The 55,967-nt window shown below is 59.7% G+C and carries 55 protein-coding genes and 1 pseudogene (1 of these 56 cut by a window edge); 30 read left to right on the forward strand and 26 right to left on the reverse strand.

Features of this window, described 5'->3' with window-relative positions:
- Nucleotides 1–1,036 carry the 3' portion of an NADH:flavin oxidoreductase gene (locus tag KGA83_RS28140; protein WP_223531389.1) on the forward strand. It extends 68 nt beyond the left edge of the window, so 1,036 of the gene's 1,104 nt are visible here — the last part of the coding sequence; its start codon lies off the left edge, out of view; its stop codon occupies nt 1,034–1,036.
- Between the two features lie 126 nt (nt 1,037–1,162).
- Here the strand turns inward: KGA83_RS28140 and KGA83_RS28145 are convergent, their stop codons facing one another.
- Together KGA83_RS28145 and cysZ are read right to left on the reverse strand one after the other, a co-directional pair.
- Complete coding sequence (locus tag KGA83_RS28145; protein ID WP_223531390.1) at nt 1,163–2,362, reverse strand: glycosyltransferase family 4 protein; 1,200 nt, start codon at nt 2,360–2,362, stop codon at nt 1,163–1,165.
- A gap of 57 nt (nt 2,363–2,419) precedes the next feature.
- Nucleotides 2,420–3,172 carry a sulfate transporter CysZ gene (gene cysZ, locus KGA83_RS28150; RefSeq protein WP_223531391.1) on the reverse strand — a complete coding sequence of 251 codons (753 nt, stop codon included), beginning with the start codon at nt 3,170–3,172 and terminating at the stop codon, nt 2,420–2,422.
- 315 nt (nt 3,173–3,487) lie between these two features.
- On the opposite strand from cysZ, the gene trxB reads away from it, so the two are divergent.
- Complete coding sequence (gene trxB / locus KGA83_RS28155; protein WP_057716403.1) at nt 3,488–4,444, forward strand: thioredoxin-disulfide reductase; 957 nt, start codon at nt 3,488–3,490, stop codon at nt 4,442–4,444.
- 167 nt (nt 4,445–4,611) lie between these two features.
- Here the strand turns inward: trxB and KGA83_RS28160 are convergent, their stop codons facing one another.
- From KGA83_RS28160 to KGA83_RS28190, 7 genes are all read right to left on the reverse strand, one after another.
- The gene (locus KGA83_RS28160) at nt 4,612–5,862 is read right to left on the reverse strand and encodes an aspartate aminotransferase family protein (protein ID WP_223531392.1); all 1,251 of its coding nucleotides are present in this window, start codon (nt 5,860–5,862) and stop codon (nt 4,612–4,614) included.
- Nucleotides 5,863–6,109: 247 nt separating this feature from the next.
- The gene (locus KGA83_RS28165) at nt 6,110–6,448 is read right to left on the reverse strand and encodes a HopJ type III effector protein (RefSeq protein ID WP_223531393.1); all 339 of its coding nucleotides are present in this window, start codon (nt 6,446–6,448) and stop codon (nt 6,110–6,112) included.
- On the reverse strand, nt 6,441–6,737 hold the full coding sequence (locus tag KGA83_RS28170; protein ID WP_108218230.1) for a DUF1244 domain-containing protein: 297 nt from the start codon (nt 6,735–6,737) through the stop codon (nt 6,441–6,443). The genes KGA83_RS28165 and KGA83_RS28170 overlap by 8 nt, the downstream gene beginning before the upstream one ends.
- Before the next feature lie 96 nt (nt 6,738–6,833).
- Entirely contained in the window at nt 6,834–7,205 is a 372-nt protein-coding gene (gene folX / locus KGA83_RS28175; protein ID WP_108218231.1) for a dihydroneopterin triphosphate 2'-epimerase, read from the reverse strand.
- Nucleotides 7,206–7,207: 2 nt separating this feature from the next.
- Complete coding sequence (folE, locus tag KGA83_RS28180; RefSeq protein WP_108218232.1) at nt 7,208–7,768, reverse strand: GTP cyclohydrolase I FolE; 561 nt, start codon at nt 7,766–7,768, stop codon at nt 7,208–7,210.
- A 20-nt stretch (nt 7,769–7,788) separates the two neighbouring features.
- The gene (gene folM, locus KGA83_RS28185; protein WP_108218233.1) at nt 7,789–8,499 is read right to left on the reverse strand and encodes a dihydromonapterin reductase; all 711 of its coding nucleotides are present in this window, start codon (nt 8,497–8,499) and stop codon (nt 7,789–7,791) included.
- 140 nt (nt 8,500–8,639) lie between these two features.
- Nucleotides 8,640–9,209, reverse strand: coding sequence for an antibiotic biosynthesis monooxygenase (locus KGA83_RS28190; protein ID WP_108218234.1), 570 nt, complete (start codon nt 9,207–9,209; stop codon nt 8,640–8,642).
- Nucleotides 9,210–9,421: 212 nt separating this feature from the next.
- On the opposite strand from KGA83_RS28190, the gene KGA83_RS28195 reads away from it, so the two are divergent.
- Nucleotides 9,422–10,381 (forward strand): MerR family transcriptional regulator, encoded by a 960-nt coding sequence (locus tag KGA83_RS28195; protein WP_108218235.1) that lies wholly within the window; start codon nt 9,422–9,424, stop codon nt 10,379–10,381.
- A gap of 3 nt (nt 10,382–10,384) precedes the next feature.
- On the opposite strand, the gene KGA83_RS28200 is transcribed toward KGA83_RS28195, so the two are convergent.
- Together KGA83_RS28200 and KGA83_RS28205 are read right to left on the reverse strand one after the other, a co-directional pair.
- The gene (locus tag KGA83_RS28200; protein WP_108218236.1) at nt 10,385–10,990 is read right to left on the reverse strand and encodes a hypothetical protein; all 606 of its coding nucleotides are present in this window, start codon (nt 10,988–10,990) and stop codon (nt 10,385–10,387) included.
- A 54-nt stretch (nt 10,991–11,044) separates the two neighbouring features.
- Nucleotides 11,045–11,215, reverse strand: coding sequence for a hypothetical protein (locus tag KGA83_RS28205; protein WP_158273958.1), 171 nt, complete (start codon nt 11,213–11,215; stop codon nt 11,045–11,047).
- Between the two features lie 155 nt (nt 11,216–11,370).
- Between KGA83_RS28205 and KGA83_RS28210 the strand changes: the two genes are divergently transcribed.
- From KGA83_RS28210 to KGA83_RS28225, 4 genes are all read left to right on the forward strand, one after another.
- Nucleotides 11,371–11,826: a flavodoxin gene (locus KGA83_RS28210; protein ID WP_108218237.1), complete on the forward strand. Its 456-nt coding sequence runs from the start codon at nt 11,371–11,373 to the stop codon at nt 11,824–11,826.
- A gap of 226 nt (nt 11,827–12,052) precedes the next feature.
- A complete protein-coding gene (locus tag KGA83_RS28215; RefSeq protein ID WP_223531394.1) occupies nt 12,053–12,835 on the forward strand; it encodes a class II aldolase/adducin family protein in 783 nt (260 codons plus the stop codon).
- Nucleotides 12,835–13,737 carry an alpha/beta fold hydrolase gene (locus KGA83_RS28220; protein WP_108218239.1) on the forward strand — a complete coding sequence of 301 codons (903 nt, stop codon included), beginning with the start codon at nt 12,835–12,837 and terminating at the stop codon, nt 13,735–13,737. Before KGA83_RS28215 ends, KGA83_RS28220 begins: the two co-directional genes overlap by 1 nt.
- Nucleotides 13,738–13,932: 195 nt before the next feature.
- Entirely contained in the window at nt 13,933–14,844 is a 912-nt protein-coding gene (locus tag KGA83_RS28225; protein ID WP_108218240.1) for an SDR family oxidoreductase, read from the forward strand.
- A 73-nt stretch (nt 14,845–14,917) separates the two neighbouring features.
- On the opposite strand, the gene KGA83_RS28230 is transcribed toward KGA83_RS28225, so the two are convergent.
- Nucleotides 14,918–15,688 (reverse strand): N-acetylmuramoyl-L-alanine amidase, encoded by a 771-nt coding sequence (locus KGA83_RS28230; RefSeq protein ID WP_108218241.1) that lies wholly within the window; start codon nt 15,686–15,688, stop codon nt 14,918–14,920.
- A gap of 741 nt (nt 15,689–16,429) precedes the next feature.
- Here KGA83_RS28230 and KGA83_RS28235 point away from each other — a divergent pair.
- The 3 genes from KGA83_RS28235 (at nt 16,430) to KGA83_RS28245 (ending at nt 22,302) form a co-directional block, all read left to right on the forward strand.
- Nucleotides 16,430–18,223 carry a DUF1302 domain-containing protein gene (locus KGA83_RS28235; RefSeq protein WP_108218243.1) on the forward strand — a complete coding sequence of 598 codons (1,794 nt, stop codon included), beginning with the start codon at nt 16,430–16,432 and terminating at the stop codon, nt 18,221–18,223.
- A 23-nt stretch (nt 18,224–18,246) separates the two neighbouring features.
- Nucleotides 18,247–19,617, forward strand: a complete 1,371-nt coding sequence (locus KGA83_RS28240) for a DUF1329 domain-containing protein (protein ID WP_223531395.1) — start codon at nt 18,247–18,249, stop codon at nt 19,615–19,617.
- A gap of 141 nt (nt 19,618–19,758) precedes the next feature.
- Nucleotides 19,759–22,302: a LuxR C-terminal-related transcriptional regulator gene (locus KGA83_RS28245; RefSeq protein ID WP_223531396.1), complete on the forward strand. Its 2,544-nt coding sequence runs from the start codon at nt 19,759–19,761 to the stop codon at nt 22,300–22,302.
- Nucleotides 22,303–22,317: 15 nt separating this feature from the next.
- Here the strand turns inward: KGA83_RS28245 and KGA83_RS28250 are convergent, their stop codons facing one another.
- Nucleotides 22,318–23,118 carry an IclR family transcriptional regulator gene (locus tag KGA83_RS28250; RefSeq protein WP_108218246.1) on the reverse strand — a complete coding sequence of 267 codons (801 nt, stop codon included), beginning with the start codon at nt 23,116–23,118 and terminating at the stop codon, nt 22,318–22,320.
- Nucleotides 23,119–23,282: 164 nt separating this feature from the next.
- On the opposite strand from KGA83_RS28250, the gene hmgA reads away from it, so the two are divergent.
- The 3 genes from hmgA to maiA are packed head-to-tail and all read left to right on the forward strand — an operon-like array spanning nt 23,283 to nt 26,543.
- Entirely contained in the window at nt 23,283–24,587 is a 1,305-nt protein-coding gene (gene hmgA / locus KGA83_RS28255; protein WP_223531397.1) for a homogentisate 1,2-dioxygenase, read from the forward strand.
- Between the two features lie 3 nt (nt 24,588–24,590).
- Nucleotides 24,591–25,895 (forward strand): fumarylacetoacetase, encoded by a 1,305-nt coding sequence (fahA, locus tag KGA83_RS28260; RefSeq protein ID WP_223531398.1) that lies wholly within the window; start codon nt 24,591–24,593, stop codon nt 25,893–25,895.
- 12 nt (nt 25,896–25,907) lie between these two features.
- The gene (gene maiA / locus KGA83_RS28265; RefSeq protein ID WP_108218249.1) at nt 25,908–26,543 is read left to right on the forward strand and encodes a maleylacetoacetate isomerase; all 636 of its coding nucleotides are present in this window, start codon (nt 25,908–25,910) and stop codon (nt 26,541–26,543) included.
- A 132-nt stretch (nt 26,544–26,675) separates the two neighbouring features.
- Here maiA and KGA83_RS28270 read toward each other — a convergent pair whose 3' ends face one another.
- Nucleotides 26,676–27,479 carry a SirB1 family protein gene (locus KGA83_RS28270; protein WP_108218250.1) on the reverse strand — a complete coding sequence of 268 codons (804 nt, stop codon included), beginning with the start codon at nt 27,477–27,479 and terminating at the stop codon, nt 26,676–26,678.
- A gap of 183 nt (nt 27,480–27,662) precedes the next feature.
- Between KGA83_RS28270 and KGA83_RS28275 the strand changes: the two genes are divergently transcribed.
- Nucleotides 27,663–28,682, forward strand: coding sequence for a Glu/Leu/Phe/Val dehydrogenase family protein (locus tag KGA83_RS28275; RefSeq protein ID WP_108218251.1), 1,020 nt, complete (start codon nt 27,663–27,665; stop codon nt 28,680–28,682).
- 193 nt (nt 28,683–28,875) lie between these two features.
- On the opposite strand, the pseudogene KGA83_RS28280 reads toward KGA83_RS28275, so the two are convergent.
- Nucleotides 28,876–29,115: pseudogene (locus tag KGA83_RS28280) on the reverse strand (YebG family protein); the annotation flags it as partial.
- A 320-nt stretch (nt 29,116–29,435) separates the two neighbouring features.
- On the opposite strand from KGA83_RS28280, the gene KGA83_RS28285 reads away from it, so the two are divergent.
- Nucleotides 29,436–29,936: a phosphate-starvation-inducible protein PsiE gene (locus tag KGA83_RS28285; RefSeq protein WP_223531399.1), complete on the forward strand. Its 501-nt coding sequence runs from the start codon at nt 29,436–29,438 to the stop codon at nt 29,934–29,936.
- Here the strand turns inward: KGA83_RS28285 and KGA83_RS28290 are convergent.
- Both KGA83_RS28290 and KGA83_RS28295 read right to left on the reverse strand, forming a co-directional pair.
- Nucleotides 29,933–30,247: a DUF3509 domain-containing protein gene (locus KGA83_RS28290; protein ID WP_223531400.1), complete on the reverse strand. Its 315-nt coding sequence runs from the start codon at nt 30,245–30,247 to the stop codon at nt 29,933–29,935. The two genes, KGA83_RS28285 and KGA83_RS28290, sit on opposite strands and share 4 nt — an antisense overlap.
- Before the next feature lie 309 nt (nt 30,248–30,556).
- Nucleotides 30,557–31,933, reverse strand: a complete 1,377-nt coding sequence (locus tag KGA83_RS28295; RefSeq protein ID WP_223531401.1) for an L-serine ammonia-lyase — start codon at nt 31,931–31,933, stop codon at nt 30,557–30,559.
- 135 nt (nt 31,934–32,068) lie between these two features.
- Between KGA83_RS28295 and KGA83_RS28300 the strand changes: the two genes are divergently transcribed.
- From KGA83_RS28300 to KGA83_RS28320, 5 genes are all read left to right on the forward strand, one after another.
- On the forward strand, nt 32,069–33,016 hold the full coding sequence (locus KGA83_RS28300) for a LysR substrate-binding domain-containing protein (RefSeq protein ID WP_108218256.1): 948 nt from the start codon (nt 32,069–32,071) through the stop codon (nt 33,014–33,016).
- A gap of 214 nt (nt 33,017–33,230) precedes the next feature.
- Complete coding sequence (locus KGA83_RS28305; RefSeq protein ID WP_108218257.1) at nt 33,231–33,638, forward strand: HPF/RaiA family ribosome-associated protein; 408 nt, start codon at nt 33,231–33,233, stop codon at nt 33,636–33,638.
- A gap of 201 nt (nt 33,639–33,839) precedes the next feature.
- Entirely contained in the window at nt 33,840–34,412 is a 573-nt protein-coding gene (locus KGA83_RS28310; protein WP_108218258.1) for an RNA polymerase sigma factor, read from the forward strand.
- Entirely contained in the window at nt 34,409–35,398 is a 990-nt protein-coding gene (locus KGA83_RS28315; protein WP_223531402.1) for a FecR family protein, read from the forward strand. The genes KGA83_RS28310 and KGA83_RS28315 overlap by 4 nt, the downstream gene beginning before the upstream one ends.
- Before the next feature lie 249 nt (nt 35,399–35,647).
- Nucleotides 35,648–38,077, forward strand: coding sequence for a TonB-dependent siderophore receptor (locus KGA83_RS28320; protein ID WP_223531403.1), 2,430 nt, complete (start codon nt 35,648–35,650; stop codon nt 38,075–38,077).
- 73 nt (nt 38,078–38,150) lie between these two features.
- Here the strand turns inward: KGA83_RS28320 and KGA83_RS28325 are convergent, their stop codons facing one another.
- Nucleotides 38,151–39,026, reverse strand: a complete 876-nt coding sequence (locus KGA83_RS28325) for a helix-turn-helix domain-containing protein (RefSeq protein WP_223531404.1) — start codon at nt 39,024–39,026, stop codon at nt 38,151–38,153.
- Between the two features lie 151 nt (nt 39,027–39,177).
- Between KGA83_RS28325 and KGA83_RS28330 the strand changes: the two genes are divergently transcribed.
- A complete protein-coding gene (locus KGA83_RS28330; RefSeq protein ID WP_108218262.1) occupies nt 39,178–40,080 on the forward strand; it encodes a DMT family transporter in 903 nt (300 codons plus the stop codon).
- 20 nt (nt 40,081–40,100) lie between these two features.
- Here the strand turns inward: KGA83_RS28330 and KGA83_RS28335 are convergent, their stop codons facing one another.
- Both KGA83_RS28335 and KGA83_RS28340 read right to left on the reverse strand, forming a co-directional pair.
- The gene (locus KGA83_RS28335) at nt 40,101–40,610 is read right to left on the reverse strand and encodes a DUF2165 family protein (RefSeq protein WP_115948070.1); all 510 of its coding nucleotides are present in this window, start codon (nt 40,608–40,610) and stop codon (nt 40,101–40,103) included.
- A 181-nt stretch (nt 40,611–40,791) separates the two neighbouring features.
- Nucleotides 40,792–41,766 (reverse strand): 2-hydroxyacid dehydrogenase, encoded by a 975-nt coding sequence (locus KGA83_RS28340; protein WP_115948069.1) that lies wholly within the window; start codon nt 41,764–41,766, stop codon nt 40,792–40,794.
- A gap of 194 nt (nt 41,767–41,960) precedes the next feature.
- Between KGA83_RS28340 and KGA83_RS28345 the strand changes: the two genes are divergently transcribed.
- Together KGA83_RS28345 and KGA83_RS28350 are read left to right on the forward strand one after the other, a co-directional pair.
- The gene (locus tag KGA83_RS28345) at nt 41,961–42,218 is read left to right on the forward strand and encodes a hypothetical protein (RefSeq protein WP_108218265.1); all 258 of its coding nucleotides are present in this window, start codon (nt 41,961–41,963) and stop codon (nt 42,216–42,218) included.
- A gap of 138 nt (nt 42,219–42,356) precedes the next feature.
- Complete coding sequence (locus tag KGA83_RS28350) at nt 42,357–43,238, forward strand: transporter substrate-binding domain-containing protein (protein ID WP_108218331.1); 882 nt, start codon at nt 42,357–42,359, stop codon at nt 43,236–43,238.
- Between the two features lie 55 nt (nt 43,239–43,293).
- Here the strand turns inward: KGA83_RS28350 and KGA83_RS28355 are convergent, their stop codons facing one another.
- The 5 genes from KGA83_RS28355 to norR form a co-directional block, all read right to left on the reverse strand.
- Nucleotides 43,294–44,043 carry a YkgJ family cysteine cluster protein gene (locus KGA83_RS28355; protein WP_108218266.1) on the reverse strand — a complete coding sequence of 250 codons (750 nt, stop codon included), beginning with the start codon at nt 44,041–44,043 and terminating at the stop codon, nt 43,294–43,296.
- Nucleotides 44,044–44,126: 83 nt separating this feature from the next.
- Nucleotides 44,127–44,453 (reverse strand): hypothetical protein, encoded by a 327-nt coding sequence (locus tag KGA83_RS28360; RefSeq protein ID WP_223531405.1) that lies wholly within the window; start codon nt 44,451–44,453, stop codon nt 44,127–44,129.
- A 172-nt stretch (nt 44,454–44,625) separates the two neighbouring features.
- Entirely contained in the window at nt 44,626–45,084 is a 459-nt protein-coding gene (locus KGA83_RS28365; RefSeq protein ID WP_108218332.1) for a GNAT family N-acetyltransferase, read from the reverse strand.
- Nucleotides 45,085–45,111: 27 nt separating this feature from the next.
- A complete protein-coding gene (locus KGA83_RS28370; RefSeq protein WP_108218268.1) occupies nt 45,112–46,014 on the reverse strand; it encodes a chemotaxis protein CheV in 903 nt (300 codons plus the stop codon).
- A gap of 188 nt (nt 46,015–46,202) precedes the next feature.
- Nucleotides 46,203–47,753 carry a nitric oxide reductase transcriptional regulator NorR gene (gene norR, locus KGA83_RS28375; protein ID WP_223531406.1) on the reverse strand — a complete coding sequence of 517 codons (1,551 nt, stop codon included), beginning with the start codon at nt 47,751–47,753 and terminating at the stop codon, nt 46,203–46,205.
- 156 nt (nt 47,754–47,909) lie between these two features.
- On the opposite strand from norR, the gene hmpA reads away from it, so the two are divergent.
- The gene (gene hmpA / locus KGA83_RS28380) at nt 47,910–49,091 is read left to right on the forward strand and encodes an NO-inducible flavohemoprotein (RefSeq protein WP_108218270.1); all 1,182 of its coding nucleotides are present in this window, start codon (nt 47,910–47,912) and stop codon (nt 49,089–49,091) included.
- 276 nt (nt 49,092–49,367) lie between these two features.
- Complete coding sequence (locus tag KGA83_RS28385) at nt 49,368–49,877, forward strand: disulfide bond formation protein B (RefSeq protein ID WP_115948066.1); 510 nt, start codon at nt 49,368–49,370, stop codon at nt 49,875–49,877.
- 550 nt (nt 49,878–50,427) lie between these two features.
- On the opposite strand, the gene KGA83_RS28390 is transcribed toward KGA83_RS28385, so the two are convergent.
- Nucleotides 50,428–50,688: a hypothetical protein gene (locus KGA83_RS28390; protein ID WP_108218271.1), complete on the reverse strand. Its 261-nt coding sequence runs from the start codon at nt 50,686–50,688 to the stop codon at nt 50,428–50,430.
- Nucleotides 50,689–50,715: 27 nt separating this feature from the next.
- On the opposite strand from KGA83_RS28390, the gene cyoA reads away from it, so the two are divergent.
- The 5 genes from cyoA to cyoE are packed head-to-tail and all read left to right on the forward strand — an operon-like array spanning nt 50,716 to nt 55,577.
- Nucleotides 50,716–51,660, forward strand: a complete 945-nt coding sequence (gene cyoA / locus KGA83_RS28395) for a ubiquinol oxidase subunit II (protein WP_115948065.1) — start codon at nt 50,716–50,718, stop codon at nt 51,658–51,660.
- 3 nt (nt 51,661–51,663) lie between these two features.
- A complete protein-coding gene (gene cyoB / locus KGA83_RS28400; protein ID WP_115948064.1) occupies nt 51,664–53,694 on the forward strand; it encodes a cytochrome o ubiquinol oxidase subunit I in 2,031 nt (676 codons plus the stop codon).
- A 3-nt stretch (nt 53,695–53,697) separates the two neighbouring features.
- A complete protein-coding gene (locus tag KGA83_RS28405) occupies nt 53,698–54,324 on the forward strand; it encodes a cytochrome o ubiquinol oxidase subunit III (protein ID WP_108218274.1) in 627 nt (208 codons plus the stop codon).
- On the forward strand, nt 54,325–54,678 hold the full coding sequence (gene cyoD, locus KGA83_RS28410; protein WP_223531407.1) for a cytochrome o ubiquinol oxidase subunit IV: 354 nt from the start codon (nt 54,325–54,327) through the stop codon (nt 54,676–54,678). It abuts the gene before it with no gap.
- 11 nt (nt 54,679–54,689) lie between these two features.
- Nucleotides 54,690–55,577: a heme o synthase gene (gene cyoE, locus KGA83_RS28415; RefSeq protein WP_108218276.1), complete on the forward strand. Its 888-nt coding sequence runs from the start codon at nt 54,690–54,692 to the stop codon at nt 55,575–55,577.
- Nucleotides 55,578–55,967: the final 390 nt, after the last annotated feature.

Genomic DNA, 55,967 nt, shown 5'->3' on the forward strand with positions numbered 1-55,967 from the left:
GGCGCCGATGACCCGCTCCTTTTCCCCGGGCGGCGTGCCCAACTCCAAAGTGATCGAATACTACCGTCGTCGCGCCGCTGCGGGCGTCGGCCTGATCGTCACCGAAGGCACCACCGTCGGTCACAAGGCGTCCAACGGCTACCCGAACGTTCCGCATTTCTACGGTGAAGCGGCACTGGCCGGCTGGAAGAAAGTCGTCGACGCCGTTCACGCCGAAGGCGGCAAGATCGTTCCGCAGCTGTGGCATGTGGGCAGCGTACGCCGTATCGGCACCGAGCCGGACGCCAGCGTGCCGGGTTATGGCCCCTCGGAAAAAGTGAAGGAAGGTCAGGTCGTGGTGCACGGCATGACCAAACAGGACATCCAGGACGTGATCGCCGCGTTTGCCCAGGCCGCCAAGGATGCCCAGAGCATCGGCATGGACGGCGTGGAAATCCACGGCGCCCACGGTTACCTGATCGACCAGTTCTTCTGGGAAGGCAGCAATCTGCGTACCGACGAATACGGCGGCAGCCTGGCCAGCCGTTCGCGCTTCGCCATTGAATTGATTCAGGCCGTGCGTGCCGCGGTCGGTGAAGGTTTCCCGATTATCTTCCGTTTCTCCCAGTGGAAACAGCAGGACTACACCGCACGTCTGGTGCAAACCCCGCAAGCCTTGGGCGAGTTCCTCAAGCCGCTGGCGGATGCGGGCGTGGATATTTTCCACTGCTCGACCCGCCGTTTCTGGGAGCCGGAGTTCGACGGTTCCGAGTTGAATCTGGCCGGCTGGACCCGTCAACTCACCGGCAAGCCGACCATCACCGTGGGCAGCGTCGGCCTGGATGGCGAGTTCCTGCAATTCATGGTCAACACCGACAAGGTCGCGCAACCGGCCAGCCTGGAAAAACTGCTGGAGCGCCTGAACAACGACGAATTCGACCTGGTGGCGGTCGGTCGTGCGTTGCTGGTGGACCCGGACTGGGCACAGAAAGTGCGCGACGGCCGTGAAGAGGACATTTTGCCGTTTAGCCGTGAGGCGTTGATGACGCTGGTTTAAGCGGCGATTGGACTTACGCTTTCGCGAGCAAGCCCGCTCCCACAGGTAACCGAGTTATCTCAGAGAGATGAGGTCACCTGTGGGAGCGGGCTTGCTCGCGAAGACTGACTAAAGAGCACTACAAAATCAGGGGACAGTCGGTGCATTCGGCACCACCATCTCCCCGGCACAGGCCCCACGCAACTGCCCCTCGAACTGCTCGATGATCGTCGCCCAACCCTGGCGACTGGCATGCTGGCGCGCATTGAGCCGCACATTGCGCAAGGCTTCCCTGTCCTCCAACAGCCATGCCGCTGCATCGCAGAACGCTTCTTCATCTCCCGGCATCGCCAGCACGCCGTTGTAGCCATGACGAATATGCTGGGCGGCTGCCGCCTTGTCGTAGGCCACCACGCCGAGCCCCGAGGCAAGTGCTTCAAGCACTACATTGCCAAAGGTTTCGGTCAGGCTCGGAAACAGAAACACATCGCCCGAAGCGTAGTGACACGCCAGGGCTTCACCCCGTTGGGTGCCACAGAAAATCGCCTCGGGGATTTCGTTTTCCAGTTCCTGGCGCTGTGGGCCATCGCCGACCACGATCAGTTTCAGGATGCGCTTGGGATAACTCGCCTTGAGGGTATTGAAGGTGCGCTTGAGCAGGCCGAGGTTTTTTTCCGGGGCCAGGCGTCCGACATGAATGACGGCGATGTCTGCTTCGGCCAGTCCCCATTGCTCGCGCAGGGCATTCAAGCGTTTGGCCGGGTGAAACAGTTCGCTGTCGACGCCTCGGGACAGCAACGCCAGTCGTTCGAAATGACGTCGCTCCAGTTCCAGACGCTGGCTGACGCTGGGCACCAGGGTCATGGTCGAGCGGTTGTGGAACCAGCGCAGGTAGTGGGTCAGCAGGCGCGTGAGCAAACCCAGCCCGTACTGGTTGGAGTACTGCTGGAAATTGGTGTGAAAACCGCTGACCACGGAAATCCCCAGTCGCCGTGCCGCACGCAAGGCCGACAGACCCAGTGGCCCTTCGGTGGCGATGTAGAGCACATCCGGGCGGTGACGCGTCCAGCGCCGCAGCAGTTTGTGCATCGACGACTGACCCCATTGCAGGCCGGGATAGCCCGGTAGTGGCCAGCCGCGGCACAGCAGCAGTTCATCGTCGCTGCCCAGCTGTTGGTCGCAGCCCTGACGCGGTCGCACCAGTTCCACCTGATGCCCGCGCGCGCGCAAACCGTCGCACAAGCGACCCAGGGTATTGGCCACGCCGTTGATTTCCGGAGGGAAGGTTTCGGTGATCAGAGTGATATGCAGAGCTGTCGTCATGACCCCAGTGTCGACCGGGGCCATGTCGTCAGTGTGACGTCAGGATGATGGATTTGTGACTGCGGTACCGGCGCTGATGGCTCAGCGCTGCGCCACCAGGCTTTCCGCGCCGCGTTCACGCACCCAGAACAACGTCGCCCCGGCCACGGCAGCCGGCATCATCAGGATGTTGACCACCGGGATCAGCAGCACCAGGTACACGCTGCCGCCGAAGCTCATGCTCTGCCAGCGCTTCTGCCGCAGCCAGGCGAGCATTTCGTTCCAGCCCAGCTTGTGGTTGTCCGCCGGGTAGTCGATGTACTGGATCGCCATCATCCACACCCCGAATAGCAGCCACAGCGGCGCAGCGATGATGTTCACCACCGGGATGAAGGACAGGATGAAGAGGCCGATCGCCCTTGGCAGGAAATAGCCGAGCTTGCGCATTTCCCGGGCCAGGGTGCGCGGGATCATCGCAATCAGTTCGCCCCAGCTGAAGGCCGGGAAGTCGTCGGTGCCGCGCACCACTACCTCGACTTTCTCCGCCAGAAAGCCGTTGAATGGCGCGGCAATGACATTGGCGAGCATGGTGAAGGTGAAGAACACCATCAGTACGACGAGCACCACGAACAGCGGCCAGAGGATGTAGCTGAGAAAACTCAGCCAGTCGGGCAGGGACGGCATCAGCGTGTCGACCCACAGGCTGAATTGATGGCCGGCCAGGTAGATCAATCCGACGAACAGCACCAGGTTGATCGCCAGCGGCAACAACACGAACAAACGCAGGCTGGGGCTCAGCACCAGCTTGAGGCCTTCGCGCAGGTATTGCGGGCCGGACAGAACGGGGGCAGGCATGATGTGCTCCGAGCAGAGGGAAAACGCGCCGACCTTACCGGCTTTGCTTCATGTGCGAAAGCGCGGCAGTGGTATCGACATTCACTGTAACAAAGACGTCGATATCGTCGGTCAGATGGCATAGAGACCACCTATGAGCTGGATTGTTAATCCGTATTTCCTTAATCTTCGCCCCCTCGATACGCTGCACCCAATCTTTTTACAGGACGGTCGGGTTCAAGCCTTCCCCAAGTGCTTTCAACCGTTCTTTTTTATTCCAGCCGGCAATCCGGCGTTCCGCGCCAGGTGTTCCGGGCCGGTCAACAGGAGCAGGTCATGTCTGAAGTCCGTCATTCGCGAGTGATTATTCTCGGTTCCGGCCCTGCCGGTTACAGCGCCGCGGTCTATGCCGCCCGTGCCAACCTCAAGCCACTGCTGATCACCGGCATGCAGGCCGGCGGTCAACTGACCACCACCACCGAAGTCGACAACTGGCCGGGCGACGTCCACGGCCTGACCGGTCCGGCGCTGATGGAGCGGATGCGCGAGCACGCCGAGCGTTTCGAAACCGAGATCGTGTTCGATCACATCAATGCCGTGGACTTCGCTGCCAAGCCGTACACCCTGACCGGCGACAGCGCGACTTACACCTGCGACGCCCTGATCATCGCCACCGGCGCCAGCGCTCGTTACCTGGGCCTGCCGTCCGAAGAAACCTTCATGGGCAAAGGCGTTTCGGCCTGCGCGACCTGCGACGGTTTCTTCTACCGCAACAAGCCGGTTGCCGTGGTCGGCGGCGGCAACACCGCTGTCGAAGAGGCCCTGTACCTGGCCAACATCGCCAGCAAGGTGACCCTGATCCACCGTCGCGAAACCTTCCGCGCCGAGAAGATCCTGATCGACAAGCTGAACGCCCGCGTTGCCGAAGGCAAGATCGAGCTGAAGCTGAACGCGACCCTGGACGAAGTACTGGGCGACAATATGGGCGTGACCGGTGCGCGCCTGAAGAACAACGACGGCAGCTTCGACGAAGTGAAAGTCGACGGCGTGTTCATCGCCATCGGCCACACTCCGAACACTTCGCTGTTCGAAGGCCAGTTGACCCTGAAAGACGGCTATCTGGTTGTGCAGGGCGGTCGTGACGGCAACGCCACCGCCACCAGCCTTGAAGGCATCTTCGCCGCCGGTGACGTGGCAGACCACGTGTACCGCCAGGCCATTACCTCGGCTGGTGCCGGTTGCATGGCGGCACTGGATGCCGAGCGTTACCTCGACAATCTGCAGAACGCTTGATTCTGCATACGTTGAAATAAAGAAAACCGGCTTCGGCCGGTTTTTTCATGCCCGCGAAAAATACGATGAACATGTAGGAGCGAGCTTGCTCGCGATGGTGTATCAGCCACATTGTTGTCGACTGACACTCCATCGCGAGCAAGCTCGCTCCTACAGGGACTGTCTGTTCAGGTCAGTTTTGCAAGGCAGGCTTCAAGGATATCCAACCCTTCCTCCAGCACCGCAGCCTCGATGGTCAACGGCGCCAGCAAGCGAATGATGTGCCGTGATTTGCCACTGGGCATCAGCAGCAGGCCCGCGTCCCGCGCCAGTGCCAGCAATTGGGTCAATTGTGCCGGTGCGGGAGAGCCATCGGCGTTGATCAGCTCGATGCCACGCATGGCGCCGACGCCGGTCAGGCGTCCCAGGTACGGCGTCAGCTTGTTCGCGCGCCAGGTTGCATGGCGGCCGACAATCGCTTCTTCCTGTTGCGTGCCCCAGGTGTGCAGGTTGGCATCGGTCATTTCGTCGAGGGTTGCCAGTGCCGCAGCGCAGGCGATGGGGTTGCCGGAGTAAGTGCCACCGAGTCCGCCCTTGGGCAAGTTGTCGAGCAGCGACTTGCGCCCGACCACCGCACCCAGCGGCACGCCGCCGGCGATGCTTTTGCCGAGCAGGATCAGGTCTGGCTCGATGCCCAGTCGCGAGAACGCGAAGCGCTGGCCGGTTCGGCCGAAACCGGACTGGATTTCATCGGCGATCAGCACAATGCCCTTGTCGTTGCAGAACTTGCGCAGTGCCTGGGCGAACTCGGCCTCCATGGCCAGGAAACCCGCTTCGCCCTGCACCGGTTCGACGATAAAGCAGGCGACGTCTTCGACATCGATCTCGACGCTGAACAGGCGCTCCATGGCTTTGAGGGCCTCGGCACTGGTGACGCCGTTGTCTTGGCTGGGGAAGGGCAGGTGAAACACCGGCCCCGGCAGCACGCCGACTTTCTGTTTGTAGGGCGCGACTTTGCCGTTGAGGTTCAGGGTGGCCAGTGTGCGGCCGTGGAAAGCGCCGTCGAAGGCAATGACCGCGCTGCGGCCGGTGGCGCCACGGACGATCTTCAGGGCGTTTTCCGCTGCTTCCGCGCCGCTGTTGGTGAGCATGCCGCTGACCGGGTAACCCACCGGCATGAACGCGCTGAGGCGATCCATCAGTTCGAGGTAAGGCACATGGGGCGCTGCATTGAACGCGTAATGGGTCAGTCGGGTGGCTTGTTCGCGGATGGCTTCGACGATAGGCGGATGGCAATGGCCGAGGTTCAACACGCCGATGCCGCCGACAAAGTCGATGTAGCGTTTGCCATCGGTGTCCCAGACCTCGGCGTTTTTGCCGTGGCTGAGCGTGACAGGATGAACGATGTTGATCGACTGGCTGATGGATTCGCTGCGCATGGATGACCGGCTCGGAAGAAGGAGGACTTCTTTTTATCTAAGCCGTGAGCGGAGGTATGGGGCAAACGAAATAAAGTTGCCGGGTCAATCTTAAAAGTCTGGATGTGTTTCTGATCAGTTCCGCGCCGTGAACGCAGAACCTGTAGGAGCGAGCCTGCTCGCGATGGTGGTGAACGATTACGCGTAAACCAGAGGCCCGGCAGTGCTCTTGAGTTTTTCGCGAGCAGGCTCGCTCCTACAATTTGAATCAGCGGCGCGTCAGCGGTTGCCGAGCGAACTTCACACCCGCCAGGCCGTGAGCAATCAACGCGCGGATATTGCCATGGTCGCTGCCTTCCGGCGTCGCCAGCACCGAGCGGTAATGCTCACCGAACGCCAGCAGGGCTTCTGCATCACTCAAGCCTTCGAGCAGCGCCAGACCCAGGGTCTTGCACGAGCCTTCGTTCTGCCCGGCCGCGTTTTCCACGCCACCATTGTTGAAAGCCTGAGGCTGGTAGTCGTAACCGGCAGCAATGAACGCCAGTGTCTCGGCGAAGGCGTGTTCGCCGCTCTTGAAGCTGGCGCGCAGGGTGTTCAAATCACTCATTGGGTTTTCCTTTGGCGAACGCCGCCTGTTGTTCGGCGCTGGCTTCTTGCTGAAATTGGGCTTTCCACTCGGCGTACGGCATGCCGTAAACCACTTCGCGGGCTTCGTCGAGGCTGACCTCGATCTGGCGTTCGTCAGCCGCCGCCTTGTACCACTTGGACAGGCAGTTGCGGCAGAAGCCCGAGAGGTTCATCAGGTCGATGTTCTGCACATCCTTGCGGCTGTCCAGATGGGCCACCAGCCGGCGAAAGGCGGCGGCTTCGAGTTCCAGGCGTTGTTGGTCGGTCATGGCGGTCTCTGCGAGACAGCTTCAAGCGGCACGCTTGAAGCTGCAAGTTGGATGACGGTGGCTGCAAGTTTACAGCTTGGCGCTTGTAGCTTGAAGCTAGCGGCTCGCTGCCAGCGTAATCGACACCGACTCGGCGAATCGTAGCGCGTGGGGCTTGTCGACCTCGACCTCGGCGTAGAGCACCGATGCGTTGGCCATCACCAGGTCGAGAATTTCCTGGGTCAGGCGTTCGAGCAGCGCAAAGCGGTTGCCTTCCACATGGGCGATGATCGCCTTGGTGATCGTGCGGTAGTTCAACGCGTGATCGATGTCGTTGTCCCGTACCGCTTCCTGGGCTGCGTACAGAATGGTGAGGTTGATCAGCACATCCTGCTTGTTGAGGATTTCATCCTCGTTGATGCCGATGTAGGTACGCAGGCACAGGTCTTTGACCCGGATGCGTGCCATGCCTGGCTGAAGTTGTGGCATTGCTACTTGCTCCGTCCAATCAATTGCAGGAACTCCTGGCGGGTGTTGCTCGACTCGCGGAAGGCGCCGAGCATCACCGAGGTGTTCATGGTCGAATTCTGTTTCTCGACGCCGCGCATCATCATGCACATGTGCTGCGCTTCGATGACCACTGCGACACCGGCCGCGCCGGTCACTTGTTGCACCGCGTCGGCGATTTGCCGGGTGAGGTTTTCCTGGATCTGCAGGCGCCGGGCGAACATGTCCACCAGTCGCGCAATCTTCGACAGGCCCAACACCTTGCCGGTCGGAATATAAGCCACATGCGCCTTGCCGATGAAGGGCAGCATGTGGTGTTCGCAAAGCGAGTACAGCTCGATGTTGTCGACGATGACCATTTCATCGTTGTCGGAGGCGAACAGCGCGTCATTGACGATCTCTTCGACACTTTGCCCGTAGCCATGGCAAAGGTACTGCATGGCTTTGGCCGCGCGCATCGGCGTATCGAGCAAACCCTCGCGGTCGGGATTTTCGCCGAGGCCGATAAGGATCTCTCGATAATTCTGGGGCAGGGATAACGTCATGGAAAATCCTCGCGGGACACTTATTTGATGTGCCGTCCGCCGTTGACGGTCAGGGTGGTGCCGGTGACATAAGGGTTGTCGAGCAGATAGCGCAGGCTCTGGTAGATCACTTCGCAGCCGGGTTCGATGCCCAGCGCGGACTTGGCCAGCACCTTGGCGCGGTAGGCCGCGTCGTCTTCAGGGTTGAACAGTAGCAGGGCCGGGGCGATCCCGTTGACCTTGATGGCTGGCGCGTACCTGGCGGCGAAGGACAGGGTCAGGCTGTCGAGCCCGGCTTTGCTGGCGCAATAGCCGATGTGCTTGCTGCTGCCCTTGCGGGTCACGTCATCGCTGATGTGCACGATGTCAGCGGGGCTTGAGCGTTGCAGCAGGTCGGCGCAATGCAGGTTGATCAAGTAAGGCGCCAGCATGTGCACACTGAACATGCGGGTGAATGCCGCGGCGTCGGTGTCCGGTGTTTCGGCCAGCCATTCGGAGGCGTTGTGGACAATCGCCCGCAAACGGTCGGTGTGGGTTTTCAGCTCGCTGATGAAGGCGAGGATCCCGGCCTCGCTGGCGAAGTCGGCGAACACCGCGGTGGCCCCCAGATCGCGCAGGGCTTGTACGCCGGGACGTTCGCTGCGGTAGCTGAAAATCACGCGCTGGCCATCTTCCAGCAGTCGCCGGGCGCAATGCAGGCCGACACGCTGGCCGGCGCCGGTAATGAGGATAGGGGCTGCGGAAGAAGTCATGAACGGCTCGCGTCGCGGTGAGAACAAAACTATACCAGCGAGGAGTCGCGAGATGTCTCGGAAAAGATCGCAGCCTTCGGCAGCTCCTACGGGCCGCCATCTGTTACCGATTTGCAGGAGCTGGCGAAGCCCGCGATCTTTTAGCGGTTTTGCGGTACTGAGGTCGTGGGCAAATGACGTGTCGGCGTGCTGTTGAGCCAGCCGGCCAGCAAACGCGTCGACAACGGAATGAACAGGTAAACCATCAGCGGCGTCAGGCACAGGGTGCTGACGAGCACGCGGGGCAGCAGCGCCATCTCACTCAGCAGCGAACCCAGCGCAAAGTTGAACAGCAGGGAAACCGGAAAGAACGCCAACCAGATTGCCACGGCCTGTTTCCAGCGCGGCGGGCGTTGACCGACGGCACCGAACCAGCCCTCGATGCCGCTGACCCGATGTTCCGTCGGGTGGGCGAACAACTCGCTGCCGCGTCCGAGCCAGGCGGTGCGCGAAGCGCAATGCTCCCAGGCATGCAGGGTCTGCTCGTCGGCGAAGCGGAAGATAATCTGGAATTCGTCATCACCGGGTGGCGGTGCGAGTACGCCGGAGCCAAGGTAGCCAGGAAAGTCGGTGGCCAGTTGTTCGCCTTCGCGCAGCCAGGCGATCAGGTCTTGATAACGTCCATTGGCAACGCGGCGTGCAACCATCAGCGTGACGGGAGGGGTAGACATCATGCATCTCCGTAAGACATTTGCGTCGCTCCGGATAGGAACTTCGCCAGGCACAGCGCCGGGGTAGTGGGCTGCGGCTTGAAACAAGCAAGGATTATTCCTTGTTTTGCCGGTTTCGTCTTTGAGCGTTTTTTTTCGATTATGAACTTGAATTGTTATGGGGCAGGGGAGTTAAATTGGGATCCCATCTGCACATGGACATACAATCCCAGATGCCTGTCCTTACCGACGTAGTTTCAGGTGTGCCGCGGACTGTCTCCCTTGAACAGGAACAGCTCTATCCGATTCGCGAGGTGGCGCGGCTGACAGGCGTCAATCCGATCACGCTTCGAGCCTGGGAGCGACGTTATGGCCTGATTGTTCCAATGCGCACCGAAAGTGGGCATCGCCTGTATTCGCTGACCGATATCGAACGGGTTCGCAATATCCTCGGCTGGGTCGAGCGCGGTGTAGTCGTCAGCAAGATTGGCAGGATCCTGGCCAAAACCCAGCCGCTCCAGGCGTTGTCGCACATTATCCCCAACAACCTCGTGGAAGCCGATTATGCACAGTGGCAGCAGCAGGTTCTTGCTGCGGTCAACGGGTTTGACGACATTCGGCTGGAGCAGGTCTACGGGCAAATCTTTTCCAGTTACGCCCTGCCGGTGGTGTTTCAGGACATTCTGATCCCTGTCTGGAAGCAATTGCTGCAACGACAGGACCAGTTCGGCGGGACCAGCGAGTGGCTATTCCTGGATGGATTTTTGCGTTCCCGGGTGGTGCAGCGTCTGTTGTTGCTGCGAGACAAACAGCCGCGTCGGGTGGTCATCTGTGCCTTGGTTGGCCATTGCCGCGAGCTGGAACTGTTGGTCGCCGCCCTGTTCCTGAGTGCCGGGCCAGTGGCCGTTCGCGTGCTGAACATTGGTCAGCCGTTCGATGAGCTGGCGCTGACATGTGAAAGGCTCAAGCCCTTGGCGCTGGTGCTGTTTTCCAATCATGTGCCGGCTCCCGAGTTGCCGCGGCGCTTGAATCGCCTGGTCATGAGTCTGGATTGCCGATTATTGTTGGCCGGTGATGCTTGCGATCTGGTACAGGAGAGCCTGGCCGGGTCATCGATCGGATGCCTGGGCAATGAGGGGGAGGTCATGAGCCAGCGTCTGAAGCAGTTCCTGGCGGGTAGACTGGATACTTGAGGTTCAGAGATGCAGCGCGGGATGAGTCAACCGATGCTGTTGCAGGATGAACTGGCGCAGGCGCTCGGTTTCGTCCGTATCGCTCTGGCTCAGTTGATAGGCATAGAAGCCCTGTTCGTTTTCTTTCTCGAAAGTGCCACGCAAGGCAATCCGCTCATAACCTGACGGGCTGAACCACAAGGCGAAATGCTTCGGTGGCTTGGTCTTGTTGCGAACCTCCAGCAAAACCCCTTTGCACGATACTTCGTGCACCCACAGGGTGCCGGTTTGACCCTTGGCGTTTTCCAGTGCTACCGGTTCGTCCAGTACCAGGCGCCAAGGCCGGACCATCGGTCCGTCTTCATAGATGCTCGGCACGCCGAGGCGCAGGTGCAGCGCATGGAACTCGTCTTCCACAAGGTGCAGGGGGAAGGTCATTTGCTGGTTTTCGAAGCTGGCTTGAATGGTGACCTGCTCATGGGCCGCCAGGCGGGTGAGCAGGTCACGAATTTGCGATCCCCCGTTGACGAGCAGGCTCGACGTCGCGTCCCGCACATTGAGTTGCGGGTTGTGTTGCATGCTCTGGATGAAATCCAGCTCATCCTGGGTCAGGAGTGCGTCGCGTTGCATGGTCAGCCCGAAAGATATAATTACAAAGTCAGCGGTGATTCTAGTTACTGACCATTAATTCTGGATTTGGTTTTTGCCGTTCGTCGCCTTGAGCGCCGTCAGTTCGGCCTGGAGTTCAGCCAACTGCGCTTCAAGCTGTGTCACGCGCTGTAGTGTCTTGACCTGCGCGGTGACATCTTTCTGCACGCCGACAAAGTAGGTTTGCCTGTCCGCTGGATTTTTCACCGTTCGTCGTTGGAAGTGTTGATCGCCATTTGCAGCAGTTGTGCATTAATCATCGGAGTATCCTTTCCTGATTGATTGTCGATTGCATTCTAAAAGAACAATCACGACCGTGCTGTTAATATCCGGGTCTTTGACTCGGATTCAGGATCAGATTGATGAAAGTCGCCATCATTTCCGGCTCGGTGTACGGCACGGCCGAAGAAGTTGCCCGCCACGCCGCCAGCCTGTTGAAAGCCGCCGGTTTCGAAACCTTTCACAACCCGCGTGCGACCCTCGCCGAAATCCAGGCGTATGGCCCCGAAGCCTTTCTGGTGGTGACGTCGACCACCGGCATGGGCGAGCTGCCGGACAACCTGCAACCGCTGTATTCGACCATTCGCGACCAATTGCCAGCGGCCTGGCGCGGTTTGCCAGGCGCGGTGATCGGATTGGGTGATGCGAGTTATGGCGATACCTTTTGTGGCGGCGGCGAGCAGATACGCGAATTGTTCGGTGAACTGGGCATTCGCGAAGTACTGCCGATGCTACGCCTGGATGCCAGCGAAAGTGTGACCCCCGAAACAGACGCCGAGCCTTGGCTGTCGGACCTGATCAACGCACTGCGCACCTGATCGTTGCCCCGGCACCCATGCCAGTCAGGGTTCTGACAGTACGGTAAAAAACCGCCTGTCAGACCATCGCTGGCGCCGGTCGTTTGACATGGATCCAGGGTGGCCGGGGGACTGACTCGCAGGGTCACCAAGCTGGCTGCGAATGCAAGTACACGAACCTCAAGGGGTGACTAGACTCGGTAAACATAGGAAACACTCCATCATAAAAAAACCGAGGTTCCTTGCCGTGACTGTCGATCTTGTCCAATCGCCTCACAGTGTCAAACACCAGGTCAGTGCTGCCGAGTGGCAGACCCGCGTCGACCTGGCGGCCTGTTATCGCCTGGTCGCTCAACACGGCTGGGATGACCTGATCTTCACCCATATCTCCGCCAAGGTGCCCGGCACCGAAGACTTCCTGATCAATCCGTTCGGGTTGATGTTTCATGAAATTACCGCGTCGAACCTGGTCAAGGTGGATCAGGCCGGCAACAAGCTGATGGACAGTCCTTACGAGATCAATCCGGCGGGTTACACCATCCACAGCGCCGTGCATGAAGTTCGTCACGATGTCGTCTGCGTGCTCCACACCCACACGGCTTCAGGGGTGGCGGTGTCGGCACAGAAGCAGGGCGTTTTGCCGATCAGCCAACAGTCGTTGTTCGTGCTTTCCAGCCTGGCCTACCACGCCTACGAAGGCGTGGCGCTTAACCATGATGAGAAAGTGCGGCTGCAGGCCGACCTCGGTGAAAACAATTTCCTGATGCTGCATAACCACGGTCTGCTGACCTGCGGCAGCACCATCGCCGATACGTTCCTGATGATGTTCACCTTTGCGCGTGCCTGCGACATTCAGGTCATGGCGCAAAACGGTGCCGCTGAACTGATTGCCATCGAACCGCAGATTCTGGCTGGCGCCAAAGCCATGATCGCGGGTGTCACCCGAAGTGCTCAAGGCATGGGCGGAGCGCTGGCATGGCCGGCGCTGCTGCGCAAACTCGATAAACTGGACCCGGGCTATAAACTCTGATGGAACTCGCCGAGATCCCCCTGTGTGTCTGGCGCAAACGCAGCCAGACGTTCGTATTCCGTGATCAAAGCATCCGTTACTGGACAGCAGGGCAGGGTGAGCCGCTGTTGCTCATTCACGGCTTCCCGTCCGCCAGTTGGGACTGGCATTACTTGTGGCAGCCTTTGAGTCAGCGGTTTCGCGTGATCGCTTGCGACATGCTGGGCTTCGGCGATTCGGCCAAACCTGCGAATCACGAATACAGCCTGCTGGAGCAAGCGGATCTGCAACAGGCACTGCTTGAACACCTGAATGTCGAACAGCCGGTGCACCTGTTTGCCCACGATTACGGCGACAGCGTGGCCCAGGAACTGCTGGCCCGGCATTACGAGTCGCGGGTGGAACTGGCCAGTTGCGTGTTTCTCAATGGTGGTTTGTTTGCGGAAACCCATCGCCCGGTATTGATGCAAAAACTCTTGCTCAGCCCTTTGGGCTGGATGATTGGCCGCGCCTTCAGCCGTGATGGTCTGGTGAGAAGCTTCCGGCAGATTTTCGGTCCGCAAACCCGCCCCAGTGAAAGCCAGATGGATGACTTCTGGAGCCTGGTCGAAAGCCATCGCGGACCACGGATCATGCATAAATTGATCGCCTACATCCCGGAGCGACGCGTCTGGCGCAACCGCTGGGTGAGCGCGATGCAACGCGGTGAAGTGCCGCTGCGGGTGATCGATGGCGGGGTCGATCCGGTTTCCGGCGCGCACATGGTCGAGCGTTACCGGGAGCTGATCCCGGAGGCGGACACGGTGGTGTTGCCCGACATTGGCCACTACCCACAGATCGAGGCGCCCTGCGAGGTGCTCAAGCACTACCTGGCGTTTCGCGATCAACTGCTGTTGCCACCGCGCAAGGTGGCGTGTTCCTGATTCGCAGCGTTGAATCTGCTGTGCCTTTTTTGTGGTGAGGGGGCAAGCCCCCTCGCCACAGGGTCCATGTCCATTTCTCTATCAATCATCCCCCAGCCTTATCGCGCACTATTCAGCCTCCCCCGTGTTCATTGTGACCTGCCGCGCGGTGCCGGAAACTCGGACTCATTGTCCCCTGGCCTGCTGGAGTCCTCCATGAATGAGTCTGTGCGCTTCGAAGATAAAGTCGTGATCATCACCGGAGCCGGTGGCGGCCTGGGACGGGCGCATGCACTGCTGTTCGCCAAACAGGGCGCCAGGGTGCTGGTCAACGATCTTGGCGGCTCGGCCCAGGGTGAGGGCGCCAACGCCTCGGCCGCCGACCGCGTGGTGGCGGACATTCGCCAGGCGGGTGGCATCGCCGAGGCCAACCACGACTCGGTCACTGACGGTGACAAACTGGTCCAGCACGCCCTGGACGTCTTCGGTCGAGTCGACGTAGTGGTCAACAATGCCGGGATCTTGCGTGACAAGACCTTCCACAAAATGGATGACGCCGACTGGGACCTGGTTTACCGCGTCCACGTCGAAGGTGCCTACAAAGTCACCCGCGCCGCCTGGCCTCACATGCGCGAGCAAAACTACGGCCGGGTGATTTTCACCGCGTCGACCTCGGGCATCTATGGCAACTTCGGCCAGTCCAACTACGGCATGGCCAAGCTCGGTCTCTATGGCCTGACCCGCACCCTGGCCATCGAAGGCCGCAAGAACAACATCCTGGTCAACGCCATCGCCCCCACCGGCGGCACACGCATGACCGAAGGCCTGATCCCGCCGCAAGTCTTCGAACAGCTCAAGCCGGAACTGGTCAGCCCGCTAGTGGTGTACCTGGCCAGCGAGAACTGCCAGGAAACCTCCGGTCTGTTTGAAGTCGGCGGCGGCTGGATGGGCAAGGTCCGCTGGGAGCGCAGCCTCGGTGCCGGGTTCGATCCACGGACGGGTTTCTCCCCGGAAGACGTGGCGGCGCACTGGCAGCAGATTTGCGACTTCGAAGGCGCGGCGCATCCGAAAGACAACATCGAAGCGTTGAAGGAAATGATGGGGAATTTGCAGAGGTATACGCTCTGAAAGCGCCGGCAAGGTCACATTGACTGACCTTGCCGGTTGTTGCATTTGTCGGCTGGAAACCGCTTGTTACCGATCAGCCGGGAAAGTATTTGACTACCAGTGCCTTCAGATTGGCGGCTGTTTGCACGTCCATTTTTCCGTCGAAGTTGTCCGGGCGAAAATGCATCTGGAATGCCCGCACCAACTGTTGAAAGCCGCCGTCCGTTGACGCGCCCGAAACATCATATCCATAGGATTTGAACAACCCCAGCAATTCGCTTCGGGCTGGAACGCCCGAAGTGTTGTATTGGCGCAGATACTCATCTCGAGTGCTTTCATCGAACCAGGCGCCGACGCCTTTCAAGTACAGCGCCTGCCAGGGAAACATCGGCCCCGGGTCACTCTTGCGGCCGATCGAAACATCGGAGTGGCCCAAAACCTGCGTCGGTGTGATATCCGGGTAGCGCTTGAGGATGTTCAGCGCCAATTGTTCAATCGCAGCAATCTGCTCGGGGTGATACGGCGGGAAGGTGAATTCGCCTTTGTTGTCCGTCGCCAGGTTGACGACTTCAATGCCGATGGACGTGTCATTCAGATTGCTACGGTTACCCCACTGACTGACACCTGCGTGCCAGGCGCGACAGGTTTCATCCACCAGGCTGAAAACTTCCTGCACGGTATGGCCGGCTTTCAGGTAACTGGGGTCAGTGATATCTGGAATCAGATAGTGCGCGCTGACATACGGGCCGGTCAGGGCACTGACAGAACTTGAAAAGTTTGCGGCCGTGTAGTGAAGAACCAGAAAACGAATTCGACTGTTGAAACTTCTGATTGAGCGATACTGGTTGTAGTTGATGGGTTTCATAATTGCACTCGCATTAAGTAAGTTTGACGCCGGACGAAGATAAAAGTCGTGCGTCGACTTGCTGTTCAACTTAATGGCTCGAGTGCTTTTGGTGTTTACCTATGCTTGTAGGGGCTTTCTGAAAGAAATGTAGGTATTCGAAGTCTTGCCTGGATGGTCAGGGGTTACCGACTGGCGGCTGTTACTCATCAAAAAACCATCGCCCATAAAAAAGCGTGGGCACGCTCTCTTGTAGGAGCTGCGGTGCGGCGATGGTCGATAACGATAACGCGTGTGAACCGGATAAATGCGGTGTACTTGAGTCCCTCGCCAGCAAGCTGGCTCCTACAGTTTCCCGGGATTGCGTGAAGAACCATAAAAAAGGCCGCTGCAAACGCAGCGGCCAAGGTAAGACGTTGGATCAGGAGCTACAAATCAACGTCAGTGAACACGGGGCGATGAACCGAATCCTCAATTCATCTGAAGTCTTTCATCACGGCGCAGGCCGGCACATCGTGCCTGGAATGGTTTACCGTGACAGCCACGTAAGAATAAGCCCTTGGTGTCGTAGGAAAAATACCAATTACGGACATGCACTGTTGCAACCACGGCAACAGTCAGTATTGCGCTGCTCGTCCTCTGGGTGATGACCCTGTGTCAGTCATCCTTTAGAGGTACACCACGAATACCTCCTTGGTGCGCTTATCGACCCCGGTGCCCGGCAGTAGGGTGAGGCCTTCTGTCACTCACCGGGGAAGACGCATGACAAAAACAACAATGCGCGCCATCTTCACACCACAGGCGCTGGCGGCTGCGGTTGCATTGGGTTGCTGTGCCCAGGCGCAGGCCATTTCGTTCAACATTGGGGAAATCGAGGGGACGTTCGACTCCTCGCTGTCGGTCGGCGCGAGTTGGGGCGTGCGTGATGCGGATAACGCCCTGGTGGGCATTGTCAACGGCGGTTCCGGCCAGTCTTCGACCGGTGACGACGGGCGATTGAATTTCAAGAAGGGCGAAACCTTCTCGAAGATCTTCAAGGGCATTCACGACCTCGAGCTGAAGTACGGCGACACCGGTGCGTTTGTGCGTGGCAAGTACTGGTACGACTTTGAACTGAAGGATGAAAGCCGGCCGTTCAAGGACATCAGCGATCACAATCGCAAAGAAGGCGCCAAGTCTTCAGGCGGACAAATCCTCGACGCTTTCGTCTATCACAACTACTCCCTCGCCGATTTGCCGGGCACTGTGCGCGCCGGCAAGCAGGTGGTCAGTTGGGGCGAAAGCACTTTCATCGGCAACTCGATCAACAGCATCAACCCGGTCGACGTGTCCGCGTTCCGTCGACCGGGGGCCGAGATCAAGGAAGGCCTGATTCCGGTCAACATGCTGTTTGCCTCCCAGGGGCTGACGGACAAGTTGACGGTCGAAGGCTTCTATCAACTGGAATGGGATCAGACGGTTGTCGATAACTGCGGCACTTTCTTTGGCGTCGATGTAGTGGCGGACGGCTGCAACAAGGGCTACACCGTCGCCAGCCCGGCCATTGCACCGCTGCAGCCGATTGCTGCTGCCTTTGGCCAGGGCTTCAAAGTCAGCAAGGAGGGGGTGATCGTTCCCCGTGGTGGCGACCGCGATGCCCGGGACTCCGGGCAGTGGGGCACGGCATTGCGCTGGCTGGGGGACGACACCGAATACGGCCTGTACTTCATGAACTACCACAGCCGCAGCCCGAACGTCGGGACTACCACCGCCGGGCCCGGTACGCTGGCAAGCCTTCCGGGGATCGTTGCCGCCGCCAATCGCATCGCCCCCGGCAGTGGTTCGGGCCTGGCCCAAAGTGTGATGCTCGGTCGCGGCCAGTATTACCTCGAATATCCGGAGGACATCCGCCTCTACGGTGCGAGCTTCGCTACCACGTTATCCACCGGCACCGCGTGGAGCGGGGAAATCAGCTACCGCCCCAACCTCCCGGTGCAGGTCAACACCAATGACCTGACCCTGGCCATGCTCAATCCGATTGCAGGGGGGGCGGCATCGCCCATCGCCACTTCACCGGGGGCCGACAACAAAGGCTACCGCCGCAAGGAGGTGACTCAAATCCAGAGCACCCTGACGCATTTCATCGATCAGGTTGCGGGTGCGGATCGCCTGACCCTGGTGGGCGAGGCGGCGGTGGTTCGGGTCGGTGGGCTGGAGCCTCGCACCAAACTGCGCTACGGCCGCGACTCGGTGTTCGGTCAGTATGGTTTCGGCGGTGATACCAATGGCTTCGTGACCTCGACGTCGTGGGGTTATCGCGCCCGGGCCATCCTCGACTACAACAACCTCATCGCCGGGATCAATTTCAGACCCAACCTCTCGTGGTCCCACGACGTCGCAGGCTTTGGCCCCAACGGTCTGTTCAACGAAGGCGCCAAGGCCATCAGCCTCGGTGTCGACGCGGACTATCGCAACACCTACACCGCGAGCCTGAGTTACACCGACTTTTTCGGCGGGGACTACAACGTCCTCACTGACCGTGACTTCGTGGCGTTGAGCTTTGGTGTGAACTTCTGATCTGGCTGAAAAGGATGAATTCAATGCGCAAGATGATTCTGCAATTGGGCGCCGTTCTGACTCTGAGTCTGCTGGCTGCCAACGTGATGGCTGCGGTGTCGCCGCAAGAAGCTGGCAAGCTCGGCACCAGCCTTACACCGCTCGGTGCCGAGAAGGCCGGTAATGCCGATGGCTCGATTCCGGCCTGGACCGGCGGCATCCCGAAAAACGCTGGTGCGGTGGACAGCAAAGGTTTCCTGGCTGACCCGTTCGCCAACGAAAAGCCGTTGTTCGTGATCACCGCGGCGACCGTCGACAAGTACAAGGACACGCTCTCCGACGGCCAGATCGCAATGTTCAAGCGCTATCCCGAGACCTACAAAATTCCGGTCTACCCGAGCCATCGCACCGTGGCGTTACCGGCGGAAATCTATGAGTCGGCCAAACGCAGCGCTCTGAACGTAACACCGATCAACGACGGTAACGGTCTGGCCAATTTCACCGGCAATCGCTACTACGCGTTCCCGATTCCGAAGAATGGTGTGGAGGTGATCTGGAACCACGTCACTCGTTACCACGGCGGCAATCTGCGGCGCACCGTCACCCAGGCGACACCGCAGTCCAATGGCGATTTCACCGTGATCCGCTTCAAGGACGAGGTCGCCGTGCCTTCGTTGCTCGGCGATCTGAAACCGGGCGCCGATGAAAACGTCCTCAACTACTTCAAGCAGGAAGTGACCGCCCCGGCCCGGCTGGCGGGTAACGTGTTGCTGGTTCACGAGACCCTCGACCAGGTCCGGGAACCGCGCAAGGCCTGGATCTACAATGCTGGCCAGCGGCGGGTACGGCGTGCGCCGCAGGTGGCCTATGACGGCGTCGGCACCTCGTCCGATGGCCTGCGCACCACCGACAATTTCGACATGTTTTCCGGCGCACCGGATCGCTACGACTGGAAACTGGTCGGCAAGAAGGAGATGTACATCCCCTACAACAGCTACAAGCTCGACTCGCCAGATCTCAAGTACACCGATGTGATCAAGGCCGGGCACATCAATCAGGACCTGACCCGCTATGAGCTGCACCGGGTCTGGGAAGTCGTCGCCACGGTCAAGCCGAACGAGCGGCACGTGTACGCCAAGCGCCACATGTACATCGACGAAGACAGCTGGCAAGTGGCGCTGGCCGACCACTACGACGGGCGTGGTCAGCTCTGGCGCGTCGCCGAAGGGCATGCCCAGTTCTACTACGATCACCAGGTGCCGGCCTACACCGTCGAAGCGCTGTATGACCTGATCGCCGGTCGCTATATTGCCCTGGGAATGAAGAACGAAGAGAAGCGCAGCTTCGAGTTCAACATCGATGCAAAAGCGGGGGACTACACGCCGGCAGCTTTGCGTAGTACAGGGGTTCGGTAGGTTTCCTACAGTCTCCTGCACAAAAAGGTGACTTCACGGTCACCTTTTTTATAGGGGGGGATCAGTGTGTTGAATACTTCTTCAACAAGCGCTCGGGAGAGGTCTAGGGTGGCGCCAGAATTATAAAAAAGGCGCATCACTATGACTGTAATGACGCACTGTCTGGACCGCCCCGGTTTCCTGCCCCGACTGTCGTCCCATCATCTGTCCCGCGAGCGGTTGATCGAGCCCATGCTGGTCTCGACTGCGCGGGTGAAGTTGCTCTGCGCACCGGCCGGTAGTGGCAAGAGCGCGTTGCTCAGCGAATGCCTGATGCGTGCACCCCAGAACTATCGGGTCTGTTGGCTGCCGCTTGCGGGGACTTCGTTGAGTGCAGCCGATTTTCTGTTGCGCCTGGCGCAAGCGTTGGGGTTGCCCTCGGCGGATGAGCCAGGGCTGCTGGCGCATCTGGCGCGATTGCAGACGCCCACCTGGCTGTTTCTCGACGATTTCTGCCGCGCACCCAACCCGGAACTCGACCGGATGCTCGATCGCCTGTTGGCCGTCGCCAGCCCGATGCTGACCTGGTGGCTGAGCTCCCGTCGACGACCCTCCTGCAACTGGCCGCGGCTGCTGCTGGATGATGAGTTGTACGAGTGCGAAGGCCGGACGCTGGCATTTACCGAGGCCGAAGTCGGGCAGTTGCTCAGTCATGTCGAACCGACCCTGGCGGCACAAACCGCCAAAAGGGTAGTTGAGCGCAGCGGTGGCTGGTGCGCTGGCGTGCGGATCGCGTTGCTCAATGGTTGTCCGTGGTCGGGTGAGCAGGGGCGTTCGGCGACGCTGCGCGATTATCTGCAGCATGAGTTGTTCAACACCTTGCCGCCGGAATTGGTCGAGGTCTGGCAAGTGTTGGTTCATCTGCCACGCTTCAACGCCAGCCTGTGCGAGCATCTTTTCGGTACGGGTGAGGGCGCCCAGTGGCTGCATGTGTTGCAGGAAATGGGTTGCTTCATTGAGCCCTGGGAAGACTCCGTCGAGTGGTTGCGGATCTTTGAGCCATTAGCCCGGGCGATGCGTGAAGAGCCGACCCCGGCCGGGCGATCCTGGCATCGCCGCGCGTGCCAATGGTTCAGCACCGAAGAAGACTGGCAAGGTGCGTTCGAGCAGGCTCTGTTGGCGCAGGAGTTCGAAGTTGCGGTCAGCCTGCTGCAGCACTTCAGCCTCGAACATTTGTTCCTGCGCGAAAATGCCTGTCTGTTGTTGAATCTACACGAGCGTCAGCAGGCTGAGCTGACCCTCGTTACACCGCAATTGGTGGGACTGGTTAGCGCGGCATTGTTGTTTGCCGGGCGCTTCGATCATGCCGCCGCGTGCATCGAGCAATTGGCACGATTTGCCCCACAGCCTACGCAGGCGCTGCAACGGCAACTGCTGGCACGCTGGCAGGCACAACAGGGCTGGTTGCTGCATTTGCAAGGTCGCATGGGGGCGGCCCGCGCGCACTTTCTCGACGCGCTGGCCGAGTTGAGCGTCGATGCCTGGCCGGTGCGATTGTTGTGCTTGTCGGGTTTGACCCAGCAGGCCTTGCTCAACGCCGAACTCGATGCGGCGCAGACGTTCAATCGTGAGGCGCTGTGTCTGGCGCGCGCCCAAGGCTCGCTATTGTTCGAAGGGCTGCTTGAACTCGATCACGCGCAGTTGCTGGAGATGCGCGGAGCGCCCCGGCGCGCCGAGAGCTTGTTGGCTGAGGTTTTTGCCTTGTTGTCCCGACAGGCTGATCGACCGACGCCGTTATTGGGGCGAATTGCCTTGCGGCGAGGACGGTTGGCCCTCTGTCAGGGACAAGATGAGTTGGCCGCCGGTTTCTTCCAGTCCGGCCTGGAAGACTGCCTGCAAAGCCAGGACAAGCACGCGCTGTATGGCTTTCTCGGGCAAGCGCAGATGGCCGCCAATCAGCGCGATTACGCCCTTGCGTTTGATCGTTTGCGCGAAGCCGAACGCGTGATGCAGCAGCGGCAGATTCCCGATACGGTGTATCGCGGGGTGCTGCTGCAAGTCAGCAGCCATTTCTGGTTGCAGCAAGGGCGACCGGAGTTGGCCTGTGAAGCGCTGACCCGTGTCTTGCGTCACTATCGCGGGCCTCGCGCACGCCACGCGCCACCGGCCACGCTTCAGCTGATTGCCCGTATCGAGTACCAATTGGTGTTGGCGCAGATGCATTTGCAACAGACGCAAAAGCCGCTGGATCGGCTGCAAGCGTTGCTCGATCACGCGCAACGGCATGCCATGCTGGCGCTGGAAACGGAATTGCATTTGGTGATCAGCGAAGTGGCGGACCTGACCGCTGAGCCCAGGCTGGCCAAGGCGGCTTTGGAGGCGGGCCTGGCGCTGGTGGAGCGCTGTAATGGGCAACAGGCGTTGCGTGAACTGGGGCTGCGCCAGCCGAACTTGCTCAGCCGTTTGCGTGGGGAAGAGTCGGTGACGGCCATGCTCGCCGATGTCAGCCCGCTGAGTACCCGGGAGATTGAGGTGCTGGGTCTCATTGCCCAAGGCGGTTCCAATCAGCAAATTGCCGAGCGACTGTTCATCTCCTTGCATACGGTGAAAACCCACGCACGGAGAATCCACAGTAAATTGGGGGTTGAGCGTCGGACGCAAGCCGTGGCGATGGGCAAGAAGCTGGGGCTGATCCTGCCCGTCTGATCAGCGCCGTTGCGTTCAGGTTGTCAATGCGTCTGGCTGGTAGCCCATGCGCCAACTCACTGCTCGTGTGGCAGACAGCAAACGCTGCGCCGCGGGACCGTTTTCATCGGCATGGAACAGCGAGGTCGGCCCGACCACGGTCAGTACTGCCGCAATCTTGCCCATGGCGTTGAATACCGGTGCCGACAAGGCATCCACACCGGGCATCAACAATCCATGCACATGATGCAGGCCCCGTTGGCGGATCTGTTCGCACATCGTCGTGTACGCCTGATCGTCCGCCAAACTGTGGGTGGCGCTGCCCTGCAATTCCTGGTCGCGCAGGTCCACGGTTTCACGCCTGGGCAGGTAGGCGCCAAATACCAGTCCCGTCGAAGAACTGAGCAATGGCAACACCGAGCCCAGTTGTGTCACCACCGTCACCGCACGCACCGCCGGTTCGATATGCACCACGGTCGCGCCCTGGTTACCCCATACCGCCAGAAAACAGGTTTCGTTCAAGTCGTCACGCAACTCGGCCAAGGGCAGGGCGGCGACTTTCAGCACGTCCATACTGTTGAGTGCCGCCAACCCTACGCGCAAGGCTTCGCGGCCCAGGCCGTAATGGTTGGTGGCGGCGTTCTGTTCGGCAAAACCGCTGGCGATCAAGGCCTGCAAATAGCGGTGAACCTTGCTCGCCGGCATCTGCACGTGTTCAGCCAGGCGCGACAGCGAAGTCGAGGGCGACAACTCGGCCAGAGCCTTGAGGATGTCGGTGCCAACCTCGGCCGAGCGGACTTTCTGTTTGCCGTTGCTGTCGCTGGTAGGTTTTTCCATGGTGGCGGTTTGATCCTGTAACGAATGGGCGTCTTTATAGCTTGACGGTCAATACCAATCAAATTACGTTATGCGTAATCTAATTACGATAAAAATAACCAAGGCAGGCCAGTCACTCTTCCAAAGGGTGACCGGCATTGCCGACTCCCTGTTCAGGAGGCTCCATGAACCCCGATTCAACGACGCCAGCGCTGGCCTACCTGTCAGGCTTCGGTAACGAATTCAGCAGCGAAGCGTTGCCCGGCGCACTGCCCGCCGGCCAGAACTCCCCGCAAAAAGCCCCGTACGGCCTCTACACCGAACTGTTCTCCGGCACGGCGTTCACCATGCCGCGCAGCGAGGCGCGGCGCACCTGGATGTACCGCATTCAGCCGTCGGCCAATCACCCGGCATTCGTCAAGCTTGACCGGCAACTGGCCGGCGGTCCGCTGGGTGACGTGACCCCCAATCGCCTGCGCTGGAACCCGTTGGAGATTCCCGCAGAGCCGACCGATTTCATCGACGGTCTGGTGAGCATGGCGGCCAACTCGGGCGCGGAAAAACCGGCCGGGATCAGCATCTACAACTACTGCGCCAACCGTTCCATGGAGCGTGTGTTCTTCAACGCCGACGGCGAGATGTTGCTGGTGCCTGAACTGGGGCGCCTGCGCATTGCCACCGAACTCGGTGTGCTTGAACTGGAGCCGCTGGAAATTGCCGTACTGCCACGTGGTCTTAAATTCCGCATCGAACTGCTCGACCCGCAAGCCCGCGGCTACGTCGCCGAAAACCATGGTGCGCCGCTGCGTCTGCCGGACCTGGGGCCGATTGGCAGCAATGGCCTGGCCAATCCACGGGACTTCCTGACCCCGGTGGCGGCCTACGAAAACCTGCAACAACCCACCACCCTGGTGCAGAAATTCCTCGGCCAGTTGTGGGCGTGCGAACTCAATCATTCACCGCTCAACGTGGTCGCCTGGCACGGTAATAACGTGCCGTACAAATATGACCTGCGCTGTTTCAACACCATCGGCACCGTCAGTTTCGATCACCCTGATCCGTCGATCTTCACGGTATTGACCTCGCCAACCAGCGTCCACGGCCTGGCCAACCTCGACTTCGTGATCTTCCCGCCGCGCTGGATGGTGGCCGAGAAAACCTTCCGTCCGCCATGGTTCCATCGCAACCTGATGAACGAATTCATGGGTTTGATCCAGGGCGAATACGACGCCAAGGCTGAAGGTTTTGTGCCCGGTGGTGCTTCGTTGCACAGCTGTATGAGTGCCCACGGTCCCGACGGTGAGACTTGCACCAAAGCGATCAACGCTGACCTCAAGCCGGCGAAAATCGAAAACACCATGGCGTTCATGTTCGAGACCAGCCAGGTGTTGCGCCCAAGCCGTTTCGCCCTCGATTGTCCACAACTGCAAAACACTTACGATGCCTGCTGGGCTACGCTGCCCGCCACTTTCGACCCGACCCGGAGATAACCCATGACGCAGACTTCCATCACTCGCAGCTGGGTTGCATCCGCCAACGGCCATGCTGATTTCCCCCTGCAAAACCTACCGCTGGGCGTATTCAGCCTCAAAGGCTCGGCACCGCGCAGTGGCGTGGCCATCGGCGAGCATATCTTTGATCTGCAAGCGGCCCTGGAGGCGGGGTTGTTCGATGGCGCTGCGAAAACAGCGGTCGAAGCAACCTGTGGCGGCCAGCTGAATGCGTTCTTCGAACTGGGCCGCGAGGCTCGCGTCGCGTTGCGCGAGCGTTTGCTGGAACTGTTCGCCGAGGGCAGCACCCTGCACGGCAAGATCGAAGCCCAGGGCGCAAAACTGCTGCCTCTGGCGGTGGATTGCGAAATGCACCTGCCGGCGAAAATCAACGATTACACCGATTTCTACGTCGGCATCGAGCACGCGCAGAACGTCGGCAAACTGTTCCGTCCCGACAACCCGCTGCTGCCGAACTACAAGTACGTGCCAATCGGCTACCACGGTCGCGCGTCGACCATTCGCCCATCCGGTACCGACGTCCGCCGCCCGAAAGGCCAGACGTTGCCGGCCGGTCAAACCGAGCCAACCTTTGGCCCTTGCGCGCGCCTGGACTACGAGCTGGAACTGGGCATCTGGATCGGTCAGGGCAACGACATGGGCGACTCGATTGCCATTGGCGACGCCGCCGATCACATCGCCGGTTTCTGCCTGCTCAACGACTGGTCGGCACGGGACATCCAGGCCTGGGAATACCAGCCGCTGGGGCCGTTCCTGTCGAAGAGCTTCATCACCAGCATCTCGCCGTGGGTCGTCACCGCCGAAGCACTGGAACCATTCCGTCGCGCCCAGCCTGCGCGTCCGCAGGGCGATCCGCAGCCGCTGCCGTACTTGCTCGACAAGCGCGATCAGGCCGCTGGCGCGTTCGACATCGAACTGGAAGTGCTGCTGCTCACCGAGGCCATGCGAGAGCAGAACCTGCCGGCCCATCGCCTGACCCTGAGCAACACCCAGCACATGTACTGGACCGTGGCGCAAATGGTCGCGCACCACAGCGTCAACGGTTGCCAACTGCAGGCCGGTGATCTGTTCGGTTCGGGCACGTTGTCGGGTCCTGAGAACGGTCAGTTCGGCAGCCTGCTGGAAATTACCGAGGGTGGTAAAAAACCGATCGAGCTGGCGTCGGGCGAGGTGCGTAAATTCCTCGAAGACGGCGACGAAATCATCCTGCGCGGACGTTGCCGTCGTGACGGTTTTGCGTCCATTGGCTTTGGCGAATGCCGCGGCAAAGTGCTGCCGGCACGCTGAGAGGAGCGGGGCATGGAACTCTATACCTACTACCGTTCGACGTCTTCGTACCGGGTGCGTATCGCTTTGGCGCTCAAGGGCCTGGATTATCAATCCTTGCCAGTCAACCTGATCGCACCGCAGGGTGGTGAGCATCGGCAGCCACCTTATCTGGGTATCAACCCGCAGGGGCGCGTGCCGGCCTTGCGCACGGATGAAGGCGAACTGCTGATCCAGTCTCCTGCGATCATCGAATACCTGGAGGAGCGTTATCCACAGGTGCCACTGCTGTCCAGGGACCTGACTGCCCGTGCTCACGAACGCGGCGTGGCGGCAGTGATTGGTTGCGATGTGCACCCATTGCATAACGTCAGCGTGCTCAATCGGCTGCGCCAGTCGGGCCACGACGAACCGCAGGTGGTGGAGTGGATCGGCCACTGGATCGGCCAAGGGTTGGCCACGGTTGAGCAGTTGATTGGTGATGACGGTTACTGCTTCGGCCCCGAGCCTGGGTTGGCGGACGTCTACTTGATCCCGCAGCTGTACGCGGCCGAGCGTTTCAATGTTTCTCTTGAAGCTTACCCGCGAATCCGGCGAGTGGCGGCATTGGCCGCGACGCACCCGGCGTTCATCAAGGCGCATCCGGCGAACCAGCCAGATACGCCTTGACGCCTCACACCGTCCCAATGTGGGAGCGACGGTGCGGCGGTCCGACCTGCTCGCGATAGCGGTATGTCAGTCACATTGATTTGACTGACACCCTCTCTTCGCGAGCAGGCTCGCTCCCACAATGATTTGTGATCAGTGAACGATGGCGTTCGGCGGCAAATGTCCCAACCGTTCCGTCAGGCGAATCCGCTGGATCGGATCGTCGCTGAGCAGCAGCGCGTGCTCCAGGTCAAAACGCTCGGCGTTCGGGCAGTCCAGCCGCTGGTACAGGCTGGCCCGGGCCAGATAGTCGGAGGCACTGGCGTCGCCCAGTTCCAGGACGCGATCGGCGTCGATCAAGGCATTGATGAAATCGTCGTGGGACAGGTACAACTGGCGCAGGTTGCGCGACAGCCGTTGCAGCATCTGCACCGGCTCGGCGGTTACCAGGTGCTCGGCGCTGAGCTTCATGTTCGGGCCGTACTGGCGCTGTAACAACTCCCGACAATCGTTTGGATAAAGACGACGACCGCCGCAGGGATCGAGCAAATGATCGGCACCCGGCACCCGCAGTAGGAAATGCCCGGGGAAGTTGACCCCGACCAGGGGGATTTCCAGGCCCCTGGCCAACTCCAGCGCAATCAGCCCCAGCGTCAAGGGTTGCCCTCTTCGGCGTTCCAGTACCTTGTCCAACAGGGCCACTTGCGGGCGCAACGGCGTGAAATCGTCCTGGGCAAAGCCAAGGTCGTTCATGCGCCGCAGCAGCGGCTGGGCCAGTTCACTGACCGGCAGCATCGGCAAGCCGCCACTGACCCGTTGCTGCAACACCTGGAAATCGGCCAGCAGTGCTTGTGGCTCCACCTCGCTGTCGTGCTCGACCGCAATCCACAGTGCCGCCTCGAACAGCGCGGGCGGTGAACGTTGCAGGCAGGCGAAAAACGATTGGCGCGGGGTCATCAAAATCTCCGGGCAATGCCTCGTTTTAGCCCCCTCTCTGGCGTTCGTCCAGTGCCGTACAAGGTCGGATGCAGGTTATTTCCTAAAGCTTGGATCGTGAACGTGCTTATTCCGGTGCGCTTCTGCAATTTTTGGGCGCAAGCCTATACTGGCGTCTACAAGAAGTGATTCGGGAGCCTTACGATGTTCGCTCTCATGCAAAGCACCCGCCTTGAATCGCTGCATCTGAGCGTCGACTCGGTCACCGGGTTGAAGGCGGTCATTGCCATTCATAACAGCCGGCTGGGGCCTGCCCTGGGTGGTTGTCGTTACCTTGCCTACCCCAGCGACGAATCAGCGATCGAGGATGCCGTGCGCCTGGCCCAGGGCATGAGCTACAAGGCTGCGCTGGCCGGGCTGGCGCAGGGGGGAGGTGTGGCAGTCATTGTCCGCCCGGCCCATGTTGCAAACCGCAGCGCGCTGTTCGAAGCCTTCGGGCGCTGCATCAATCAGCTTGATGGTCGCTACATCACCGCCATCGACAGCGGCACTTCGGTAGCGGACATGGATTGCATCGCCCAACATACCCAGTACGTCACCAGCACCACGTCGGCGGGAGACCCGGCGCCCCATGCGGCGATGGGCGTATTCGCCGGCATTCGCGCCACTGCCATGGCGCGGTTGGGTAGCGATAATCTCGAAGGTTTGCGCGTAGCGATTCAAGGCTTGGGCAATGTCGGCTATGCCCTGGCGGAGCAGTTGCACGCCGCCGGTGCTGAACTTCTGGTCAGCGATATCGATCACGGCAAGGTGCAATTGGCCATGGAGCAACTCGGTGCGCACCCGATCGCCAACGAAGCGCTGCTTAGCACACCTTGCGATATCCTCGCGCCCTGCGGCCTGGGCGGTGTACTCAACAGCCATACCGTGACGCAATTGCGCTGCTCGGCGGTGGCCGGTTCGGCGAACAATCAGCTGACGCATCTGGACGTCGCCGACCAACTGGAGCGCCGTGGCATCCTGTATGCGCCGGATTACGTGATCAACGCTGGCGGGCTGATTTACGTGTCGCTCAAGCACCGCGGCGAACAACTGTCGACCATCACCGCGCACCTGTCGAAAATCAGCTCGCGCCTGACTGAAGTGTTCGCCCACGCCCAGGCGGAAAAGCGCTCTCCCGCACGGGTGGCCGATGAGTTGGCGGAGAAAGTGTTGTACCGATAGAAGCTCGGGCGATCTTTTTTATACCGGGCATGAAAAAGGCCCTGGGTCATTCGACTCAGGGCCTGTTCAATTCGGGCTGTGCCTACTTGGCGGCTTTGGGGGCCTTGGCAGGCTTGGCCGGGGCGATCGGCTCAGCGGCTTCAACGACCTCGAGCGCTGCGACAGGTTCTACGACTTCAACCGGTGCACTGAGCAATTCGGACAGAGCGTCCGGCTGGCTCTTGAACGCCTTGGCGAACACGTCGCGATTCTTCGCCATGTAGATCCCGGCTTCTTCCACTTGCTGCTCGGTCAGGGACGGAACGGCTTTTTGCAATACTTCAGCCAGCAATTCGGCCAGCTCGAGCATTTTGTCATGACGGTCAGCTTCGGCTTTATCCATGAACAAGCGCTCCAGATCTCGGCTGCTGCGGTATACCACTTCGACGGCCATTCACCACCTCACATGCCTTCACATTGGTTGTCGATTTCGACTACTGTATTTTTATACAGCTAAAAGGATAAGCGAATCCCTGTCTTTTGGGTAGTGGCTTTTTAATGTAGACCGGATATCCGGATTTGCATTGTTCCCTGTGGGAGCAGGCTTGGTCCGGGCGGCGTTCCGACGAAGAGGCCGGTGAAATTGCCACAAAAGTGTCCAGCAGCAGACCATCCTCATCTCACTCAACAGCCTCTGGCCTTTTTTCTGCATGCAGAAAAACCGTCACGTCCAACCCGCATCATCCGGTCGAGCCGACCTAAGGAAGCAGCATCGTGAAAATCAACTGGGCCGAAAAACTGCGGCAGAACGTGCATGGACTGGCCGAGTCCCTGGGCAATCTGTTCGTCGAAACCTTCCACTACCTGGCGCTGTTCGCCATTGGTGCGGTGACCGCGTGGGCGGCGGTGATGGAATTCCTTGGGATGATCGAAGAGGGGCACATCAAGATCGATGACATCTTGCTGCTGTTCATCTATCTGGAACTGGGAGCGATGGTCGGGATTTACTTCAAGACCAATCACATGCCGGTGCGCTTCCTGATTTACGTGGCGATCACCGCGCTGACGCGGCTGCTGATCTCCAACGTTTCGCACCACAACCCGCCGGACCTGGGGATCATCTACCTGTGCGGCGGGATTCTGCTGCTGGCGTTTGCGATTCTGGTGGTGCGTTACGCTTCGTCGCAATTTCCTTCGGTGAAGATCGAGAACCCACACCGCAAGTCAGGTGTGGGCTCCAGTGAGCATCCGGAAGTAGAAAAGGGCGAGCTTTAAAGCCCCATGGCGGGTCGGGGCCGCCCTTTGGCTGGTGGCGGCAAGTTGCGTGTGCCGCCATCGGTCATGGATTCGAGGATGGCCACGGCACTGTCGCCTTGTTCGATTGCAATGCCGAATTGAATGCTTTGAACCAGACGCTTGAGACGCTGGGGGTCATTGCGTTGTTCGGCGCTGATCATGCGTTTGGCCACCACGCGGCCACTGTTGGAAAGCGTCAGCATGATGCTGCCGTCCAGGCCCTGAATGCTCAGGTTGATCTGGTAATCCGCTGCAAAGGCATCGGTAATGAGCTGGAAAGGGTTGTCCATGATGCGTCACCGCCTGATTGAACGTGCAGTTGTTGACCGGCCGTGATCGGGTTGGTTCGCAATGCCTGACCACCGGCCATCTCGCCATCATTGTTCCAGCAAGGATGTAGCAAGGGGCATGCCGACAAAATTGTTGGACAGAAAACACATTCTGTAGGAGCGAGCCTGCTCGCGATGGTCGTGAACGATAACGCGTAAAACCAGATGGTTTGCGGCGCCTGAGGGTTTTTCGCGAGCAAGCTCGCTCCTACAGGGGCCGCGTTTTCTGCACGTTTCAGGGCAATAAACCTCGACGTGCCTCCAAAGCGATCAACATTCCACCCAGTTCACCGCCAGTCCGCCCCGCGACGTCTCTTTGTATTTGTCGTGCATGTCGGCGCCGGTGTCGCGCATGGTGCGAATCACCCGGTCCAGGGAAATGAAGTGCTGGCCGTCGCCACGCAGGGCCATTTGTGTGGCGTTGATGGCTTTCACTGCGGCGATTGCGTTGCGCTCGATGCACGGCACTTGCACCAGTCCGCCAACCGGGTCGCAGGTGAGGCCGAGGTTGTGTTCCAGACCGATTTCGGCGGCGTTTTCCAGCTGCTCCGGGGTCGCACCCAGTACCTCTGCAAGGCCCGCGGCAGCCATGGCGCAGGCGGAGCCGACTTCACCCTGGCAGCCGACTTCGGCCCCGGAGATCGAAGCGTTTTTCTTGCACAGGATGCCGACGGCCGCTGCACCCAGGAAGAACGCGACTACGTCATCGTCAGACGCATCGGCATTGAATTTCATGTAGTAGTGCAGCACCGCCGGAATGATCCCCGCCGCGCCGTTGGTCGGCGCCGTGACCATGCGCCCGCCGGCTGCGTTTTCTTCGTTCACGGCAAGGGCATACAGGTTGACCCATTCCATTGCCGACAAAGTGGATGTAATGACATTCGGCTTGCCGATTTCCTGCAGGCTGCGATGCAGTTTCGCCGCTCGGCGTGGAACATTCAGACCGCCGGGCAGGACACCTTCGTGGCGCAAGCCTTGCTCGACGCATTCACGCATCACCGACCAGATATTCAGCAAGCCCTGGCGGATCTCGGCATCACCGCGCCATGCCCGTTCGTTGGCCATCATCAGTTCGCTCACCCGCAGCCCGTGCTCGTTGCACAGTTTGAGCAGTTCGGCGGCGCTGGAGAAATCGTAAGGCAGCACCACATCGCCAGCCGGTGCGATACCGGATTCGGCTTCGGCCGCTTCAATGATGAAACCACCGCCCACCGAATAGTAGGTCTGCTCGAACAGTTCACCGGATTCACCGAAGGCTGTCAGGGACATGGCATTGGGGTGGTAGGGCAGGCTCTCGTTTAGCAGCAGGAGATCGCGTTGCCAGTCGAAGGCAATTTGCGCAACGCCTGCCAGGCACAGTTTGCCGGTTTCGCGCAGGGTGTGAATGCGGCTGTCGATGGTGGTGGGATCAATGCGGTCGGGCCATTCGCCCATCAGGCCCATGACGCAGGCGCGGTCCGTTGCGTGGCCGACGCCGGTCGCTGAAAGAGAGCCGTAGAGACGAATTTCCACGCGACGCACATCAGCCAGAAAACCCTGATCGACCAGTGCCTGGGCAAAGGTTGCGGCGGCGCGCATCGGACCGACGGTATGGGAGCTGGACGGGCCGATGCCGACTTTGAAAAGATCGAAAACACTGATAGCCATGCTAAAGCCTGTACATGAAATGGAAGAGGAGTCGCCGCCATTTTTGTAGGACAAGCGCAATGTCGGCGATACTGCCCTTCAAGGTCCTACGTGACCAACGAAAATTCCTAAGACATCCTTTAGCAGGACTAAACGATGAGTCGTCAATTGCACGCCCAGACCTATGTCTGGTTGAACGTGTTTGCCTGTGCCGCGCGGCACCTGTCGTTCACCCGCTGCGCCGAAGAGCTGCACATCACACCGGGAGCCGTCAGCCAGCAGATCCGTCAGCTGGAAGAACGCCTGGGTTTTCGCCTGTTTCACCGCCGTGCCCGCGGAGTCGAGCTGAGCGCCGAGGGCCAGCGCCTGGCCGTTACCGTCAACGAGGCCTTCGGCAGCATCGACGCGGAATTGCGGCGACTGGATGCGGGCATGATCAGCGGGATTCTGCGGGTACGTTCGATTCCGTCGTTCCTGAGCAAATGGCTGACGCCGCGCCTGCCGCGATTGCAGCAGCGTTTTCCGGATATTCAGTTGCGCCTGGTAGCCGAGGACAGCAGCGTGCCGTTGCATGAAGGCGACTTCGATCTGGCGATCGACCTGAACGACGGCAGCTACCCCGGTCTGTTATCCACAGCCTTGCTCGATGAGCAGATTTTTCCGGTGTGCGCGCCGAGCCTGTTGCGCGGTCGTCCGCCGCTGCACGGTCCGGCAGACCTGATGCACTTTCCCTTGCTGCACGACATCACCGCCTGGCGCGGCAGCTATGAGTACGCGGAATGGGAGTTTTACCTCAACGCCATCGGCTTCGAGGGGGCGGATGTGCGACGCGGGCATACCTTCAATCGCAATCACCTGACGATCGAAGCGGCCATCGCCGGGATGGGGGTGGCGATTGCCCGACGGACACTGCTCAACGATGAGCTGGAGCGTGGGGCGTTGATCGTGCCGTTCGGCCTGGCGGTGCCCAATCACAAGCGCTACATGCTGCTTTACGCACCAGGGGCGTTGAGCCATCCCGGCGTGCGTGCGGTACATGACTGGCTGGTGGAAGAGGCGGGGATTTTTCGCAGCCTGCACCCGTTGGGGGAGCGGCAGATGTAAGGAATTTTGACCGGTAAGCAGGGCGACCCAACTCCCGACAGTAACAGTGCTTTTGCTCATTGTCCGGTTTTTTTTGCGTATGAATATTTATCTTTTTTCAGGGGTTGAATTGTTCAGCGTACAGACCGATTGTGTAAGCAAGAGGTCACGGTGATGACGCCCAAGGGCTTAGCTGACCGGCCTCTCGCGAGCTAGCTGAAATAAGGGATGAACTATGCAAATCCAAGTCAATAGCGATAACCATATTCAAGGCAGTAAACGACTGGAGGAGTGGGTACGTACGACCATTGAGAGCACGCTCGAACGCTACGAAGAGGACCTGACACGGGTCGAGGTTCACTTGCGGGACGAGAACGGCGACAAGCCGGGTCCCCACGACATGCGCTGCCAACTGGAGGCGCGGCCAAAAGGCCATCAACCGGTTTCCGTCACCCATAAAGCCTCCACCATGGAGCAGGCTATCGACGGTGCAGCCGTCAAACTTGAACATGCGCTGGAGCATATGTTCGGCAAATTGCGCGGCAAACGCGCCAATGTGGTGCCCATCGAGAGTGGCGCCCATGCCGACCATCTACTGGAAGAAGAGTTTCTTGAGAACGAACAGGCAGCGCTTAACGGCTGACACCTGATTCACTTTTTTACCTTCCCATGAAAACGGGCCTGCATTGCAGGCCCGTTTTGTTTTCGGTGGCTTTTGGATTCCATGGGGCATGGGCTGATCCTTTTGCATTTGAGAATATTTATCATTAATATTGCGGCCTTGCCGGCCCCCCCCCCTGACGCTGTCGTGGCCTCCCCCGGTTTTCAGGTCGAAACATGAACGATGATCACTCTGCCCCCTGACCCCCACGATATCGAACGCGACGAACAGCGCGTCGACCGTGCGCATTTTCTCCAGGTGTTTCTCTCCCGGCGTTCACAAATGGAGGCGCTGGTGAGCCGGCGCGTCGGTTGCCGGGCGACGGCGGCCGACCTGGTGCAGGACTTGTTCCTGCGTTTCTGGCGGCGGCCGCTGGTGCAGGTCGAGGAGCTCGGCACTTATCTGCTGCGCTGCGCCGGCAATATCGCCATCGACCATTTGCGCAGTGAAGGCACGCGGGTCCGGGCCAGCGAAGGCTTGATGGTGGAACCACCGGACAGCCATGGCAGCGGACCGCAAGCGGCGCTGGAGGCGGGCAACGATTTGCGCCACGTTGAAGCGGCGTTGCGCGCATTACCGGAGCGCACGCGGCAGATCTTTTTGCTCAATCGCATTCATGGCCGCAAGTATGCCGAGATCGCCAAGGCCATGGGTTTGTCCCAAAGTGCCGTGGAAAAACATATGATGCGCGCCCTCGAAGCCTGCAAGGCCAGCCTTCGGGAACCAGAATCGCGTACGCCAGGGAAAGCACCGTGAACCACTTCGAACGCGTCATTCCGACGCCCGCTCAGGAGCAGGCCGCGTTGACCTGGCTGAGCCTGTTGCATGACCAGCCCAGCAGTGGTGACCAGGCGACGTTCAGCCAGTGGTTGCAAGCCGACCCCGCCCATGCCGAGGCGTATGCCCAGGCGCAAGTGCTGTGGGAGTTGAGCGAAGTGCCGGCGCGCACCCTCGCCCATGAAGACGCCTTTGCCTTGCAGGGGTATCTCAATGCCATGGACAAGTCACGACGCAGCAGGGTCGGGCGCTGGTCCGGTGTGCTGGCGATGGCCGCGTGCCTGCTGTTGATGATCAGTCTCGGCACAGGCTGGCAGCCGATGCGCTGGATTGATGACCTGGGGGCGGACTACGTCTCGGCGCCAGGAGAGATCCGCACCGTCACCCTGGCGGATCAGTCGCAGGTGACACTGGATGCCGATAGCGCCATCGCCGTGGATTTCAGTCGCGGTGAGCGGCATGTGCAACTGCGCCGCGGCGCCGGATTTTTCAGCGTCACCCATAACGGCGAGCCATTTGTGGTGGATGCCGAGAAGGGGCAGACGCGGGTCCTGGGTACGCAGTTCGAAGTCCGTTTGCAGCCCCGCGGTGCACAGGTCACGGTGCTGTCGGGACGGGTTGGCGTGACGGCGGACCAGAGCACCAAACAGCAAATTCTCGCCGCTGGCCAGCAAGTGGCCTACGGCGAAGGCACAGCAGAAAAACTCCACGCCGTGGACAGCGAAGCGCAGTTGGCATGGCGCCAGGGCTGGCTCAATTACTACAAAGCGACGTTGGCCGATGTGGTGCTGGATTTGGGGCGCTATTACCCAGGACGGATCGTGCTGCTCAATGATGAACTGGCGGCACGCCGGGTCAGTGGCAGCTTTCCGAGCAGGAACCCGCAGGCGGTGTTGAGTTCGTTGCAGGGAGTGTTGGGGTTTGAGCAGCATCAGGTTTTGGGGCAGCTGATTATTTTGCGTTAAAGCTGCTGGCCCCTTCGTCGGATCGCCGCCCGGAGCAAGCCCGCTCCTACAGTGATTTGTGGTGTTTGCGAAATTTGCATTGGACCCTGTGGGAGCGGGCTTGCCCGCGAAGGGGTCAGTTCAAACACCACATCACCTTGAATAAAAATATTTTCAAACTTTTGCTGAGGTAAACCCGACTGGCATTCGTGTAGTGACTGAAACTGCGAGTCATTCGCATCCGTTGCGGTTCTACACAGGTCATGAGTCATGAAGTCCAGGGCAAAATCGGGGTCGGTCAAACAATGGTTGGGTGTGTCTGCGTTGATCTTTTCGGCATTGGCGTTGTTGCCGCTGAGCGTGGCGCTGGCCGCTGAGGCCGGCAACAGCCAGCAACTCGCGCAGTTCAGTTTTTCCCTGGCCGCCAAACCGCTGCCCCAGGCCTTGAGTGATTTCAGCCGGGTGACCGGTATCAGTGTCGTCTACACCGATGAAGCGCCGTACGGCCTCAATGCGCCGGCGGTCAATGGCCAGATGAGCGCCGAACAGGCCTTGCAACGTCTGCTCAGCGGTTCGGGTTTGAGCTTCCGCCGCACCGACGGCCACACCATGGCCCTGGAACCGAAGCCCACCGAAGGCGCGTTGAACCTGGGCGCGACCACCATTACCTCGGTGATGGATGAGTCCATGAGTTACCAGCCGCCACCGACTTCTTCGGTGATGCGCTCCTCGGCCCCGATTCAGGAAATCCCGCAGACCATCAATGTCGTCCCGGCCCAGGTCATTCGCGACCAGGCGCCGCGCAATCTCGATGACGCCCTGGCCAATGTCAGCGGCATCACCCAGGCCAACACCCTTGGCAGCACCCAGGACTCGGTGATGGTCCGCGGCTTTGGCGACAACCGTAACGGCTCGATCATGCGCGATGGCATGCCGATCGTGCAGGGTCGTGGTCTCAACGCCAGCGTCGACCGGGTCGAAGTGCTCAAGGGGCCTGCCTCGTTGCTCTATGGCATCCAGGATCCGGGCGGCGTGGTCAACATGGTCAGCAAGAAGCCCGAGCTTGAGCAGTACAACGCCTTGACCGTGCGCGGTTCCAGCTATGGCGACGGCAAGAACGGCAGCGGCGGCAGACTCGACAGCACCGGTGCCCTCGGCGATTCCGGGCTGGCCTACCGCATGGTACTGGACTACGAAGACGAAGATTACTGGCGCAACTTCGGTGTGCATCGCGAGAGCCTCATCGCACCGTCGCTGGCCTGGTACGGCGAAAGCACCAAGCTGTTGTTCGCCTATGAGCACCGCGAATTCCTCACGCCGTTCGACCGTGGCACGCTGATCGATCCACGGACCAACCATCCACTGGACATCTCGCGCAACGAGCGTCTCGACGAGCCGTTCAACAACATGCAAGGGCGTTCGGACCTCTATCACTTCGAGGCCGATCACGAGCTCAACGACAACTGGAAGGCCCATTTCGGCTACAGCTGGAACCGCGAAACCTACGACGCCAGCCAGGTGCGCGTGACTGCAATCGACACCAATAAGGGCACCCTGACCCGCAGCATGGACGGCACCCGGAATGCGATCAGCACCGACCGCTTCACCACCGCCAGCCTCGAAGGCAACGTGGATGTGTTCGGCATGCAGCATGACCTGCTGTTCGGCGTCGATGACGAATACCGCAAGATTTTCCGCGAAGACCTGATCCGCCAGAAAAGCCGCACCACGTTCAGCTACGTGAACCCGATCTATGGCCAGGAAGTGCCGGGTACCACTGTCAGCGCCGCCGACAGCGCGCAGACCGATGAACTGCGTAGCGATTCGGTGTTCCTGCAGGATTCCATCCACCTCAACGACCAATGGATTCTGGTGGCCGGCGCGCGCTTCCAGGCGTACGACCAGTACGCCGGCAAAGGCGTGCCGTTCCACGCCAACACCGACGGCAACGGGCAGAAGTGGGTGCCGCGCGTGGGTCTTGTGTACAAATACACCGATGCCTTGTCGTTCTACGGCAGCTACACCGAGTCGTTCAAACCCAACTCGACCATCGCACCGTTGAGCGGCAGCAGCACCGTGCTTGACGGCGGCATCGCGCCGGAAGAAGCCAAGTCCTGGGAGCTGGGTGCCAAGCTCGATCTGCCGGGCCGCGTCACTGGCAACATCGCGCTGTTCGACATCAAGAAACGCAACGTGCTGGTGGCCAACGCCGAAGGCCCGACGACGATTTACAGTGCCGCCGGCGAAGTGCGTTCCCGTGGCTTGGAAGTGGACTTGAGCGGTCAGCTGACCGATCGCTGGAGCATGATCGGCAGCTACGCCTACACCGATGCCGAAGTCACCGAAGACCCTGTTTACAAGGGCAATCAACTGCAAAACGTGGCAAAGAACAGCGGCTCGCTGTCGGCCGTCTATGACTTCGGCACCATCGTCGGCGGCGACCAACTGCGGGTCGGCGCCGGGGCGCGTTATGTGGGGGAGCGCGCGGGCAACGCGGTGAACGATTTCGACCTGCCGGGCTACACCGTGGCCGACGCGTTCGCCACCTACGACACCAAAGTCGAAGGGCAGAAGGTCAAGTTCCAGCTCAACGTGAAGAACCTGTTTGACCGTACTTACTACACCTCGGCGGCGAGTCGGTTCTTTGTGTCGATGGGGGATTCGCGGCAGGTGACGTTGTCGAGCACCTTGGAGTTCTGACCATAGACCGCGTCATCGTTCATCGTCGGAACGCCGCCTGGAGCCGGCAATTGAAGCGCCGAATATCCCGCGCCTAGCGCAAAAGCGCCTGTCGATACTCGCCGGGCGTCCCGCCAAGTGACTGGCGAAACCGGTTGGTGAAATGGCTGGCACTGGAAAAACCACAAGCCAGCGCAATCTCCCCCAGTGGCTGCGAGGTCGCGCGCAGCAACTCCTGCGCCCGGTTCAGGCGTCGTGCCAGCACATACTGGTGGGGTGGCAAGCCGAAGCTTTCGCGGAACATCCGCGCGAAATGGTATTCGGACAACGCGCACAACGCCGCCAACTGACCGAGACTGATGGCCTCGTCCGGATGGCTGTCGATGTACTCCACCAGATGTCGGCGCTGATGCGCGGCCAACCCACCTTTAAGGCGCAGGCCGTGCCGGGCATTCACCTGGCTGAGCAGGGCATGGCTGAGCAGTTCGTGGGCCAGGCTGCTGGTGAGCAGGCGCTCGCCCGGCTCGTCCCAGTTCAGGGTGATCAATTGTCGAAAGCGCAGCGCCTGCTGCGGATCATCGAGAAAGGTCTGCTCGCGCAGTTGCATTTCCCGTGGCTCGCGATCGAGCAGGGTGACGCAACCGAGGGCAAATTGTTCGGGGCTGAAATACAGGTGCGCCAGGCGAATATCGCCATTGATCACCCAGCCTGACTGGTGGTCGGCCGGCAGGATGCACAGTTTATCCGGCCCCCCTTTGTTGCCGGGCTGGTCGCGGCGAAAGGTGCCGGTGCCGCCGGCGATGTAACAGGACAACGTGTGGTGGCTGGGCGCTTCGTATTCCTGTGCATCGTGGTGATTGCTCCACAAGGCTGCAGACAAGCCGTCACCGAGCTCGGCGCTGTGCTCGAGGCGAGCATTCGGCGAGCGGTTGAGGGCTTGAAAGACTTGTAGGGTATCCAGTGCAGCCATGATCGTTGCTCTCTAACACCTGCATCCAACGCCCTGCATCCTACTCCGTAGAGGCGTGCCTGCCAGCCTGTCGCCAGACAAAAGCGCAAGTTTATGCAAGTGCGCCTGGACGTGACGCCGGACACTGGGCACCTATCGAGGAGCCTTTGTCATGAACCTTTCTTTGTACTTGCTGACTGTGCTGATATGGGGCACCACCTGGATTGCCTTGAAATGGCAACTCGGCGTGGTGGCCATTCCCGTGTCGATCGTCTATCGCTTCGGTCTCGCTGCGCTGATGCTGTTCGTGATCCTGCTGCTCAGCCGACGCTTGCAAGTGATGAACCGTCGCGGGCACCTGATCTGCCTGGCCCAGGGATTGTGCCTGTTCTGCGTCAACTTCATGTGCTTCCTCACCGCGAGCCAGTGGATCCCCAGCGGCCTGGTGGCTGTGGTGTTTTCCACCGCGACCCTGTGGAATGTCCTCAACGCGCGGGTGTTCTTCGGTCAGAAAATCGCCCGCAATGTGCTGATGGGCGGCGCGCTGGGCCTGCTTGGGCTGGGCCTGTTGTTCTGGCCGGAATTGGCCGGGCATACCGCCAGCCCGCAAACCCTGCTCGGTCTCGGTCTGGCCCTGTGCGGCACCTTGTGTTTCTCGGCGGGCAACATGCTCTCGAGCCTGCAACAGAAGGCCGGGCTCAAACCGCTGACCACCAATGCCTGGGGCATGGCTTACGGGGCGGCGATGCTCTCGGTGTGGTGTCTGGTCAAGGGCATTCCCTTCGACATGGAAATGAGCGCGCGTTACATCGGGTCACTGTTGTACCTGGTGATTCCGGGGTCGGTGATCGGTTTCACCGCCTACTTGACGCTGGTCGGCCGCATGGGGCCTGAGCGGGCTGCGTACTGCACGGTGCTATTTCCGGTGGTAGCGCTCAACGTGTCAGCGTTCGCCGAAGGCTATCAATGGACGGTGCCGGCGCTGTTGGGGCTGGTGTTGGTGATGTCGGGGAACGTACTGGTGTTTCGCAAACCCAAGGCGCCGCAAGTGCTGGGCACCGGCAAGCTGGCTTGAGGGGGCGAGTGCTGAGTGACTCAGCGCTCGATTTTCATCGCGATGTATATCAAGAGCGGAAAGATGAAATCAATAATATACCGAGACCTGTCCTGGTAGTTCCAGGTTTTCGACTCGTCCATGTTGAACCACTCGGCACCGATTACTTGAAAACCAACGTAATACAGAAAAAGGGCGATCAGTAATCCTATAAGTGCAGGTTTTTTAGCTTCGTGAAATTGTTCGCGGTTGGAGTTGATGTTTTTGTAAAGGTAATAGGTTCCAAGTAGGCAGCATAGGGTGTAGACCACTTCAAGTGTAATGATCAGCCAGTAAATGCGGTGGTGCAGTATGGTTGAAGTGATAGCCCTGTGTCTGTATTTGTGTTGATCATTGGTGGTGTCCATGCTCAGGATATGGGCAATGTATTCATAGTTGGTCGAGTAATCCGTGAAGTGGTTGTGTAGCATCAGCAATCCAAAGAGGCTAATAAATAGCATCAGTGTGGCTTTGCTGAGTCGAATGACTTGACTTGTTGTGAGTCTGTTCAAATTAGTGAGCCTCTTTATTGTTCCCCGTGGTGTCTGGGCAAGTAAGAGAGTCTATAGCTTGGTATCATTGTTTGGTTGTTGACTGAATTGCAGGGTGTGTATTCAGAGAGTTGTTTAATAAGTTGAGAGTGACTTTTTTGTTTCAAACGGGCAGGCGCTTGTCACGTCTGCCCGTTTTGCGTTAACCCTTCCAGACTTGCGGGTTGACCAGGTCCTGCGGCCGCTCGCCCAGCAGGGCACTGCGCAAGTTGGCCAGGGCACGGTTGGCCATGGCATCGCGGGTCTCATGGGTGGCCGAGCCGATGTGCGGCAAGGTCACGGCATTTTTCAGCTGGAACAGTGGCGACTCGGCCAGCGGTTCTTTTTCGTACACGTCCAGCCCTGCACCCCGAATACGGTTGTTTTGCAACGCGTCGATCAGCGCCGGTTCATCCACCACCGGACCACGGGAAATGTTCACCAGAATGGCACTTGGCTTCATCAGCGCCAGTTCACGATGGCTGATCAAGTGTTTGGTTTTCTCGCTGAGCGGCACCACCAGGCAGACGAAATCAGCTTCGACCAGCAATTGGTCGAGGCTGCGTAACTGTGCGCCGAGTTCCTGTTCCAGTTCGGTCTTGCGGCTGTTACCGCTGTAGATGACCGGCATGTTGAAGCCCAGGCGGCCACGCCGGGCAATGGCGGCACCGATGTTGCCCATGCCGACAATGCCCAATGTCTTGCCATGCACATCACAACCGAACAACGACGCACCGATGCTGGCTTGCCATTGCCCGGCCTTGGTCCAGGCATCCAGTTCGGCGACGCGGCGGGCACTGCTCATCAACAGTGCAAACGCCAGGTCGGCGGTGCTTTCGGTGAGCACATCCGGCGTGTTGGTCAGCATGATCCCGCGTTCGTTGAAGTAGGCCAGGTCGTAGTTGTCGTAGCCCACGGAGACGCTGGAGACCACTTCCAGCCTGGCGGCGTTTTCCAACTGGGCGCGGCCGAGTTTGCGACCGACGCCGATCAGGCCGTGGGCGTGGGGCAGGGCTTCATTGAATTGGGCGTTGATGTCGCCGTTTTTCGGATTCGGCACGATGACATCGAAGTCTTGTTGCAGGCGTTCGACCATTTCCGGGGTGACGCGGCTGAAGGCCAGGACAGTCTTTTTCATGGGAGGTGGGCTCGTCGGGCGGTGAAGAATGATGAGCACGCTAACATTCTTCGCGGGATTTGTGCGAGTCGTCAGGCGGTCAATGCAAGCTTGCAGCTTGCGGTGCTTCATCCAGCTATACTGCCGCACTTCTTATACTGTGGCATGCGGCTCGCTTACCGGGCCCGACACTTCATGCACCACCCGGAGCTTTCATGACTTCCCCGAAACAACCGCCGGTCGCCGACGCCTTGAGCGATGTGCAGGCAGAGCTGCCAGACAGCGTCGACTCCAACGCCGACAGCGAAACCAAAGCCGAAATCCCGGCCTTCAAGTTCCCGTTCAAACCGGGCGAACTGGCGGCCGCCAAGGGCTCCAACCAGCCGTGGTACAAGAACGGCGCCAAGAACGGCCACACCAAGACACCGGGCATGGCGCCGCCGGGAACTCGTCGATCGATGGGTAAGCGTTAAGGTTCAGGCATTTTCAGTCGCCCGTATTCCTTGCTGTAAGTCAGAGCGTTCTTACACCGGTTGGCGATTCGCCCTCTGGGAATGTCGAAGGCCATTCGTCGAGGATTCATTTCCATGAATCTTGATGAAGGTTTTCTCATGCGTCTGCTCAAGTTTTTCTCTGCACCCCTGATAGTGCTTCTGGCCGCGGGTTGTACGACAGCTGTCGTCGATCCACAGATCCGTTTCGGTGTCGAGCCGCTTGTACCGCCGTTTGAATTCCGTAACGAGAATGGCGAACTGCAAGGGCTCAATATCGAGTTGGGCAATGCGCTGTGTGCCGAACTCAAGTCCCGTTGTGTCTGGGTTGAGCAGGATTACGCCACCAACATCGATGCGCTCGAAGGTGGTCGTTTCGACGCAATCATGCCGATGACAGCCACATCGTTGCGTCGCGAGCGTGTCGATTTCACCGAAAACCTGTATCCCCTGAGCAGCAGGTTGGTGGCTCCCAAGGGGGCGAATCTGCAACCCGATGCTCAATCGCTCCGGGGCAAGCGTGTCGGCGTGCTGGCCGGTACCAGTCGCGAGGCGTTCGCCAAGGCGCGTTGGGCGCAGGCGGGGGTGACAGTACGCAGCTTCAACCTCAACGATCAATTGGTCGCCAGCCTGCTGGCGGGAGAGCTGGATGCGACTTTGCAAGACTCGATCGAGATTACCTACGCGCTATTGAGTAAACCGCAGGGGCAAGGTTTTGACTTCGCCGGCCCGGCGATCAGCGATCCCATGCTGGGCAGCGGCGTGGCCATGGCGGTTCGCAAAAACGACACCCGGCTGCGCAATAACCTGAATGCTGCTCTTGAGCGGTTGAAACAAAATGGTCAGCTGCAAGCAATTACCCAGCGCTACTTGCCGACGCCGGCTCTCGAGGTTCCTCGGTACTTTCCGGCGGATCGGTTACCCGCTCGTACGACATTCGCTGGCAAGCTTGTACTGGACGCAGGGGTGGAAGTGGAGTGTCTGGCGGTCACGACGCTTTAAATCTTTACCTGTCTGAAGGCGCGTGCGCAGCTCGCGAAGCTGCGCACCTGACCTCTCAAGCCGTGCGCAACGAAATGAACGCAAAGTTCGTCGGCGCATCCACCGCCACTTGCGCCCCGGCCGCAACAATCTGCTCGGCGATATCGTCCCCCGACGCATGAAACAGCCACTCACTGCCCCACTGCGGCAACATTTGCCCGGTCAGTTCGTCGATGATCCTGGCGAACTCCGCCATATCCGGAAGATAAGCGGTAAACCCGTCACCCTTCAGGGCCGTCGTGCGAATCCCCAGCAACGCACAAATCGCATCCTTCATCAGAATGTCATCACGATCCGCCTGACGGGAGCGCTGGATCAATTCCGACAATTCCCGGTCGACCAACTCACCACCTACAATCAGGTCCGGTCCTTTTTCCCACGACTCAGGCGGACATTCCTTCACGGCGGTGTTCAATGGTATGTGCGGATTGATTTCCATCGGATAGATGCGACACACCAACGGCCGGCGTTCGTAGATGCGGCAGCGGTTGTCTTCGTCAAGATTTCGGCAGGGTCCGACATTGTAGGCGGCGAAGGTGATCGCCACGTACGCGTCGGATTCGCCGCTGCGCACCGCCACCGAACGGCGTTCGGCGTGCTCCCGTTGTTGCACCGGCAGGCCCAGGCCGTTGTCCAGAAACGCTTCCACCAGCACGATCACCTGACCACCGTCGGCTGCCCACATCCGGGTCTCGCTCAGGGTCAGGGGCACATGGTGGTCGTTGCAGCATTTGCCGCAGCTTACACAGGAAAACGTTGTATTCATCGAGCGTTCGTTCGCATTACAGGGCATGAAACGGCGACAGAATGCCGCCACAAAAGCCGCTATCGAAGCAAATTATGTGCCACTCAGTTGGCCTCGCCGGCCGGGCGGATGGAGTCCCATTCGGTGACGTCCGCGGTTTTGCTCTTTTTGTTGTAGAGACACAATTCAGTGCCTTGCGCGCCTTTCATGTGTTTTTGCGGGTACTGGCCCTGAAGCAGCAGCGCGGTATAGCCGACCCGGTCATCGAACTGCGCGGCGTTGCCGACGGGTTTGCTGTCCTTCAGGCTGCTGGCTTTGGTGCAGCTGGCGAGTACGGCTTTGTCGTAGGTTGCCCAGGCGTCGGGGCTGGAGGCGTGGGCCTGGACGGTAAGGGCGGTGAGACAGAGCAGAATCAGGGGCGCAGCTTTCATGGTTCAGGCTTCCTTGGGCTGAGTGGCCAAGGCAGGAGTATGCCTGAAGGTTTTGTGGTGGTTGTGCCGGCCTCTTCGCTGGCAAGCCAGCTCCTACAGTGACCGAGCCGATTACAAAACATGTGTTGGGCGCGATTCCTGTAGGAGCTGGCTCGCCAGCGAAGGCGGCATGTCAGAGCGGAACCGGCTCCCGGCGGACTGCGTGCATCCCGACGCTTTCATACAAGCGCCGCGCCCGAAGGTTGTCTTCCAGTACCTTCAGGTCCACGAAGCCTTCACGCCGCTGCTGGAATACCGTGAACGCTTGCAACAGCAAGGCACGCCCCAATCCACGGCCCTGAAACCGCGGATGCACCACCAGGTTCTTGATGTAGGCACTGGTCCAGCACTGACACACACCCACCACACCTTCGGCATCCTGGGCAATGAAGCACAGGGCCGGGTCATATTCCGGATCGGTTTCGAACTGCCGTTGCCACATGTCCAGCGTGGCTACGCGCCCACCGCCGTCGAGATAACCGAGCTCCATCAGCCGGTGCACGGCGGCGCCCAGTTCGGGGCGGTATTCGCTCAGTTGCAGGCCGACCGGCCAATCGGGGGGCGGCACGACTACAGTGAGGTCGCGTCGCATCAGCCAGCAGTAATCTTCGGTCAACACTCAATAACCCTGTTCGGCGACAGCCTTGGCCGCGGTGATCAGGCACTGGGTCAATTCTGGCGAAGAGAATTTGGTCAGCACCGCGTTCGCCCCCGCCAGTCGAGCTTTCTCTGCGTTCATCGCACTGTCCAGCGAGGTGTGCAGCAGTACATAAAGATGCGCGAAATCCGGGGTTTCCCGCAGGGTGCGGGTGAAAGCGTAGCCGTCCATCTCCGACATTTCGATGTCCGAGACGATCAGGTTGATCTGCTGCGCGGTGCCTTGCAGGTCCAGCAGGCAGTCGATGGCTTCCTTGGCGCTGCGGGCCGTATGGCATTGCAGGCCGAGGTTGCGCAGGGTGTGCACCGATTGCTGCAAGGCGACCTGGCTGTCATCGACCACCAGGATGCGCGCGTTGCCGAGCAGTTCGGCGTCTTCCATGCTCAGTTCGGTCGGCGCCATTTCGATTTGGGCCGGGGCGATGCCGTGGATGACTTTTTCGATGTCCAGCACCTGAACCAGGATGCCATCGACCGACGTCACGCCGGTGATGTAGGCGCGCAAACCACCGGAGCCGAAGGGCGGCGGGCGGATGTCGGTGGTCAGGCAATGGACGATCTTGCTCACGGCCTGCACGTGCAGGCCCTGCTTGGAGCGGCTGACGTCGGTGACGATCAGGCAGCCGCCGTTCGGGTCTTCCAGCGGGCGCTCGCCAATCGCGCGGCTGAGGTCGATCACCGACAACGAGGCACCGCGCAGGGTGGCGATGCCTTTGACGTGGGGGTGCGACTCCGGCAGCCGGGTCAGTGGCGGGCAGGGAATGATTTCACTGACCTTGAGCAGGTTGATCGCCATCAGCTTGCCGCTGCGCAAGGTAAACAGCAGAAGCGAAAGCGAGTCTGCGCGGGCTTTGGTGGAGGACATAGGAACCTTCTCTGGAAAAAGGTGACGGGCAATCCCGGGATCGCCAATGACTTCGATGCCGGGTTATCGACTTGTCGGGGGCAGGCTTTAGCATTTGCGTTGAATGTCAGGCCGCCTTCGCGAGCAGGCTCGCTCCCACAGGGATTATCGCTGCCTTTGTGGGAGCGAGCCTGCTCGCGAAGGGGCCTTCACTTCATGCCGAGCCTTTTGGCCATCCGCCCCAGGTTCGCCCGATCCAGGCCCAGCTCGCGGGCCGCGCTTGCCCAGTTGTGGTTGTGCCGCTCCAGGCAGGCACCGATCAATTGACGCTGATAACGCTCGGTAGCTTCGCGCAAATCGCCGGTCACCAGTTGCGTGACGCTGGCAGCCGGTTGTTCGGCAGCGGCTTCAACGCTGGCGTTGGGCAAGTCCAGGTCGGCGGCGCTCAGGCTGAGAATCTTCGGCCGTTCCTTGCAATTGCCCAGGGCTTTCAAGGCGCTGCGGCCGATCAAGTGTTCGAGCTCGCGCACGTTACCGGGCCAGTCGTAGGCCAGCAATGCAGCCTGGGCGTCGCTGTTCAGGCGCAGGCTGTTGAGGCCCATGCGCGAGCGGTTCTGCTCCAGGAAGTAACCGCTGAGCAGCAGCACATCGCGCCCGCGATCGCGCAGGGCCGGCACCAGCAGCGGATAAACGCTAAGGCGATGGTAGAAGTCGGCGCGGTAACGGCCGCTGCGCACTTCTTCGGCGAGGTCGCGGTTGGTCGCCGCGATCAGGCGTACGTCGACCTGATGCTCCTTGTCCGAACCCAGTCGCTGTAGTTGACCGCTCTGCAACACGCGCAGCAACTTGGCCTGCACGGTCAGCGACAACTCACCGACTTCATCGAGAAACAGCGTGCCGCCATTGGCCAGTTCGAACTTGCCGCGGCGGTCGTTCATCGCTCCGGTGAAGGCGCCGCGGACATGGCCGAACAACTCGCTTTCCACCAATGTGTCGGGCAACGCGGCGCAGTTGAGGCTGATGATCGGTTTGTCGGCGCGGGGCGAGGCGGCATGGATGGCCTGGGCCACCAACTCCTTGCCGACCCCGGTTTCGCCGGTGATCAACACGGTCAGGTCGCTGCCGCCCACCAGACTGATCTCTTCGACCAGACGCTTGTGGGCCTTGCTCTGGCCGATCATCTCGCGAGTCTGCTGGCCGCTGGCCTGGCGGTAGACCTCGGCGCGCTGATGCTCATCTTCGACCCGGTTGTTCAAGCGCTCGATACGCTCGGCGGCGTTGACCGTGGCGGCCGCGAGGCTGGCGAAGGCTTGCAGGGCATCCAGCTCGATGGGCTCGAAGCGCTCCGGATCGAGGGCGTCGAGGGTCAGCAGACCCCAGGGGCGCTCGTCGATGAATAACGGGCAACCCATGCAGTCGTGGACTTCCAGATGATCATCCAGGCCATCGACCAGGCCGTCATAGGGGTCAGGCAAGTCGCTGTCGGCAGCGAAGCGGGTCGGGCCTGGGCTGCTGAGCAGCGCTTGGAACCGCGGGTGCTCGCTGACCTTGAAGCGCCGACCGAGGGTATCGGTACTCAAGCCGTCGACGGCCAGCGGCACCAACCATTCACCATCAAGACGCAGCAGAGCGGCGGCGTCGCATGGCAGCAGGGCGCGCATGGCTTCCAGCAGGCGGCGATAACGCTCGCCTTCAGGCAGTTCGCGGGACAGGTCGGAGACCAGGGGCAGCAGGGCGGTGAGCAGGGGTTTTGCAGTCATAGTGACTCCGTGTAGTCGGTATGACTATAAGTCAGGCAGTGTCTAAATGACTATTAAGTTATTAACTCATTGATTTATAAAGACTAAATAGTTGGCATGGAAGCTGATAGGCATAGGGTAATCCGTTAGCAATCCAAGAAGACCAGGAGTCACCTTATGCTGAGCGTTCAAGATCGTGCCATCGTCAAATCCACCGTGCCACTGCTCGAAAGCGGTGGTGAAGCGCTGATCACCCACTTCTACCGCATGATGCTCTCCGAATACCCGGAAGTCCGCCCACTGTTCAACCAGGCCCACCAGACCAGCGGTGATCAGCCGCGTGCCCTGGCCAACGGCGTATTGATGTATGCGCGCCATATCGACCAACTCGACCAGTTGGGCGACCTGGTGGCCAAGATCATCAACAAGCATGTGGCCCTGCAGATCCTGCCGGAACACTATCCGATTGTCGGCAGCTGCCTGCTGCGGGCCATCGCTGAAGTGCTGGGCGAAGAGATCGCCACCCCGGAAGTGATTGCGGCCTGGGGCGCGGCTTATGGCCAACTGGCGGACATCCTGATCGGCGCCGAAACCAGCATCTACGATCAGAAGGAGCAGGCCCCCGGCGGCTGGCGCGGGGCGCGGGAATTCATCGTGGCGGGCAAGGTCGAGGAGAGCGCAGAGATCACCTCGTTCTACTTCGAACCGGCGGATAAAGGCCCGATTCTGGTGGCGGAACCCGGCCAGTACATCGGCATGAAACTGATCCTCGACGGCGAAGAGATCCGCCGCAACTACTCGCTGTCGGCGCTGGCGAACAACGGCCAGTACCGCATCAGCGTCAAACGCGAGGACGGTGGCCGCGCTTCCAACTTCCTGCACGACCAGTTGCAGGTCGGCGCCAGCATCCAGTTGTTCCCGCCATCGGGCGAGTTCGTCCTTACCGCCAGCGACAAGCCACTGGTGCTGATCAGCGGCGGCGTCGGCATCACCCCGACCCTGGCGATGCTCGAAGCGGCGCTGGAGACTCAGCGGCCGGTGCACTTCATCCACTGCGCGCGCAATGGCAGTGTGCATGCCTTCCGCGACTGGATCGACGGCCTGGCCGAGCGTCACCCGCAACTCAAGCGCTTCTACTGCTACGCCGAAGATGACGGCGTGAGCCCGGCGGCGCACAAGGTTGGTTTGTTGAGCCAGCAGCAGTTGCATGAGTGGCTGCCGGAGCAGCGTGACCTGGATGCTTACTTCCTGGGGCCGAAAGGTTTCATGGCGTCCATCAAGCGCCACCTCAAGGCACTGGGCGTGCCGGAAAAGCAAAGCCGCTATGAGTTCTTCGGGCCGGCAGCGGCGCTGGAGTAAGGGGTTGGCGCGGTGAGCCAGGCTCACCGCGTCGCTTTCATCGCGAGCAGGCTCGCTCCCACATTGGTCCGCGTCGTATGCAGATCAAATAATGTGGGAGCGAGCCTGCTCGCGAATGCTTCACCTCGGTCCTGAACTGAAAAAAGTCAGAAAGTTAATCCCTCCTTAACCGCCTTATCGTCTATTCCCCCGAATCCCCCTGTCATGCTCCAGGCTCTCAAAGGTCCGGGCCAGCGTGTAGACTGGCGGGCACTCGAAATCTTCAAGGGAAACGCGATGAGCGATGAATCCATGCGGTTGGGGCGTGAACGGCGCTACCTGGTGTTGTTGGGCATCATTTGCCTGGCGTTGATCGGCGGCGCGCTGTACATGCAAATTGTCCTGGGCGAGGCACCTTGCCCGCTGTGCATCCTGCAACGTTATGCATTGCTGCTGATCGCGATCTTTGCCTTCATCGGCGCGACCATGCGCAGCCGTCGCAGCATCACGGTGTTCGAAACCCTGGTGGTGATCTGTGCGCTGGCCGGTGCAGGCGTCGCCGGGCATCACGTCTTCACGCAGTTCTATCCGTCAGTCAGCTGCGGCATCGATGTGCTGCAACCGATTGTCGACGACTTGCCGCTGGCGAAGATCTTCCCGCTGGGGTTCCAGGTCGACGGTTTCTGCTCCACGCCATACCCGCCGATCCTTGGTCTGTCGCTGGCGCAGTGGGCGCTGGTCGCCTTCGTGATGATCGTGGTGCTGGTGCCTTTGCTAACGTCGCGTAACCGCAAAGCGCTGCGCTGAGGTCATCTGTCGGCACGCATTGTCGGACAAAAAAGCCCCGGTCCTCGCAGGAGGGCCGGGGCTTTTTTTGTCCTGCCGAGCGCATTTCAGAGGCCGGATAAAAAGACCCTGATGTGCGACAGCCAAGGGTGCGACACATGTGCGACATGTTGTCACAGAGTCGGTGTCGCAGGGCGTTCGAGGAAGCCGGATTGGTGCATGGAAACGTAACGAAATTGGGCTGTTTTACAGGCTTGCGGTTTTTTCCATTCCGAACGCGAGCAGGCAGTTTTAACAGGGTCTGACGAACGGCCGGAGCCCCCGTCATATCGGGCCTCGGGCAAGGTAAAGGGCAGTGAAGAGGGGGCCGATACTGTCTGAACTGTGGGTGGAAGACCTACTTATTGTGGTGTTTTTGTTGAGAATCAATTTCGATAAGATGCGCCACTTTTGCGAAAACGGTTAATGATTGTTGCCGGTTCGGATAAAAATTATTTCGGGATGAGACATGGTTTATAGGGCGTTACATATCTACAATCGCCCGCACTGAATCCCCGGCACTGCTCAAATCTTAACCAGACGTGAGCAGAAACAGGGTGTCGAGAGGTCTGGTGGCTTCATGCGATGCCCAGGTGTCGGAGTCTCCAACTACCCGCACCAAATGGAATTGGTCTGTAACAAGGCCTTTGACCACGAATTCGAATAAGAACTCACCGCAGGCCCGGGATTTGTCGTAAAGCGTCTGACGCACGACGGGCATGCCCTTATTCAATCCAAGAAAAATGCCAACCCTTGGCAGGGTGAAGTGTTGGCGATCAAAACCCAACTGCATTGCGCAAGCTGCTTTAGAGGTCGTGAGATGAGTAAAAACAGGTACCCCAGACTACTAGGCTTATTGCCGCTGATCGGCACGTTGTTGCTGTCAGGCTGCAACATGACCTTGCTCAATCCCAAGGGCCAGGTTGGTCTGGACGAGCGAAACCTGATCATCACCGCAACGCTGCTGATGCTGTTGGTCGTGGTGCCGGTCATCGTCATGACCTTCCTGTTCGCCTGGAAATACCGCGCGTCCAACACCAACGCCACCTACACCCCGAAATGGAACCACTCCACCAAGATCGAGATCGCGGTGTGGGCTGTTCCAGTGCTGATCATCATTGCCCTGGGTTACGTCACCTACAAGTCGACCCACGCCCTGGACCCGTACAAGCCGCTGGAATCCGACGTCAAGCCAGTGACCATCGAAGTGGTCGCGCTGGACTGGAAGTGGCTGTTCATCTACCCGGAACAAGGCATCGCCACGGTCAACAAGATCGTGTTCCCGGCGCACACCCCGGTCAACTTCAAGATCACTTCCGACGCCGTGATGAACTCGTTCTTCATCCCTGCTCTGGGTGGCCAGATCTACGCGATGGCGGGCATGCAGACCAAGCTGCACCTGATCGCCAACGAGAACGCTGAAATGGACGGTATCTCCGCCAACTACAGCGGCGCTGGTTTCACCGGTATGAAATTCAAAGCGATCGCAACTTCCCAGGAAGATTTCGACGCCTGGGTAAGTGAAGTCAAAAAGGCACCTAAACAGCTTGAACAAGCTGAATACGCAGCCCTTTCCAAGCCAAGCCAGAACAACCCAGTCGAGCTCTACTCCTCGGTTACCCCAGGCATGTTCCAGGCCATCGTCGACAAGTACGAAGGCATGAAACCGGGTCCTAAGGTCAAGCACGAGAAAGCAGAGAAAGAAGTGGCCCAAATGGAAGGGATGGACATGAGTTCGCATTCAGCTGCCGGGGCAGAGGAGTAAACGATGTTTGGTAAATTAAGTTGGGAAGCGATCCCGTTCCACGAGCCGATTGTCATGGTGACCATCTCCATGATCGCGCTCGGTGGTCTGGCGTTGTTCGCCGCAATCACCTACTTCAAGAAGTGGACCTACCTGTGGACCGAGTGGCTGACGTCGGTCGACCACAAGAAAATCGGCGTGATGTACATCGTCGTCGCCATGGTCATGCTGCTGCGCGGCTTTGCCGACGCCATCATGATGCGTACCCAGTTGGCCATGGCCACCGAGGGTTCGCCTGGCTACCTGCCACCTGAACACTATGACCAGATCTTCACCGCTCACGGTGTGATCATGATCATCTTCATGGCGATGCCATTCTTCACCGGCCTGATGAACCTTGCAGTGCCGCTGCAGATCGGCGCGCGTGACGTTGCCTACCCGTTCCTGAACTCCCTGAGCTTCTGGCTGCTGGTTTCCGGCGTAGTGCTGATCAACCTGTCCCTGGGCGTCGGCGAATTCGCCAAGACCGGCTGGGTTGCCTATCCGCCGCTGTCGGGCCTGCAATACAGTCCTGGCGTGGGGATGGATTACTACATCTGGGCGCTACAGCTATCGGGTCTTGGGACAACGCTGACGGGGGTCAACTTCCTGGCCACCGTGCTGAAAATGCGTACCCCTGGCATGAAGATGATGGACATGCCGATCTTCACCTGGACCTGCACCTGGGCCAACGTCCTGATCGTGGCTTCGTTCCCGATCCTGACCGCTACCCTGGCACTGCTGACGCTTGACCGTTACATGGATTTCCACATTTTCACCAATGAACTTGGTGGCAATCCGATGATGTACGTGAACCTGTTCTGGGCATGGGGTCACCCCGAGGTGTACATCCTGATCCTGCCAGCGTTCGGTATCTTCTCCGAAGTCATCTCGACCTTCACCGGCAAGAAACTGTTCGGCCACCACTCGATGGTCTACGCATCGGGCGCGATCTCGATCCTGGGCTTCATGGTTTGGCTGCACCACTTCTTCACCATGGGTTCGGGTGCCAGCGTCAACGCCTTCTTCGGTCTGGCGACGATGCTGATTTCCGTCCCGACGGGTGTGAAGCTGTTCAACTGGCTGTTCACCATCTACCAGGGCCGTCTGCGCTTCACCAGCCAGGTGATGTGGACCCTGGGCTTCATGGTGACCTTCGCCATCGGCGGCATGACCGGCGTACTGCTGGCCATCCCGGGTGCCGACTTCGTTCTGCACAACAGCCTGTTCGTGATCGCGCACTTCCATAACGTGATCATCGGCGGTGCGGTATTCGGCTACATCGCAGGCTTCGGCTTCTACTTCCCTAAAGCGTTCGGCTTCAAGCTGCACGAAGGTTGGGGCAAGGCCGCGTTCTGGTTCTGGATCACCGGCTTCTTCGTCGCGTTCATGCCGCTCTATGTACTGGGCTTCATGGGCATGACCCGTCGCCTGAACGCCACTACCAACCCTGAGTGGGTGCCGTACCTGTACGTCGCCATGTTCGGTGCGGTGATGATCGCCGTGGGTATCGCTTGCCAGCTGATCCAGCTGTACGTCAGTGTGCGTGACCGCAACAAGCCAGAAAACATGTGCGAACACGGCGACCCGTGGAATGCACACACCCTGGAATGGTCGACCTCGTCGCCACCTCCGTTCTACAACTTCGCCGTGCTGCCGAAAGCCGATGTTGTTGATCCGTTCACCGAAGCCAAGGAAAACGGCACCGCGTACAAGGCCCCGGCCAAGTACGAGCCGATCCACATGCCAAACAACACCGCCACCGGTGTGGTCATGGGCGCACTGTTGACCGTGTTCGGTTTCGCGATGATCTGGCACATCTGGTGGCTGGCGATCGCTGGTCTGGCCGGCACCGTGATCTACTTCGTGATCCACGCGGCCCGTGATGATCAAGGCTATATGGTGCCGGTCGACGTGATCGAGCGCATCGAAGCCGAGCAGCACAAGCGTCTGGTAGCGGCAGGGAAAATCCCGGCCACCGCCACCCGTGTTGAAACCTCGTTGGAACAGGCTTAAACCATGTCGAACTTAGTGACCAATGCTGGACACACCCATGTCGATGGACATGGGCATGATGACCATCACCACGACTCGGGCGAGATGACCGTATACGGTTTCTGGCTCTACCTGATGACCGACTGCATTCTGTTCGCGTCGATCTTCGCGGCGTACGCGGTACTGGTTAACAACGTAGCGGGTGGCCCGTCGGGCCACGACATCTTCGAACTGCCATACGTACTGGGCGAAACCGCTCTGCTGCTGTTCAGTTCGATCACCTACGGCTTCGCCATGCTGGCGTTCTTCCGTGGCAACAAGAAGCAGGTCCTGGGCTGGCTGGCCCTGACCTTCATGTTCGGTGCCGGCTTCATCGGCATGGAGATCAACGAGTTCCATATGTTGATCTCCGAGGGCTACGGCCCTAGCCGTTCCGGCTTCCTGTCCGGGTTCTTCACCCTGGTCGGCACCCACGGTCTGCACGTGACCAGCGGTCTGATCTGGATGGCGATCATGATGTATCAGGTGCAGAAAAACGGCCTGACGGCGACCAACAAGACCCGTCTGAGCTGCCTGAGCCTGTTCTGGCACTTCCTGGACGTCGTGTGGATCTGCGTATTCACCGTTGTTTATCTGATGGGGACTATGTAAATGGCTAACGCAGCTCATTCCCAAAATGGCCATGGCCATGACAGCCACGACGCCAGTCATGGCAGCGTCAAGTCCTACGGCATCGGTTTCATCCTGTCGGTGATCCTGACCCTGATTCCGTTCGGTCTGGTGATGTACCCGACGCTGCCGAAGTCGATCACCCTGATGATCGTCGTCGCGTTCGCAGTCATCCAGGTGCTGGTGCACCTGGTGTACTTCCTCCATCTGGACCGTTCGGCCGCGCAGCGTAACAACGTGATTGCGTTTGTCTTCGCCGCGATCGTGATCGTCCTGCTGGTTGGCCTGTCGCTGTGGATCATGTTCAGCATCCACACGTTCATGATGGCGAAGTGAGGTAAGTCCGCATGTCCCTCAAGCACTTTATCCAAATCACCAAACCGGGGATCATTTTCGGTAACGTGCTTTCTGTGGCAGGCGGATTTTTCCTGGCCTCCAAAGGGCATGTCGATCTGGCCATCTTCCTGGCCGCCATGATCGGCACGTCCCTGGTGGTTGCCTCCGGTTGCGTGTTCAACAACTGCATCGACCGTGACATCGACCTGAAGATGGAACGCACCAAGAACCGGGTGCTGGTCCAGGGCTTGATCTCCCTGAAACTGGCCCTGATCTATGCGACCGTCCTGGGTGTCGCCGGCATTGCCCTGTTGTACAAGGTGGCCAACCCGTTGGCCGCGCTGTTCGCAGTCATCGGCTTCGTGATCTACGTCGGCTTCTACAGCCTGTACCTCAAGCGCAAGTCGGTTCACGGCACGCTGGTGGGCAGTCTGTCGGGCGCCATGCCGCCGGTGATTGGCTACGTCGCCGTCAGCAACACCTTCGACATGGCCGCACTGACCCTGCTGGTGATGTTCAGCCTGTGGCAGATGCCGCATTCCTACGCCATCGCGATCTTCCGCTTCAACGATTACCTGGCCGCATCGATTCCGGTGCTGCCAGTGAAGCGCGGCATCCAGGTGGCCAAGAAGCACATCCTGATCTACATCCTGGCCTTCCTCGTGGCGACCTTGATGCTGACCTTCAGCGGCTACGCCGGCATGAGCTACCTCGCCGTCGCCGCGGCCATGGGCATGTACTGGCTGTACATGGCCTGGACCGGCTACAAGGCAGTGGATGACACGGTCTGGGCACGCAAGCTGTTCGTGTTCTCGATCTTCACCATTACCGCGTTGAGCGTGATGATGTCCCTGGACTTCAAAGTGCCGAGCGAGTTGCTGCTGACGTACGCGCCTTAAGCGTCGGATGCTGTAAAGAAAAGCCCCGTCTTCGAGAGAAGAGCGGGGCTTTTTGTTGGGTGCTTTCTGCTGGACCGAGTTGCCGCCATCGCGAGCAGGCTCACTCCTACATTGGATCTGCGTCGCCGCCAATGTTGAATGCAACCCCGATCACCTGTGGGAGCGAGCCTGCTCGCGATGGCTGCGACGCGGTGTTTCAGGCACGAACCATAGTCGTCTGGCCAAACGGGTTCGGCGCAACCCCTGTGTCATGAGTCATTGAGGAAAACGGAACATGGCATTTAGGAAACGTCCTAACGCCAGCACCTGCGTTGCTTGGGTAAGGTCTCTCTCGTCAATTGATAGATCGTTGAGGCACAAGACAGCGGCAACTATTCGTCTTCGATGACA

Source organism: Pseudomonas sp. GL-R-19, from assembly GCF_019956375.1.
Classification (GTDB): domain Bacteria; phylum Pseudomonadota; class Gammaproteobacteria; order Pseudomonadales; family Pseudomonadaceae; genus Aquipseudomonas.

Coding starts and splice junctions, on each gene's coding strand:
- KGA83_RS28340 (WP_115948069.1), bottom strand. CDS start 41,766: ATGAAAAAGACTGTCCTGGCCTTCAGCCGCGTCACCCCGGAAATGGTC.
- cyoE (WP_108218276.1), top strand. CDS start 54,690: ATGTCCCTCAAGCACTTTATCCAAATCACCAAACCGGGGATCATTTTC.
- KGA83_RS28310 (WP_108218258.1), top strand. CDS start 33,840: ATGATCACTCTGCCCCCTGACCCCCACGATATCGAACGCGACGAACAG.
- cyoA (WP_115948065.1), top strand. CDS start 50,716: ATGAGTAAAAACAGGTACCCCAGACTACTAGGCTTATTGCCGCTGATC.
- KGA83_RS28355 (WP_108218266.1), bottom strand. CDS start 44,043: ATGAATACAACGTTTTCCTGTGTAAGCTGCGGCAAATGCTGCAACGAC.
- KGA83_RS28365 (WP_108218332.1), bottom strand. CDS start 45,084: ATGCGACGCGACCTCACTGTAGTCGTGCCGCCCCCCGATTGGCCGGTC.
- KGA83_RS28240 (WP_223531395.1), top strand. CDS start 18,247: ATGCGCAAGATGATTCTGCAATTGGGCGCCGTTCTGACTCTGAGTCTG.
- trxB (WP_057716403.1), top strand. CDS start 3,488: ATGTCTGAAGTCCGTCATTCGCGAGTGATTATTCTCGGTTCCGGCCCT.
- KGA83_RS28210 (WP_108218237.1), top strand. CDS start 11,371: ATGAAAGTCGCCATCATTTCCGGCTCGGTGTACGGCACGGCCGAAGAA.
- KGA83_RS28390 (WP_108218271.1), bottom strand. CDS start 50,688: ATGCAGTTGGGTTTTGATCGCCAACACTTCACCCTGCCAAGGGTTGGC.
- KGA83_RS28270 (WP_108218250.1), bottom strand. CDS start 27,479: ATGACCCCGCGCCAATCGTTTTTCGCCTGCCTGCAACGTTCACCGCCC.
- KGA83_RS28145 (WP_223531390.1), bottom strand. CDS start 2,362: ATGGCCCCGGTCGACACTGGGGTCATGACGACAGCTCTGCATATCACT.
- KGA83_RS28405 (WP_108218274.1), top strand. CDS start 53,698: ATGTCGAACTTAGTGACCAATGCTGGACACACCCATGTCGATGGACAT.
- KGA83_RS28170 (WP_108218230.1), bottom strand. CDS start 6,737: ATGACCGACCAACAACGCCTGGAACTCGAAGCCGCCGCCTTTCGCCGG.
- KGA83_RS28345 (WP_108218265.1), top strand. CDS start 41,961: ATGACTTCCCCGAAACAACCGCCGGTCGCCGACGCCTTGAGCGATGTG.
- KGA83_RS28190 (WP_108218234.1), bottom strand. CDS start 9,209: ATGTCTACCCCTCCCGTCACGCTGATGGTTGCACGCCGCGTTGCCAAT.
- cyoD (WP_223531407.1), top strand. CDS start 54,325: ATGGCTAACGCAGCTCATTCCCAAAATGGCCATGGCCATGACAGCCAC.
- KGA83_RS28320 (WP_223531403.1), top strand. CDS start 35,648: ATGAAGTCCAGGGCAAAATCGGGGTCGGTCAAACAATGGTTGGGTGTG.
- KGA83_RS28290 (WP_223531400.1), bottom strand. CDS start 30,247: ATGGACAACCCTTTCCAGCTCATTACCGATGCCTTTGCAGCGGATTAC.
- KGA83_RS28235 (WP_108218243.1), top strand. CDS start 16,430: ATGACAAAAACAACAATGCGCGCCATCTTCACACCACAGGCGCTGGCG.
- KGA83_RS28230 (WP_108218241.1), bottom strand. CDS start 15,688: ATGAAACCCATCAACTACAACCAGTATCGCTCAATCAGAAGTTTCAAC.
- KGA83_RS28220 (WP_108218239.1), top strand. CDS start 12,835: ATGGAACTCGCCGAGATCCCCCTGTGTGTCTGGCGCAAACGCAGCCAG.
- folE (WP_108218232.1), bottom strand. CDS start 7,768: ATGACGTTATCCCTGCCCCAGAATTATCGAGAGATCCTTATCGGCCTC.
- KGA83_RS28225 (WP_108218240.1), top strand. CDS start 13,933: ATGAATGAGTCTGTGCGCTTCGAAGATAAAGTCGTGATCATCACCGGA.
- KGA83_RS28200 (WP_108218236.1), bottom strand. CDS start 10,990: ATGCAACGCGACGCACTCCTGACCCAGGATGAGCTGGATTTCATCCAG.
- fahA (WP_223531398.1), top strand. CDS start 24,591: ATGACGCAGACTTCCATCACTCGCAGCTGGGTTGCATCCGCCAACGGC.
- folM (WP_108218233.1), bottom strand. CDS start 8,499: ATGACTTCTTCCGCAGCCCCTATCCTCATTACCGGCGCCGGCCAGCGT.
- KGA83_RS28385 (WP_115948066.1), top strand. CDS start 49,368: ATGAGCGATGAATCCATGCGGTTGGGGCGTGAACGGCGCTACCTGGTG.
- KGA83_RS28305 (WP_108218257.1), top strand. CDS start 33,231: ATGCAAATCCAAGTCAATAGCGATAACCATATTCAAGGCAGTAAACGA.
- KGA83_RS28165 (WP_223531393.1), bottom strand. CDS start 6,448: ATGAGTGATTTGAACACCCTGCGCGCCAGCTTCAAGAGCGGCGAACAC.
- hmpA (WP_108218270.1), top strand. CDS start 47,910: ATGCTGAGCGTTCAAGATCGTGCCATCGTCAAATCCACCGTGCCACTG.
- hmgA (WP_223531397.1), top strand. CDS start 23,283: ATGAACCCCGATTCAACGACGCCAGCGCTGGCCTACCTGTCAGGCTTC.
- maiA (WP_108218249.1), top strand. CDS start 25,908: ATGGAACTCTATACCTACTACCGTTCGACGTCTTCGTACCGGGTGCGT.
- KGA83_RS28325 (WP_223531404.1), bottom strand. CDS start 39,026: ATGGCTGCACTGGATACCCTACAAGTCTTTCAAGCCCTCAACCGCTCG.
- KGA83_RS28275 (WP_108218251.1), top strand. CDS start 27,663: ATGTTCGCTCTCATGCAAAGCACCCGCCTTGAATCGCTGCATCTGAGC.
- cyoB (WP_115948064.1), top strand. CDS start 51,664: ATGTTTGGTAAATTAAGTTGGGAAGCGATCCCGTTCCACGAGCCGATT.
- KGA83_RS28250 (WP_108218246.1), bottom strand. CDS start 23,118: ATGGAAAAACCTACCAGCGACAGCAACGGCAAACAGAAAGTCCGCTCG.
- KGA83_RS28300 (WP_108218256.1), top strand. CDS start 32,069: ATGAGTCGTCAATTGCACGCCCAGACCTATGTCTGGTTGAACGTGTTT.
- KGA83_RS28160 (WP_223531392.1), bottom strand. CDS start 5,862: ATGCGCAGCGAATCCATCAGCCAGTCGATCAACATCGTTCATCCTGTC.
- KGA83_RS28370 (WP_108218268.1), bottom strand. CDS start 46,014: ATGTCCTCCACCAAAGCCCGCGCAGACTCGCTTTCGCTTCTGCTGTTT.
- KGA83_RS28350 (WP_108218331.1), top strand. CDS start 42,357: ATGCGTCTGCTCAAGTTTTTCTCTGCACCCCTGATAGTGCTTCTGGCC.
- KGA83_RS28330 (WP_108218262.1), top strand. CDS start 39,178: ATGAACCTTTCTTTGTACTTGCTGACTGTGCTGATATGGGGCACCACC.
- KGA83_RS28295 (WP_223531401.1), bottom strand. CDS start 31,933: ATGGCTATCAGTGTTTTCGATCTTTTCAAAGTCGGCATCGGCCCGTCC.
- KGA83_RS28245 (WP_223531396.1), top strand. CDS start 19,759: ATGACTGTAATGACGCACTGTCTGGACCGCCCCGGTTTCCTGCCCCGA.
- cysZ (WP_223531391.1), bottom strand. CDS start 3,172: ATGCCTGCCCCCGTTCTGTCCGGCCCGCAATACCTGCGCGAAGGCCTC.
- KGA83_RS28360 (WP_223531405.1), bottom strand. CDS start 44,453: ATGAAAGCTGCGCCCCTGATTCTGCTCTGTCTCACCGCCCTTACCGTC.
- KGA83_RS28195 (WP_108218235.1), top strand. CDS start 9,422: ATGCCTGTCCTTACCGACGTAGTTTCAGGTGTGCCGCGGACTGTCTCC.
- folX (WP_108218231.1), bottom strand. CDS start 7,205: ATGCCACAACTTCAGCCAGGCATGGCACGCATCCGGGTCAAAGACCTG.
- norR (WP_223531406.1), bottom strand. CDS start 47,753: ATGACTGCAAAACCCCTGCTCACCGCCCTGCTGCCCCTGGTCTCCGAC.